Raw genomic sequence first — 55,158 nt, 5'->3', positions numbered from 1 at the left:
CGCGTACGGTCTCGGGCAGCCAGAGCAGGGCGGCCGCCGAGCAGGCCAGCATGCCCAGGTGCACGATGAACGGCAGGTAGAGCGGCCATCGGGCGTACTGCGCGAGCAGTCCGGCCAGCAGCGGGCCGCAGCCGAGGCCGCCCATGTTGGCGGCGGTTGCCACGAAGGTGGCGCGGGAGCCGCCGCCGTGCGGGGCCAGTTCGATCACGTATGCCGTTGCGGCGCCGGTGAACAGCCCTGCGGACAGTCCCGAGAGCAGCCGCCCCGCGTACAGCCAGTCCAGCCCGGTGGCGGCGAGGAAGCAGACCGCGCTCACGGCGGCGAAGCCGAGGCCCGCGAGCAGGACAGGTCGTCGGCCGACGGCGTCCGAGGCGTTGCCGGCGAGCAGCAGCATGCCGATGACTCCGGCGGCGTAGACGGCGTACACGACGGTGACGGTGAGCTCGGAGAAGCCGAACTTCTCCTGGTAGAGCCCGTACAGCGGCGTCGGCAGCGTCGTGCCGATCATGCAGACGGCGAACACCGCCCCGCCGAGCAGACAGGGGGACCAACGTCGCAAATCACCGCGCATGGCGCCGACCGTAATCGCGTGCACGCTCGGCCCCGGCCCGGCACGCCGCCGGGCCGGGAGGGTGCGGGTCCGTCCGGGACGGTCTTCGGCGCCTGGTGCGGGCCCGGCCGGGAACGACAACCGGCCGCGCCCACGGACGCCCGCCCGAGGGGAGGCGCCCGTCGGCGCGAGGGTCAGCCCTTGTCGCGGTTGTCGACGAGGCGGCGCATCTTGCCGACCGAGCGTTCGATGGTGTCGGGGTCCACGACGGCCACCTCGACGTTGACGCCTATCCCGTCCTTGATGCCCTTGGCGATCGCCGCCTCGGCCGCGCCGCGTTCGGCGCCGGAGGCGTCGGGGCGGGCCTCGGCGCGGACGATCAGGTGGTCCATGCGGCCGCGGCGGGTGAGTTCGAGCTGGAAGTGCGCGCTCACGGCCGGGGTGCGCAGCACGATCTCCTCGACCTGGCTCGGGAACAGGTTGACGCCGCGCAGGATGATCATCTCGTCGCAGCGCCCGGTGATCTTCTCGATGCGCCGGAAGGCGGGCCTCGCGGTGCCGGGCAGCAGCCGGGTGAGGTCCCGGGTGCGGTAGCGGACGACGGGCATGGCCTCCTTGCTCAGCGAGGTGAAGACCAGTTCGCCGTTGGTGCCGTCGGCCAGCACCGCGTCGGTGATCGGGTCGACGATCTCGGGCAGGAAGTGGTCCTCCCACACGTGCAGGCCGTCCTTGGTGTCGACGCACTCGCTCGCCACACCAGGGCCGATGACCTCGGAGAGGCCGTAGATGTCGACCGCGTCGATGTCCATGCGCTCTTCGATCTCGCGGCGCATCTCCTCGGTCCACGGCTCGGCGCCGAAGATGCCGACGCGCAGCGACGTGTCGCGCGGGTCGACGCCCTGGCGCTCGAACTCGTCGAGCAGCGTGAGCATGTACGACGGGGTGACCATGATGATCTCCGGACGGAAGTCCTGGATGATCTGCACCTGGCGCGCCGTCATGCCGCCGGACGCGGGGATGACCGTGCAGCCCGCCCGCTCGGCGCCGTAGTGCGCGCCCAGTCCGCCGGTGAACAGGCCGTAGCCGTAGGAGACGTGCACCTTGTCGCCGGGTCGGCCGCCCGCCGCGCGGATGCTGCGCGCGATGACGTCCGCCCACATCGACAGGTCGCCCTCGGTGTAGCCGACGACGGTCGGGACGCCGGTGGTGCCGCTGGACGCGTGCAGGCGGCGGACGTCCGCCATGGGCACGGCGAACATCCCGAACGGGTAGGTCTCCCGCAGGTCGGCCTTGGTGGTGAACGGGTACCGCGCGATGTCGTCGAGCGAGCGGCAGTCCTCGGGGCGGACGCCCGCGTCGTCGAACTTGCGGCGGTACAGCTCGACGTTCTCGTACGCGTGGCGCAGCGTGGCCTGTAGCCGCGTCAGCTGCTCGTGGCGCAGTTCGTCGACGCTGAGGCGCTCGCCGGCGTCCCGCAGGTCCTCGGGCAGCGCCGGACCGAGCCGGCGCTGCTCCGCGGCTGCCGTGAGGTGGGGCGTCATCGGTCCTCCACACGCTTGGTCTGACGGCTGCGGCCGCGGAACTCGGCGACGACCTGGGCACCGCGCCGGACGGTCACGTCGTAGATGCCGCTGCGCCCGAAGACGACGCGTTCCTGCGCGTCCGCGGTCAGCACGTCCCCCTCGCGCACGGCAAGGATAAACGCCACCTCCGCGGCCGCCGCGACGGTCACCGGGCCGTGGCTGTTGCACGCGCAGGCGAAGGCGGTGTCCGCGAGCGCGAACACGAAGCCGCCGTGCGCGATGCCGTGCCCGTTGACCATGTCGGGCCCGACGGCCATCCGCACCTGTGCGGTGCCGGGACCCAGGAGGGTCAGTTCGATGCCCAGGGCTCTGGAGGCGGCGTCCGCCTCGAACATCGCCCGGGCAGGTTCCACCGCGGTGTCTGCGACGCCCGCCACGCGGTCACCCACTCTCTAACCGACCGAACATTCGGTAATTTTGTGCGCCAGTAACCCACCTGACCGAACGCTTGTCAAGAGCCGGCGGCGGGGGGTCGGGACGCCGCGTCGACACGTCGGGGCCGGGTGAACTCCCCTGCTCCAGAGCCCGATTGCGGGCCGGCGGAAGCGAGTCCGGGACAGGCGGTCCGGGGCTCCATTGTTTAGTGACCGAACATTCGGTAATGTTTTTCGCGGGGCGGCCGGCCCGGCCTGCCGCAGGCCGCGGCACGCCCGTTCCGCCGCCGTGCCGCGGGGAGCGCGAGCGCCGCCGGACCGACCCCATCCACCGCAGGAACCGACGCAAGGCGGACGCTCATGCCCAGCCCCGACCCCGGCGACGACCTGGCCGAAGCCCGGCTCCAGGCGCACTTCGACGACACCATCGCCCGGGACCGGCGCATCGAGCCGCGGGACTGGATGCCCGAGGGCTACCGCCGGACTCTGGTCCGGCAGATCGCCCAGCACGCGCACTCCGAGATCATCGGCATGCAGCCGGAAGGCGACTGGATCACCAAGGCGCCCTCCCTGCGCCGCAAGGCGATCCTGCTCGCCAAGGTCCAGGACGAGGCCGGGCACGGGCTGTACCTGTACTCCGCCGCCGAGACCCTGGGCGCGGACCGCGCCGACCTGACCCGGCAGCTGGCCGACGGCCGCCAGAAGTACTCGTCGATCTTCAACTACCCGTCGGAGACCTTCGCGGACGTCGGCGTCATCGGCTGGTTCGTCGACGGCGCGGCGATCTGCAACCAGGTCCCGCTGTGCCGCACGTCCTACGGCCCCTATGCGCGCGCCATGGTGCGGGTCTGCAAGGAGGAGTCGTTCCACCAGCGCCAGGGCTACGAACTGCTGCTGACGATGATGCGCGGCACCGACGCGCAGCGCGCGATGGTGCAGGACGCCGTCGACCGGTGGTGGTGGCCGTCCCTGATGATGTTCGGTCCGCCGGACGACGACTCGCCCAACTCGGCCCGGTCGATGGCGTGGAAGATCAAGCGCCACTCGAACGACGAACTGCGCCAGCGCTTCGTCGACATGACGGTCCCTCAGGCCGACCGGCTGGGCGTCCGGCTGCCCGACCCTGAACTGCGCTGGAACGCCGAGCGCGGCCACCACGACTTCGGCACGCCCGACTTCGCCGAGCTCACGCGCGTGATCCAGGGCGACGGGCCCTGCAACGCCGAACGCGTGCGCCGCCGTCGGGCCGCCCACGAGGAAGGCGCCTGGGTCCGCGAAGCGGCCCGCGCCCACGCGGCGAAGTCCGCCGCACGGCGCGACGGACACGCGCACCACGGCGCGACGGAAGGAGCCGCAGCATGACCGGCGTCGACGCCTCCTGGCCCCTGTACGAGGTGTTCGTACGCGGCAAGCGCGGCCTGAACCACGTCCACGTGGGATCGCTGCGCGCCGCCGACCCGCGGATGGCGCTGGAGAACGCCCGCGACCTGTACACCCGCCGCAACGAGGGCGTCAGCATCTGGGTCGTGCGCTCCGCGGACATCAGCGCCTCCGCGCCGGACGAGAAGGACCCGTTCTTCGCGCCGAGCGGCGACAAGGTTTACCGGCACCCGACGTTCTACGACATCCCCGCGGATGTCCCGCACATCTGAGCCCGGAGACCCGGAGACCTGGGCTGCCGGACGCCTGGAGACGTGGAAACCCGGAAACCCGGAAACCTGGAGAGCACACCGTGGACGACGCACACTCCGCGCCCGCCGGGCCCGACTCGGGCAGTGACGCCCGCTGGGCGTTCGGCACCGGTTTCACCGACCCGCTGCACGGCGTCGACACCGCCCTCGCGGCCGGCACCGACGCCGCCGCCCTGGTCGCCGACTGCCTGGCCCTGGGCGACGACGCCCTCATCAGCGCCCAGCGGCTCGCCCAGTGGTGCACGCGCGCGCCGGAGCTGGAGGTCGAGATGGCCCTGGCCAACATAGGCCTCGACCTCATCGGCCAGGCGCGGCTCCTGTACAGCCGCGCCGGACAGGCCGACGGCACCGGGCGCACCGAGGACGACTACGCGTACGCCCGCGGACCCGCCGATTTCCGCAACGTGCGGCTCACTGAACTCCCCAACGGCGACTACGCGTTCACGATCGCCCGGCTGCTGGTGCTCAGCGCGTGGCGGCTGGCCGTGTCCGAGCGGCTGACGGACGCCGCCGACCCGGTCCTGCGCGCGATCGCCACGAAGGGCGTCGGAGAGCTGACCTACCACCGCGAGTTCGCCGCGGGATGGGCCGTGCGGCTGGGCGACGGCACCGACGTCTCGCACGCCCGCATGCAGCGCGGCTTCGACGACGTACTCCCCTACCTCGGCGAGCTGTTCGAGCCCGGCGCGACCGTCGGTGTCGACGCGCACGCGGTACGGGACGAGGTCGTCGACGTCCTCCACCGTGTCGTGCGGGCCGCCGGCCTCACCCTGGGGACGCCCCCGGCCACCGAGCCGGGGGCGGCGGGACGCGCGGGCCGCCATACCGAGCATCTCGCCCCGCTGTTGCACGAGTTGCAGAGCGTGGCCCGGGCGCTTCCGGGGGCGGTGTGGTGACCGACGCGGACCTCGCCCGGGCGCTGCGCGTCGCGGGCGAGGTCCCCGACCCCGAGCTGCCCGTCCTGACGCTGGCCGAACTCGGTGTGCTGCGCGGTGTCGAGGCGAACGCCGACGGCACGGTCGTGGCGAACCTGGCGCCCACGTACTCGGGTTGCCCGGCCGTCGCGGAGATGCGCGCCGACGTCGCGTGGCGGCTGCGTGAGGCCGGGTTCCCGGGCGCGGACGTGCGCACGGTGCTCGATCCCCCGTGGACCACCGACTGGATCACCGAGGAAGGCCGCCGCAAGCTCGCCGCGTACGGCATCGCGCCACCCGGCCCCGCACCGCACCGCGCCGGACCCGTCCCGCTCGAACTGAGCCCGCGCCGGCCCGCGGTGGCGTGCCCGCTGTGCGGATCGCCGGACACCGAGGAGACCGCCCGGTTCGCCGCGACCGCGTGCCGGGCCCTGCGGCGCTGCCGCGCGTGCCTGGAGCCCTTCGAGCACCTCAAGGAAGTGTGATGACCAACCCCGAGAGCACCGCGGCGCCCGCCGGCCGCGCCCGGCGGGCGCCGCGCTTCCACACCTTGCGCGTGGCGGCGGTGGAGCCGCTGTGCGACGACGCCGCCGCCGTCACGTTCGACGTTCCGCCTTTGCTGGCCGATGAGTTCGCGTTCGCCGCCGGGCAGACGCTGACCCTGCGGCGCGACGTCGACGGCGCGGACGAACGCCGGTCCTACAGCATCTGCGCACCGGTCGGCGGCGCCCCGCGCATCGGCGTACGGATCGTTCCCGGCGGTGTGTTCTCGACGTGGCTGGTGACCGCACTGGCGCCCGGCGACGCGGTCGAGGTGACGGGGCCCACCGGGACGTTCACCCCCGACCCGTCCGTGGCGGGCCACCACGTGCTGGTCGCCGCCGGATCGGGCATCACGCCGATGCTGTCGATCGCCGCGTCGGTGCTGGCGGGAAACCGTGCGTCGCGGGTGACCCTGTTCTACGGCAACCGGCGCGGCGGCAGCGTGATGTTCGCCGACGAACTCGCCGATCTCAAGGACCGGTTCCCGGAGCGCTTCGAGATCGCGCACGTGCTCTCCCGCGAGCCGCGCGAGGCCGAACTGCTGACCGGTCGTCTCGACCCGGCCAAGCTGTCCGAGCTCATCGCCGCGCTCGTCGACGTCGAAGCCGCCGACCACTGGTGGCTGTGCGGCCCGCACGGCATGGTCACCGGCGCGCGCGACGTCCTGCGCGGGCTGGGCGTTCCGGGTGAACGCGTCCACCAGGAGCTGTTCTTCGCCGACGACATCGCCCCGGTGACGCGCGAGGACAGGACCTCTGCTGAGGACGCGGGGCCGACCAGCACCGTGACCGTGATCCTCGACGGCCGCGCCACCACCGCCGACGTACCGCGTTCGCGGACCGTCCTCGACTCGGCGCAACAGGCCCGCCCCGACCTGCCGTTCGCGTGCAAGGGCGGCGTCTGCGGAACCTGCCGCGCCCGCGTCGTCGAAGGAACCGCGCCGATGCGCCGCAACTTCGCCCTCGAACCGGCGGAGGTCGCCGCCGGGTACGTGCTCACCTGCCAGGCCGAGCCCGGCAGCGAAACCGTCGTCGTCGACTTCGACGCCTGAGACGTCTGAGGTGTCTGAGGCGTCTGAGGCGTCTGAGCCGCCTGACCGGCACTCCGTGGCGCCTCGAGATCCGCAATCCACCGCCATCCGAAAGGGCCTGACATGACCGCCGAAACCCCGGCCGCGGACTTCTTCGCGCGGCACCGCGAACTCCTCGACCGCGCCGTCGCCGCCGCGGCGGAACGCGACCACTGGGCACCGTTCAACGAGTCCCCGAGCACCTCGGTCTACGGCGAGGAGGCACCCGCCCGCGGCGAGGAGGGCTTCCGCGCCCTGCTCGGCCAGGACTTCGCCCTGCCCGGCCACCCCGGCGACGGCACCGTCGCGCCGCGCGAGGTCTCGCCGTACGGCCTGCCGCTCGACGTCGCCTACCCGAAGGTGACGCCGGACGAGGCCGTCGCCACCGCCAAGGCCGCCGCGCGCGTGTGGCGCACGACCGACCCGGACGTGCGCGCCGGGATCGCCGCGGAGATCCTCGTCCGCCTCAACGCCGACGTCTTCCGCATCGCCCAGGCCGTGCACCACACCACCGGCCAGGCCTTCGTCATGGCGTTCCAGGCCGGCGGCGCGCACGCGCAGGACCGCGGCCTCGAAGCGGTCGCCTACGCGTGGGCCGAGCAGAAGCGCCACCCCGCCGCCGCCCGGTGGAGCAAGCCGCAGCGCCGCGGCGGCCCGCTGACGATGGACAAGACGTTCACCGCGGTCGGCCGCGGCGTCGGGCTGGTCGTCGGCTGCAACACCTTCCCCACCTGGAACGCCTATCCGGGCCTGTTCGCGAGCCTGGTCACCGGCAACCCCGTCGTGGTCAAGCCGCACCCGCGCGCCGTGCTGCCGCTCGCGCTCACCGTGCGTACCGCGCGTGAGGTGCTCGCCGAGGCCGGCTTCGACCCGAACATCGTGGTGCTGGCCGCCGAGGCGCCGGGCGAGCGCAACGCCGCCGCCCTCGCGACCCACCCCGACGTGCGGATCGTCGACTTCACCGGCTCGACGGAGTTCGGCGACTGGCTGGAGGCCAACGCCCGCCAGGCGCACGTCTACACGGAGAAGGCCGGCCTCAACACGATCGTCCTCGACGCGACCGACGACTACCGGGGCGTGCTGCGCAACCTCACGTTCTCGCTGTCGCTGTACAGCGGCCAGATGTGCACGACCCCGCAGAACCTGCTGGTCGCCCGCGACGGCTTCGCCACCGACGAAGGCGTCAAGACCCCGGCCGAGTTCGCCGCCGACCTCGGTGCCGCACTCGACGCGTTCCTCGGTGACCCGGGGCGCGCGGCCGGCACGCTCGGCGCGCTGGTCAACGACGACGTCCTCAAGCGCGTCGAGGAAGCCTCCGCCCTGCCCGGCGCCGTGCACCCGACCCGCCCGGTCGCGCACCCCGAGCACAGCGGAGCCGTGCTCCGGACGCCCGCCGTCGCGCTGCTCGACGCCGCCGCGGACCGTCCGGTGTACACCCGCGAGTGGTTCGGCCCGGTGTCGTTCGTGATCGCGACCGACTCGACCGCGCACAGCCTCGACGTGTTCCGCGAGACCGTCTCCGCGCACGGTGCCCTGACCGCCGCCGTGTACGCGACGTCCCCTGAGGTCGTCGACGCGGCCCGCGACGCCGCGCTCGACGCCGGCGTGCACCTGTCGGAGAACCTGACCGGCGGCGTCTTCGTCAACCAGTCGGCCGCGTTCAGCGACTTCCACGGCACCTCCGCCAACCCGGCGGCCACCGCGGCGCTCACCGACCCGGCGTTCGTCACGGGCCGGTTCACGGTCCTCCAGTCGCGCCGCCACGCCCCGGCCGTGGAGCACGCGGATGCCTGAACACGTGCACAGCGCCCGGGGTTTCGTCGTGCCGGTGGAGGGCGCGTGACCGGCACGTACGAGACGCTGGCCGTCGAGGAGCGCGAGGACCGCTTCGTCGTCACCCTCGACCGGCCCCGGGCCCGCAACGCCATCAACGCCCGCATGATCGACGAACTCCACGAGGTGTGCGGGCTCGTGGAGCGCGACCCCAAACCGGTGCTGCTCACCGGCCGCGGCGGCGTGTTCGCGGGCGGCGCCGACATCGGCGAACTCCTGCTGCGCGGCCGGGATCAGGCCCTCCAGGGCATCAACAGCCGGCTGTTCGAACGGGTACGCCGGCTGCCCATGCCGACCGTCGCCGCGGTCGACGGGTGGGCGCTCGGCGGCGGCGCGGAACTGTCGTACGCGTGCGACATCCGGATCGCGGGCCCCGACGCGGTGTTCGGCAACCCCGAACCCGGCCTCGGCATCCTCGCCGCGGCCGGCGCATGCTGGCGGCTGCCCGGACTCGTGGGCGAGTCGGTCGCCAAGCAGGTGCTGCTCGCGGGCCGCACCCTCGACGCCGCCGCGGCACTCGCCGCGGGCCTCGTCATCGACGTCGTCCCGGCCGACAAGCTGCAGGACGCGGCGCACGCCCTGCTCGACCGCATGGCCCGCATGTCACCGACCGCGCTGCGGCTGACCAAGCTGGTCGTCGACGCACCGGGCGCCCACCCGGTCGCCGACGACCTCGCGCAGGCCGTGCTGTTCGAGGGCGCGGACAAGCGGGAGCGCATGACGCGCTTCCTGGAGAAGGCCGACAGGAGCAAGGCATGACTGCGAACACCGGCGCCGCGGCCGCAGCGGCTCCCGACACCGCGACCGCACCCGTTCCCGCACCTCCTGCGGTCGTAGGCGTGGTCGGCGGCGGGCGCATGGGGTCCGGCATCGCGCAGGCGTTCGCCGCGGCCGGGTCGTCGGTCACCGTGGTGGAGAGCGACGACGCGGCCGCCGCGGCGGCCCTCGACCGCATCGGGTCCGGGCTGCGGCGCGCCGCGGCCCGGCTCGACCGTCCCGCCGACGAGGTCCTCGCGCGGATCACCGTGGCGCCGTCCGTCGACCGGCTCCCCGCGGACGCCGACCTGGTCGTCGAGGCCGTCCCGGAGGACGCGGCGCTCAAGGCCCGGGTCCTGGCCGCCGCCGAACGCGCGGTCGGCCCGCACACCGTGCTCGCCAGCAACACCAGTTCGCTCTCCATCACGGAGATCGCCGCGGTCCTGTCACAGCCGGGCCGATTCCTCGGCATGCACTTCTTCAACCCGGTGCCCGCCTCCGCACTGGTGGAACTGGTCGTCGGCCCGGCGACCACCCCGAACACCACGGCGGCGGCGCTCGGTTGGACGCATGCCCTCGGCAAGCGCGACGTCGTCGTCACGGACTCCCCGGGCTTCGCCAGCAGCAGGCTCGGGCTGGCCCTCGGCCTCGAAGCCGTCCGCATGGTCGAGGACGGCGTCGCCGACCCCGAAGCCATCGACGCCGCGATGACGCTCGGCTACAAGCACCCGATGGGCCCGCTGCGGCTGACCGACCTGGTCGGCCTCGACGTCCGACTCGCCATCGCCGAGTACCTGCACGCCACCCTCGGCGAACGATTCGCCCCGCCCCGGCTCCTCCGCGACAAGGTCGCACGCGGCGAACTGGGCCGGAAGACCGGCAAGGGCTTCTACACGTGGGACTGAGGATTACTTACCAAACGTTCGGTATTAATTGAATGCCGTCCGTCTTTCCCGAACCACCGTCCCGACCTGGGATAATGCGGGAATGAGTCAGACCCCCACGCGGGAGGCGGGCCGCCGCGGGCGCCCCGGGTACGACCGCGCCGCCGTACTGGAGATCGCCGTCGCCGCGTTCAACGAACGCGGCTACGACGGCACCGGCATGGAAGAGCTGGCCAAGCGCCTGGGGATCACCAAGTCGGCCATCTACCACCACGTCTCGGGCAAGGAGGAACTCCTCGAACTCGCGGTCAACCGCGCGATGGACGCCCTGGACGCGATCCTCGACGAGCCTCTCGCCGACGACGTGAGCGCCACCGCCCGCCTCGAACACACCGTCCGCCGCAGCGCGGACGTGCTCGCCGAGGAACTCCCCTACGTCCGCCTCCTGCTGCGCCTGCACGGCAACAGCGACGTAGAACGCCGCGCCCTGGAACGCCGCCGCGCCTTCGACCGCCGTGTCACCGCCCTGGTCGCCGCCGCCGCCGACGAGGGCGGCATCCGCTCCGACATCGACCCTGCCCTCGCCAGCCGCCTCCTCTTCGGCGCCGTCAACTCCCTGATCGAGTGGTACCGCCCCGACGGCGACCTCCCGATCTCCACCGTCGCCGACGCCCTGACCTCGATCCTCTTCGACGGCATGCGCGACACGGGCCCCGCCGAAAACTGAGCCCCAGCCGTCAGCGAGACCGACCGTTACGGTGAGTCGGGTTGGCGTCGGACAGGGAGGGCGAAGTGGTGGACGTATACGAGGCCGTGGACACCCGCCGGGCGGTACGGGCGTTCAGCGACGAGCCCGTCCCCAGAGAAACCCTCGAACGCGTACTGACGGCGGCGACGCGGGCCCCGTCGAGCGGGAACCTCCAGCCGTGGCACATATACGTCGTCACCGGCGAGCCCTTGGCCGACCTGAAACGACGCGCGACAGCCCGGGCGATGGCGGGAGACCCGGGAGACGAACGCGACTACCCGATGTACCCGGCGGACCTGACCTCCCCGTACCTCGACCGCCTCTCCACCGCGGCGACCCAGCGCTACGCGGCCCTGGGCGTCGACCGCGACGACCCCGACCGACCCCGCAAGATCGCCACCCTGAACTCGGGAGCCTTCGGGGCCCCCGTCGTACTGTTCTGCTACCTCGACAGAACCATGGGCCCCGGCCAGTGGGGCGACGCGGGCATGTACCTGCAGACCGTCATGCTGCTGCTCAGGGCCGAAGGCCTGCACAGCTGCCCGCAGGTGATGTGGACGATGTACCGCCGGACCGTCAGCCAAGTGGTCGGCGCCGACGACCGCCTCGCCCTCTTCTGCGGCGTCGCGGTAGGGCACGAAGATCAAGGCGTCCCACGCCTACGCACCAACCGGGCGGACATGACCGAAACCGTGACCTTCATAGGCCTCTGACGTCAACACTGTTGACCCCGTGCTCGGCGCTCGGTCCGGCCCCGTCTAGGATCCGCCGTACCGCCGACTCGGTCCCGCAGCCTTACGGAGTCCCATGACCGCCCCGCAGCCCGCCGTCCGGACGGCCTTCTCCCCCGTCCTCGAGTTCGCCTTCGAGGTCCGTGTGTTCCTCGCCCCTGCGCGGCACATCGGGCACGGAGCGGGCGAAGCCACCGAGTTCGTCCCCATCACCGGCGGGACCGTCGAGGGCCCCCGCCTGAACGGCACCGTCCTGCCCGGGGGCGGCGACTGGTGCGACAACCGCGGCGGCGTGTACCAACTCGACGCCCGCTACCTCATCGAGACCGACGACGGCGCGGTCATCGACATCACCAACCGCGGCTACTACCACGAAGAGGACCCGACCAGCCCCGCCCAGTACGACGGCGACCTCCAGGTGGCCGAGGCCGGCGTCTACTACCGCACCGCCCCGGTCTTCCGCACCGACGCCCCCGCCCACCTCTGGCTCGCCCGCACCGTCTTCATCGGCCTCGCCCGCGGCGACGACTCCGAAGTCGCCATCCGCTTCTACGCCGTGTCCTGACCGCTGTCCGGCGACCGCTAACGCGTTGACGGCCGCGCCCGTCAGTTCAGCGCGGCGCCCCACGCCTTCGCCCGGGCAAGCTCGCCGTCACGCAGCGGCCCCTCCGCGTCCTCGATGACGAAACCCTGCGGCTCGGAAACGAGTTCGTATCCGTGGTGGCGCAGTTTCCGCGCGATCCCACGGGCGGCGCCGCCCGACATCGGCGCGGCCGCACGCGTGTCGAACGCGGCGGCATGCAGTTTGTCGTGGGTCTTCGGCAAACGCCTGAACCACTCGCGCACGCCGGGCCCCTCCGCGCCCTCCTCGGGCTCGTGGTGCGACTTCAGCTCGTCGGCTTCCTTCTCGATCGCGTGCAGGCCGGCCTTACGCGACATCCGGGACGTCATGCCGCGCATGTGCGTCGGCCCTCCCACGACGAGCAGATCGGCCGACTCGACCAGATCGGGATTCGCCTCCTGGACCTGCAGACAGTCGACGTCGGCGCCGGGATGGGACTGCCGCACACCTTCCCCGATGGCTTCGGCGATCTGACGGGTGTTGCCGAAGAGACTCTCGTAGACGATCGCGACATGCATGACAACTCATCTCCCTCTGCGCTCGCCCGGCTTTCGCCGGCGCGCTCGCCGGCCGCCCGACCGGGGGTTGTCCCGCTCATCGGCCGACACGTCCATTGTGTGAAGCCGGGCGGTCGAACGGAGGGGCCGAACGGCCTCTGATTCGTCAGGATGCTCGCCACGGCGTGCCGGGAGTCCGTGGTCCCGCGCTCCGTGATCAGGTCAGGCACGGGCCCACCTGGGCGCGGTGCGCTCCCAGTCACGGGCCCAGGCGGCGGTGCGCCGGCGCATGAACAGGAACCGCTCGGAGCCGAGCAACGCCAGCAGGGCGGCGGCACCGCCGACGAGCGTCGCCAGCCCCGAGCCGATCGCGTGGGACATCGCCCGGCCGGGCGGTGCGGGCGGCTCGACCGGGTTGCCCGCGCGGTCCAGCCACACGACGGTCTGGTCGCCGCGGCTTCCGATGGTCTGCACCGGTGCCTGCCCGGTGCGGGTGGTCCCGTCGGCGGCGGTCCAGGAGACCTTGGCGGTCGCGGCACCGGTGCGCATGCTGCCGGCCACGGCGTACACGTCCTGTTCCAGCACACCGGTGACCGGGTGGGCAGCTGTGGCGGCGGCCCGGTTGTGTGCCGCCTCGGCGTCGTAGCGCACGCGGCCGACCAGGAAGCTTGCGGCCGGCACCGCGATGAGCGCGACGATCACCAGGACGCCGAATGCCTGGTGCAGGCGCATCCCCCATGTACACATCGGGTTGTGCCGGCGAAGCCACCAGCCCCGCCGGCGGGGTGTCCCGTGTCCCGGGGCGACCGGGGCGCTCATCGTGGTGCCTCCGTTCGGTCGTGCCGCTGTGTCGGGGGTCCCGGGGTGCGTCACGCTTCGGGACGGCGTCCCCATGGATTCACTCTCGCGGGACCTGTGCGGCACCACATGGGGCGTGGGCCTCCCTCGACCGGGCCGAACGGCCCTGTGTCGCCGGAGCCGCCGCGATTCAGCCGAGGAGAGCGCATATGCCCACCCCCGCCACCGAGCCGCCCCGTCCCGTGGTCGTCGGCGTCGACGGTTCCGACTACGCCCGCAACGCCGTCGACTGGGCCGCCGACGAGGCCGCGCTGCGCGGCAGCCCGCTGGAACTGCTGCACGCATGGGAGCCCAAGGCCTTCGAGCCGCACGACTGGTACGGCGAACTCCTGCACGACGCCGGCGTCGACGTCCTCCAGCGACACCCCGCGCAGGCCCGCGAACGCCGGCCCGGCATCGCCGGGACGGGCGCGGCCCCCCGGCGGGTGCCCGTGCGTATGGCGTGGATGCCGTCGGCGACGCGCCGTTCCCGCTGGGGAGCGGCCGCCGCCGACGGGTGTGCTCTGGGCGGTCACCGCGGGGCCGTCGTCAGTCGGCCGTGGTGTCCGGGCTCGGGACGACGACCACCGGGCACGCGGCCCGGTGGACGAGGCCGTGGCTCACCGAGCCGAGGAGCATGCCGCGGAACCCGCCCAGTCCGCGGGTGCCCACGACCACGGCGAGCGCGTGCCGGGACGCGTCGACGAGCTCCTTGACCGGGTGCCCCGGCCTGATCTGCGGGCGCACCACGACGTCCGGGTAGCGGGCGCGATGACCGTCGAGGAACTCGGCGAGGCGGATGCGGGCTTCCTTCACGGTGTCGTCGGACATGCGGCCGCCGACGCTGTGGACCATGTGGACGGCGGTGAGCACGGCGCCCCGCCGGGACGCCTCGTCGAACGCGAAGTCGACGGCGGGCAGTGAGCGTTCGGACGCGTCGACGCCGACCACCACGGTCGGACCGTCCACGGCCCGGTGCTCCGGCCCGCGCACGATCGCGACCGGACACGCGGCGTGGGCGCTCACCGGAACGGCGATGCTCCCGGTGGTCAACGCCTCGGAGAGCGAGGACTGGTGCCGGGAGCCGAGCACCAGCATCGCCGCGTCCGCCGACTCGCGGATCAGGACGGTGGCGGGGGTGCCGTCGAGCAGCGCCGCGGTCGCCTCCAGATGCGGGTGCTGTTCCAGGGCGAGGGCACGCGCTTCCTCCACGACCTCGGTGGCGGCGGCGTGGAACCGGTCGCCCCACCCGTACATCGGCCGGGCCAGGTCCGGGTCCCGGTACACCTGGGTCGCCCAGCTCGTGGCGTGCACCCGCTCGGTCTCCCGGTGCCGCGCCGCCGTCCCCGCGGCGACGGAGAACTGCGGCCGCGGCGCGCCCGCGGGCCAGTCCAGCGCATGTATCACGCGCAGTGGCAGGCCCCGCCGTACCGCCTGCTCAGCCGCCCACAGCGTGGCGGCCCGGCCTTCCTCGCCGCGCTCCACGCCGACGACCACGGGACGTCCCGTGCCTGCCGCATTCATGCCCGCCACCCCTTTCCAGACCCGATGGCCGGCATCGTCGCCCGCCGGCCGCCTAACCCGACCCTCCCGCCGAGGGCCACCCGCGGGGCAGGGCCGTTCGGCCCGTCGGACAGAGCCGAGCCGCAGGGCCGAGCCGCAGGGCCGACGGCGCCCGGACGCGCGGCGGTTACCGGATCAGGACCCGCTCGCCGGGCCGGGGCACCACGGCCGTCCAGCCCAGTTCACGGTCGATGCGGTCGCGCAGTGTCCGCCTGCCCGACGGTGCGCAGGAGGACAAGGCCGCCGCCGAGTACAGCCGCCCGGCGGGGCAGGGCCGGACGGCCCTGGTGGCCTCGGGCCGTGCGGACCAGGGTCGGAAGGAGAGGCCGGCGCGTCCGTTCGGCCGCCGATCGACAGAGGCCGTCATGTCCGACGCCGCAAAACGCCGCGTGCCCGCCGGCTGTCGTTCCAGGGAAACAAGGGCATGACCGACACCGCGGAGCAGGCCGGAGCGCCGCCCGACGCCCGGGCGGCGGGTCTGACCAGCGCACAAGCCGCCGAACTGCTCGCCCGGCACGGGCCCAACACCGTGGCGCACCGGCGTCCGACGCCGCTGGTCGCGCGGGTGGCCTCGCAGCTGCGTGATCCGCTGATCCTCGTCCTGCTGGCCGCCGCGGTCCTGACGGCGTTGACCGCGGACCTCGCGGACACCGTCGTGATCCTGCTCGTGGTCACCGTCAACACGATCGTGGGCGTGACTCAGGAGATCCGTGCCGATCGGGCGGTCACCGCGCTCTCCGACCTGTCGGCGCCCGGCGTGCGGGTGCGGCGCGACGGTGCCGAGGTCGAACTCCCCGCGGCGGCGGTGGTTCCCGGAGACGTCGTCGTTCTCGGGGAGGGCGACATCGTGCCGGCGGACGGCGATGTGCTCGCATCGTCGGCGCTGCTCGTGGACGAGTCGACGGTGACCGGCGAATCGGTCCCGGTCGACAAGTCCGCCGTCTCGCCCGGCGGTTCCGCGGGCCCGTCGCACCGCCTCCAGGCGGGAACGGTCGTCGTGCGCGGCCATGCGGACGCCGAGGTCACCGCGACCGGCGCCGCCTCGACACTGGGGCGCATCGCGTCACTGATGGCCGAGCGCCGCGAGCCCACCCCGCTGCAGCGGCGGCTGGCCGAGCTGGGGCGGGTGCTGGCGTTCGTCGTCATCGCGCTGTGCGCGGCCTACTTCGCCCTGGGCGTCGCGCGTGGTCAGCCGACGGAGTCGATGGCGGTGACGGCCGTCAGCCTGGCCGTGGCCGCGGTACCCGAGTCGCTGCCGGCCGTGGTCACCCTCGGACTCGCCCTGGGCGCGCGGCGCATGGCCGCCCGCCGCGCCATCGTCCGCAACCTCCCCGCCGTGGAGACCCTCGGGTCGGTGACGGTGCTCGCCACGGACAAGACCGGGACCCTCACGGAGGGGCGCATGGTCGTGGAGCGGTTGTGGACACCTGAGGGCGCCGCCGAGGTCACCGGCCGCGGCTACGCGCCACGGGGGACGATCATCGCCGACGACGACTCGGCAACCGGCATCGAACGCCTGCTCACCGCCGCCGCCTTGTGCAACGACAGCGCGCTCGTCCCGCCCTCGTCCGACGAGGACGGCGGCTGGACGGCCCTGGGCGACCCGACCGAGGCCGCACTGCTGGCCGCCGCCGCGAAGGCCGGACTGGATCCGGAGGCGCTGCGCGCCCGGTTGCCCCGGCGCGACGCCGCCCCCTTCGACAGCGGCCGCAAGCGCATGACCACCGTCCACGACGCCGACGACGCCGTCGCGGTCTTCACCAAGGGCGCCCCCGAGGTCCTCCTCGCGCCGGATTTCCTGGACGACCCGGCGCCGCTGCTCGCCCGGGCCCGCGCCGAAGCCGACCACCTGGCCGCAGAGGGCTTCCGCGTCCTGGCCGTCGCCTCGCGGCGTCTGCCCGCCGCCCCCGCACACGCGCGCGACGCGGAGACCGGCCTGAGCCTGCTCGGACTGATCGGGATCGACGACCCCCCGAAAGACGCGGCACGCGACACGGTCGCCGCGTGCGACGCCGCCGGCATCACGCCGGTGATGATCACCGGCGACCATCCGGCGACCGCGCGCTGCGTGGCCCGACGCCTGGGCATCGTCGAGGCCGACGCCGGCGACGTGCTGACGGGCGCGCAGCTGGCCGGCGTCCCACCGGAGACGGTGCGGAGCACACGTATCTTCGCCCGTACCACGCCCGAGCAGAAGCTCTCCATCATCCGCACCTGGCACGACGCCGGAGCGGTGACCGCCATGACCGGCGACGGCGTCAACGACGGACCCGCCCTGCACCAGGCCGACATCGGCGTGGCCATGGGCCGCCGCGGCACGGAAGTCGCCCGCCAGGCCGCGGACCTGGTACTGGCCGACGACGAGATCGGTACCGTCGTGGCCGCCGTCGAAGAAGGCCGCCGCGTCTACCACAACATCCGCCGGTTCCTGCTCTACGCCCTCGCGGGCGGCACCGCGGAGATCGCCGTGATGCTGCTGGGCCCCGTACTCGGACTGGCCGTTCCGCTGCTCGCCGCGCAGATCCTGTGGGTCAACCTGCTGACGCACGGGCTGACCGGCGTCGCCCTGGGCGCGGAGCCGGTCGAGCCGGGCACCATGCTGCGCCGGCCCCGCCCGCCGGGGCAGAGCATCCTCGGTGACGGCCTCTGGCAGGGCGTCGTCGTGCTCGGCACGGTCGTCACGGCCGCGTCGCTCGCCGCCGGAGTGTGGGCGCGGCACGCCGAACGGCCCTGGCAGACCGTGCTGTTCCTCACCCTCCTCGCGGCGCAACTCGGCACCGTACTGGGCCTGCGCACCCGGGTGTTCACCCGCGAGAACCTCTTCCTCCCCGCCGCGGTCGTCGGCTCGGCCGCACTCGGCCTGGCCGGGGTCTACCTCCCGTTCCTGCGCGACCTGCTCGGCACCGAGCCGGTGTCGGCCGGCGACCTCGCGCTCGTCCTGCTCGGCGTCGCCTCCGGTTTCGCCGCGGCCCGCGCGTACCGAGGGTTCCACGCGCGCCGAGCAGGCCGGGACGGCGAATCCCGCCCACGGTCCGGGCGCCGGTGACGCGCGCCGGCGCGGTCCGGCCCGCGCCGCGGGCCAAGCCGTCCGCGTCGCGACCGCTCGGCCGCACGCACCGTCGGGCTCGCGTGCTGTCGACCTCCCCCAGCAGGGCCGTTCGGCCCTGTGCACTGCATTCGTCCCGTCTGAGACTCGCGGTATGGGGAATGACGTGACGGCGCCGGACGACCCCCCGGCGCGGACGGTGGAGCCGGACCGCTCCGCGGCCTTGGAGCCGCTGGTCCAGGCGGAGGTCGGACGCGTCGTGTACTCGCACGAGGCGCTCCCGGCCGCGCGTCCGGTCAACTTCGTACCGGTCGGGAACGACGCGGCCTTCCGGGTGCGGGGCACCTCCATCCGAACGGAACCGGTCACGGGACGCCGTATCACGCGACGGCGGACCATCTGAAAACGCAGGAAGGTGTTCGTGATGGACGACCGCACCCAAGCGAAGCCGAAGCCACAAGCCGACCCGCCGCAGGACTACGCGGACCTGTGCGTGCGGGATGTCATGAGCGTCGCCCTGGTCACCGTCGCGGAGGACGAGTCGGTGTTGATGGCCTGGGAGATCCTCCAGCGCACCGGCTTCCACCACCTCCCCGTGGTGGACGCGAACGGGCGCTGCCGCGGGCTGGTCGAACGCTCCGACCTCGCGGTCGAGTGCGCCCTGCCCGCGACCACGCTCAGCGAGCGCTACATGGGCGACGTCGTCCAGAGCCACCGGCGTATCCAGGTGCGTGACGACGCGCCCGTGCCGCACGCCGCGGCCTTGATGGCCCGATCGGGCGTGGACGCCGCGGTCGTGGTCGACGCCGACAGCACCTTCGTGGGCCTGCTCACCGCACGTGACCTCGTCGCGGTCGTCGCCGGCCGGCCCCGCCGCCGAACCGCCCCGGCGGGCACGGGCCCGATGCTGTTCAGCCTGGAGCCCGTGCTGCCTTACCCGTTCGACGACTGAACGCGTCCTCGGTGTCGCCTGTGGGTACCGGCCGAAAGGGCCGGCGCGGCAGGACGAGGGCCTCTGATCGCCAAGGCCGGCGCAGGCCACCGCCCTGGCCGTCGGCGGTGTCCCCGGAACCGGCGGCGGTCACGGCCGTCCGGCCCATTCCGGGGGGACCACGACGACGGGGCAGTGCGCGTGCGCGCATACGTCGGTCGAGACCGAGCCCAGACGGGGGTCCATGACCTCGTGTCGGCGCCGCCGCCCGACGACGACGAGGTCCGCGTCGCGCGCGGCCCGGATCAGGACGTCGGCGGGCCGCCCGCGCCGCACCGTCCCGTCCACGCGAAGCCAGGGCTCGCCGAGTCGGACTTCGGCGACCGCCAGACCGACGATCTCCTGGGCCGCCGCAAGCACCTCGTGGTAGCGATCCTGATGTGAGCCGTTGCCCACGGGCACCGCCATCAGCAGTCGGAGGGGCGCGCCTGCGCGCCGGGCGGCCTCGATGGCCCAGCCCAGCGCGCGCTGTGCTCCGGCGGAGCCGTCGAAGCCGACCAGGACGGACGTGTGCGAGACGTTGTCGGTCATAGTCGGCTCTCCTGGTTACGCGATCTGGGCGACCGCCGTGTGGTAGACGGTCACCGGGGTGTACGCCCAGCTCGTGGTGAACTCGGCGAGGGCGATGCGGACCGCTGAGCGGACGCGGGGGTAAGCGGTCGCACAAGGCGCGGCGGCGATGGTGACGTCGACGACGACGGTGTGGTCGCGCAGCTCCAGGTGCACGCGGGGGGCGGCGAGGGCGGCACGTCGGCGGTGCTCAAACCGAGCCTCAGGATCATCTGGGCGGCCGCAAAGTGGGTGTCCTCGGGTGGGATCGTGAGCCGGCCGGCCTCGGCGCGCAGGTCCGGGTTCTCCAGCGGCTGGTTCGCGAACGACGCCGCGACCCCGTACCGGGTGGCGGCCAGCAGGAGCCGTTGGAGGGCCTGGCCGGCCGCGAGCCAGTCGTAGCGTGTGTCGCTACGGGTCTCCAAGAGCGCGATCAGCGGCCGCGCTTCGAACGCCGCCGTCCCCCGGTCGGCGATGTCGCGCCCGACGGCGAGGTCGCGGACCGCGCCGGTGTCCTCCTCCGGTCGTGGGCCCAGCGTCGGGGCGGGCACACCCTCGTGGCGGGCGGCGGCGGACGGGTCGTCGATCCAGCGGGCGCGCTCGTCACGCAACTCGTCCTCCTCGAGACCGGTGGCCTCGCGGACCATGGTGAGCAGCGCTTCGTAGGCCGGCTCCCAGTCGACGACGCGCAGCCGTGCCTCCTCCTCCCTCGCCGCCGCGCACAGTTCGTCGACGATCGCGGTGGGGATCGCGGTCTCGTGGAACGGCCCCCGGTCGGTACGGCGGCGCGGCAGGAACGGGTACAGCGCGGCGAGGCGCGGATCCGGCGCGTCCGCGACCACCTGGACGCGGGCGACGAACAGCGGGTCGGCGTGGTCGGGCAGCCGTTCGACCGCCGTGCCGGTGTCGAACGAGGCATAGCCGAGCCGTGCCGCGAAGGCCGCAGCGCCGCAGGCGATGTGCGCCTCGCGGCCGGCGGGGTCGCCGTGCCGCAGTGAGCGCGCCGGGTCGATGTGGACCTCGAGGTCGTCGCCGTCCCAGCGGAACCACCACGGCTGGGTGTTGTACTTCGACGGGGCCGACGTGGCCGCACGCAGGATGGTCTCGCGCTGTTTCGGGCTCAGGTTGGGTGTCACGGCGCGACACCTCCGGTCGGGTCTGCCACGCGTCGCGGTCCTGCGGCATGCCGCTGACCGCCTTGATCCGACTGTGCCCCGGGCACGCGGCGCGGGGTAGGGCCGAACGGACCGCCGGTGTGCCGGGCCGGGCGGACCGGCTCCGCCCGCCGTGCCCGGTTCCGCGGGCCGTTCGGCCCTGTGCCCGGCTCGGGCGCGGGTTGATCCTGACAGCGTGGGGCGCGCATCCCCGCCCGGGCCGGATCGAGGAGGCCACCATGAACGCGCACACTCAGCAGCCACCGCCTTCGGTCGGCCAGGTGATGCACAGCCCCGTCGTGTCCGTCGGGGACCAGGACACGCTGTGGACGGCGATGGACCTCATGCTGGGCCGCGGCCTACGCCACCTCGTCGTGGTGCGCGGCGACAAGGCGCTGGGCGTGCTGGTAGACCGCGAGCTCGCCGCGGTGTGGGCGATGAGCCCGCTGGGGCTCAAGCAGCGGACGGTGCTCGACACGATGGCGCCGGCGCAGTCCTTCCTCACCCCCGAGGTCGACGTCGTGACCGCCGCGCAACGCATGCGGGTGCTCGGCGTCGACGCGCTGGTCGTCGTGGACCGGGACCAGCACCCCCTCGGCGTGGTGACCGACCACGACCTGCTCGGGGTCCTGGCCCAGATGCTCGGCGGTGCGGGCGAGGACGCCGACACGGTTCCCCGCTACCACGGCAGCGGGTATCCGGTGATGCTGCCGGATTAGCCGACGAGTCCGTCCGTCCTGGCCGGAAGGCCCCGCGGGTGCCGCCACCGCCGTGCGGTTGTCCTCCCAGGCTCGGGCGGCGCACCTCCCGGCGCGATGGTGGTGACCGGGCACGACGCCTGGCGCAGGCAGGACCGTGCGACCGGCCCCAGCGTCGGCTGTGTGGGGTCGGTGCGCCGGTTGCGGCCGAGGACGAGCATCGACGCCTGATCGGCGGCGTCCAGTAAGGCCGGAACCGTGCGTCCGGCAACGGCGACGGTGCGCACGGTGACCGAGGGCGCCGCCGCCGCGACGGCGTTCACGGCGGTGACGAGCACGTCGCGGGCCTCGTCCTCGCGGATCTTCTCGTGCCCGATGGGGCATGCGGGGGCGTAGGGCGCGCGCCCGATGTGGTCGGGCTGCCAGGCGTGGACGATCACCAGCTCGCAGCACCGCAGGGCGGCTTCGCGGGCGGCCCAGGCGACCAGCGCGTCGTCGGCGGCCGAGCCGTCGACACCGACGACGATCGGGCGGTACGGCGCCGTCGCGGGCGCCGACCGAGGGGCCGGCCCCTCGCGCCCGGGCGGCAGCGGCGCGGCCGTCGGTGTGGTGTCGGCAAGGCGGCGGCTGGACATGATGCGCTCCTGGAAATCGGGCGTGTGTCGGGCCCTTGCACGCTCAGCGTCTCGCCGACGCCCGCACCGCGCAGGGGCCGAACGGCCCTGGAGCGACCCGGCGCGGCCGGGTGAACGCGGAGGAACCACACCCGTCGGAAGCCGATGCACTGCTGCCGGCGCGGCGGCGACTGTGGCTGTTCAACGTCGGCATGGCAGCGGTAGGACGCGGACGGCGCGGGCGTTGGTACGCGGCGTGAATCCGACTCCCCCGGGCGGTCGCGGTCGACCGCGGCTTCCTGGAGTCGCGCGATCTGCGCTGGTTCGCCGGACGGCTGGAGCCTTCGCACGTGCCGGCGCGCGACCGGCGCCCGTCCAGGGGCAGACCGGTCACCCGCGGCGTCACGCGTCGGATGTACCGCGCGGCAGGAGGATGCGGAAGTCCGTCCTCCCCGGCCTGCTGGTCAGCGTCACCGTCCCGCGGTGTGACGCGACGACGGCGTCCACGATGGCCAGCCCGAGGCCGGTGCCGCCGTCGGAGCGGGCACGCCCTTGCCCCGCGCGGGTGAAGCGTTCGAACACGGACTCCTGCAGGTCCTCCGGGACACCCGGCCCGTCGTCGGACACCAGTACCTCCGCGCCGTCGCCGTGCTCGCGGACGCGCACCGTGACCCGCGTCCCGGACGGAGTGTGGGTGCGGGCGTTGGTGAGCAGGTTGGCGAGCACCTGGCGCAGCCGGTGCGGGTCGCCGGTGATGGTGACGGGTTCCTCGGGGAGGTCGAGCAGCCAGCGGTGGCCGGGCCCGGCGGCCCGGGCATCCGACGCCGCGTCGATGGCCATCCGGCACAGGTCGACCGGTTCGCGCGCCAGGGGCCGTCCCGCGTCGAGCCGGGCGAGCAGGAGCAGGTCGTCGACGAGCAGGCTCATGCGCTCGGACTCGGACTGGATCCGCTCCAGGGCGTGCCGGACGTCGCCGGGCAGCGGCTCGTGGTGGCGCAGGGCGAGTTCGGCGTGCGCGCGGACCGTGGCGACCGGGGTGCGCAGTTCGTGGCTGGCGTCGGCGGCGAAGCGGCGCAGCCGTTCCTCGCTGGCGTGCCGTCGGGCGAGCGCGTCCCCGACGTGTCCGATCATGCGGTTGAGCGCCGCGCCGACCTGCCCGACCTCGGTGTCTGGGTCGGCGTCCGGAACGGGGGCGGGCATGGCCACCTGGCCGCTGGCCAGCGGGAGTTCCGCGACGCGGGTGGCGGTGGCCGCTACCCGGCGCAGGGGGCGGAGGGAGAGCCGGACCCAGAAGGCCCCGGCGACTCCGGTCGCGGCGAGCGCGATCGCGAAGACGATGGTCTCGAGCGCCTCCAGGCGGTGCACGGTCTCCTCGACCGGGTGCAGCGGCAGACCGCTGACCAGCACGTCGCCGTCGTCGCCCGGGACCGCGGCGACCCGGTAGCGGCCGAGGGCGGACAGCCGGACGTCGTGGCCGCGGCCGTCGTGCGGCACACGGGCGAGCGCACGTTCCTCCGCGGCGGTGAGCGGGACGTCGATGTGGGTGCGCCCGCGCACGACGGCGGACTGGGTGACCCGGCCGGCCATCAGTCGGGCGCCGAAGGTGCCGTCCGCCTGGCCGCGGGTGTCGGTCTGGTTGTCGGCGTCCGGCGGATCCTCGTGCTCGAGGCTGGCCGCGAACCGCCCTCCGGTCGCGGCCAGCTGCTGGTCCAGCCGGTGCACCAGGAACCGTTCGAGGGCCAGCGCGGTGGTGACGCCGACGGCCGTGCACGCGACGGCGAGCAGCAGCACCAGGCCCGCGGTCAGCCGGATCCGCAGTGTCCGGGGAAACCGCGGCCGGACACGGCGGCGCGCGCGGATCACGGCGTGTCCGGCTTGAGGACGTACCCGACGCCGCGCACGGTGTGGATGAGCGGGGTGTGCCCGGCGTCGACCTTCTTGCGCAGGTAGCTGATGTACAGCTCGACGACGTGCGCCTGCCCGCCGAAGTCGTAGGACCACACCCGGTCGAGGATCTGGGCCTTGGACAGCACGCGGCGCGGGTTGCGCATGAGGAACCGCAGCAGTTCGAACTCGGTGCGCGACAGGTCGATCGGCCGGCCCGCCCGGGTGACCTCGCGGGCGTCCTCGTCCATGGCGAGGTCCCCGACGACGAGACGTGCGCCGCCGGGCTCGCGGGCCATCCCGGCGCGGCGCACCAGGCCGCGCAGTCGGGCGAGGACCTCTTCGAGGCTGAAGGGCTTGGTCACATAGTCGTCGCCGCCCGCGGTGATGCCGGCGACCCGGTCCTCGACGGCGTCGCGCGCGGTCAGGAACAGCACGCACACCGCCCCGAGCTCGTGGCGCAGGCCGCGCAGCACCTGGAGTCCGTCCAGGTCGGGCAGCATCCAGTCGAGCACGACCGCGTCGGGCAGGAAGGAGCGGGCCTCGGCCAGGGCGGCGGCGCCGGTGCCGGCGGTGCGCACCTGCCAGCCGTCGGCGCGCAGTGCGGCGGACAGGACGTCGGCCAGGTCCGGCTCGTCGTCGACGACGAGCACCCGAGGGGGCTCGCCGTCGGGGCGGTGGAGGACGTGTGTTTCGGGGTGGTTCGCCATGGTGCTCCCAGCATGTCGGCTGCCGGCCCGGTTCCGGTGGCGCCGACCTTCTGAGTTTCCTCTGAATGCGCGGCCGTCGAGTCGGTCACCCCGGGCCGTTCGGCCTGTGCGACGGGGTCCCAGGCCTCCTGTCCTTCCGCGGACATCCCGGGAGATTGGCCGGTAGGGGACGGCTTCGACCCCGAGGACGGCGCCCCGTGCGCAGTCCTGTCCCTGGCGCGTCCGAGCGGAGGAACCGACATGAGCGCCACGGCCGAACAGCCCCACGGCATCCGCCCCGGCGGCCGTTTCCGCGTCTGGCACCGCAACCCGATGCGCGGCCGTGGCCGGGTTCTGCACGAGTCGTTCCTCGTCCTGCTTCTCCTGGCCGTCCTGGCCCTTCCGGCGCTCGGAGTGCTGATCGGTCGGGCACAGTTCAACGCGGCGGAGGCGCACAATCACGCACTGGCCACGCGGAGCCACCCTGTGACCGCCGTGCTCCAGCAGAACGTCTACGGCATCGGCGCTTCGCTGCACGGCACCGCGGCGAACGTGACCTGGACGGCGGCCGACGGCACCCTCCGCGCCGGCACGGCGAACGTCGGGAGCCCGGGCAGCCAGGGCGAGACGACGACCATCTGGCTCGACCCCGCAGGCGACCCCACGGCGCCGCCTGCCGAGCACAGCGCCCTCGTCGTCAACGCGGTGACCGCCGCCGTCCTGGTGTGCCTCGGTGGCGCGGGTGTGCTGCTGGTGCTCTTCGCCCTGGAGAACAACCTGTTCATGCGCTCGCGGATGCGCGCCTGGGCCCGCGACTGGGAGCGCACGGCACCGACCTGGACCCGGGCGGGATAGCGGCCGCGGTGACGCACCGGGTACTTCGACCCTGTTCCGCGGCCCTGTGCAGGCGCAATCTGGCATTGGGGGAACAGCCACGGAGGCGAACCCGGTGATCATCCTCGTGAACCCTGACCAGGTGCGCGCAGCGGCGCGCCGCGACCGCGGCCATGCGGCGCGGCCCCGGCGGCTGAGGAGGTGCCGGCGATGAGCACGCCCCCCGGTTCCGGCCCGCACGCCGCGACCCCGTGGTCCGGCGCGGTCGAAACGCACTGCGCCGTCGTCTACTTCGCGGGCGACCGCGCCGCCAAGCTGAAGAAGCCGGTGGACTTCGGGTTCGTCGACTTCAGCACGCGCGAGGCCCGGGAGGCCGCGTGCCACGCCGAGGTCGAGCTGAACCGCCGCTTCGCGCCGGATGTCTACCTCGGTGTCGGGGACATCGTCGACGAGCAGGGGCGGACGGTGGACCACCTCGTGCTGATGCGCCGCATGCCGGACGAGCGCCGGCTGTCGGCGCTCGTCGCCGCGGGCGCCCCCGTCGACACCCCGCTGCGCCAGGTCGCCCGGCTGCTGGCCGTGTGGCACGCCAAGGCACCGCGCGGGCCCGAGATCGACCGGTACGGTACCCGCGACGCGCTGCTCGGCCGCTGGACCGACAGTTTCGCGCAGGTGCGCGGGCTCCCGGACGTGCCCGCCGGCAGCGTCCGCCGCGACATCGACGAGATCGAGCGCCTCACGCTCCGCTACCTCGACGCGCGCGAGGCGCTGTTCGCGGACCGTGTCGCCGGGGGACGGATCGTCGACGGCCACGGCGACCTGCTGGCCGACGACGTCTTCTGCCTCGACGACGGGCCCCGGGTGCTCGACTGCCTGGAGTTCGACGCGGCCCTGCGCAGCCTCGACGGCCTGGACGACGCGGCCTTCCTCGCCATGGACCTCGAACGCCTCGGCGCGCATGACCTGGCCGAGCGCTTCCTGCACTGGTACGTCGAGTTCTCCGGCGACCAGGCGCCCACCACGCTGTGGCACCACTATGTCGCCTACCGTGCGTTCGTCCGCGCCAAGGTCGCCTTGCTGCGCCGTGAACAGGGCGATCCCGCGGCGGGGCGGCTGGCGGCGGACTACTGCGACCTGACGCTGCGGCACCTGCGGGCCGGCGCGGTGAAGCTCGTCCTCGTGGGCGGGCTGCCGGGCACGGGCAAGACGACGATCGCCGACGGGGTCGCCGAACGGCTGGGTATGACGGTGGTCGGCACCGACCGGCTGCGCAAGGAGGCGGCAGGCATGAGCCCGGGGCAGCACGGCGACGCGTCGCTGTACACGCCGGACCGGGTCGCGGCGAACTACGACGCGCTCCTGCGGCGGGCGGCCTCCCTGCTGGAGCGCGGCGAGTCGGTGGTGCTCGACGCCACCTGGAACGCGGCCGAGCCGCGCGCCCACGCGCTCGCGCTCGCCTCACGGGTCGGGGCCGACGCCGTGCAGATCCGCTGCACCGTCTCCGAGCACGTCGCCGAAAAGCGGCTGCGCTCCCGCGCGGACGCATGGTCGGACGCGGACACCTCGGTGGCCCGGACCATGGCCCACGCCTCCGCGCCGTGGCCCGACGCGGTGTCGTTGGACACCGAGGCCCCCGTCGACCACTCGGTCGCATGCGCGGTCGAGGCGGTCCGGCCCGCGGCGGCCGAGCGCGTCTTCACCCGGCGGCCGTACCTGGAACCCGACTGAGCCGCGGCCGGGACGTGGGGGTCAAGCCCGCGAGGACACCGTGGAGGAGGGCACCCGCCACGTGGTGCCGGCCTCGACCGTGCGCTCCACGTCGCCGATGCGGACGCGGACGGGCGTGGACTGGCCGGGGCGCAGCGACACCGACGTGCCGCGGTGGGACACGTGGACGCGCACTCCCCAGTGCTCGCGGTACCGGATGTCGAACTCCAACGGCCCGAGCCCCTCGGGGAGGACGGGGTCCAGGACCAGGGTGTCCTCGCGGAGTTCCAGCCCCGGGTAGCCGCGGCTGAGCAGGTCGAGGCACCCGGCCATGGCGCCGAGGTGGATTCCCTCGGGGGTGGTTCCGCCTTGGACGTCGTACCGGTCGGAGGCGAGGGCCTCGCGGAGGAACCGACCGGAGGCGGCCCGGTCGGCGCGGGCCAGGACCCAGGCGTGGACGACGCTGCTGAGGGTCGAGCCGTGGGCCGTGCGCCGCAGGTAGTAGCGCATCGTGCGGTCGAGGGTGTCCGCGTCGACGGCGTAGTCCATCCGGGTGAAGAGGCGCCCGAGTTCGGCCGGCGAGAACAGGTAGGCCAGCATGAGGACGTCGGCCTGTTTGGAGACGCGGTAGCGGTTCGGGCTGTCGCCCTCGGCCTCCAGGATCCGGTCCAGGCGGCGGATGTCGCCGTAGCGCCGCCGGTAGCCGTCCCAGTCGAGTTCGGCGAGTTCGCCGTACCGGTGGAACTGGCTGACGACCCCGTCGTGGAAGCACACGCGGAGCCTGCGGGCGACGTGCTCCCACCGCGCGGGCTCGTCGGATGCCAGGCGCAGTTTCTCGGCCAGTTCGCCGCGGCGGTGCTCCGGCAGCAGCCCGAGCGCGCGTTGCGCCGTGGTGAGCACCCAGGACGCCATGACGTTCGTATAGGCGTTGTCGTCCAGGCCGGGACGGTCGGCCCAGGGATAGGCGTCGTGGTATTCGTCGGGGCCCATGACGTCCTGGATGCGGTAGCGACGCAACACCGGGTCGAACCGGGCGAAGTCAGACCAGAAACGGGCGATCTCGATGATCAGCTCCGCCCCTTCCGCGGCCAGGTAGGCGTGGTCTCCGGTCGCCTGGTAGTACTGCCAGGCGTTGTACGCGATCGCGGACCCGACGTGCCGTTGCAGGTGGCTGTGGTCGGGCAGCCATCTGCCCGACCGGGGGTTGAAGTGCAGCGTGGGCGTCTCCTCGCGGCCGTCGCCGCCGCTCTGCCAGGGGAACATCGCGCCGCGGTGTCCCGCGGCGCGGGAGGCCCGCCGTGCGGCGTCGAGCCGTCGGTGGCGGTAGCGCAGCAGGCCCCGGCTGACGTCGGGCAGCCGCAGGTTGAGGTACGGGAGGACGAACAGCTCGTCCCAGAACACGTGCCCGCGGTACGCCTCGCCGTGCAGCCCGCGCGCCGGAACTCCCGCGTCGAGCCCGGCCGTGTGCTCGCTGAGCGTCTGCAGGATGTGGAACGTGTAGAGGCGGGAGGTGAGTTCGGACTCCCGGCTCTGCCCGAGGTCCACGCGGCAGCGGGCCCACAGTTCGGCCCAGCGCCGGGCGTGCGCGGCGAGCAGCGCCGCGAAGTCCCCGGCCGCGTTCGCGGCCTCGACCGCCGCCTCGACCGGGTCCCCGATCGCCGGGTCGCGGCCGGTGTGCACGGCCACCACCTTCTCGACGACGCAGGGTCGGCCGGGTGCCGCCGCGAGAACCAGCTCGTGGCCGATGCGGTGGTGGTCACGCTCGACCCCGACGTGCGACGGCGGGCCGCCCTGGGTGACCCGGGTGCGGGCCGCGGTGGCGACGCGCAGGCGGGAGCCGGTGGTCTCCACCTCGAGCACGACGGTCTGCGGGCCCGCCGCGTGGCCGCGTCGCATCGCGAGGTGTCGTTCCGCGAGGTCCCGGTACCGCGCCACACCGGTGTTGCGGACGCCGCCGTCGAGGGCGGACCGGACCGTCAGCGTGCCCGTCCAGTTCTCGGGCACCAGTGTGGTCTCCAGCGCCGCGAGGTGCGGGTGCGCCATGTGGACGAAGCGGCGTTGCGTCAGGACGGTGACCCGGCCCTGCGCGTCCCGGACCCGCGTGCTCCGGTGCAGCACCCCGTGCCGCAGGTCGAGCGTGAGGTGGTGTCCGAGGATCTCCCGCGCGGATCCGGCGAACCACTCGCCGTCCTCGGCCCGGAACGTCAGCGGCAGCCAGTTCGTGACGTTGACGAGGTCCTCGTTCTCGACCCTGTGCCCGGCGATCCGCACCGCGCCGCGGTCGTAGCCGCCGGCCAGGTATGTGCCGGGATAGTGCACCCCGTCGGTCGTCGCCTCCGGTGCGGCGGCGCGCGTGACGAAGTAGCCGTTCCCCAGAGCGCACAGCGCTTCGCGGAGTCCCTCGCGCCCCGGGTCGAACCCGTCGTACCGTACCGCCCAGCCGTCCTGGACCGGGCCCGAGAGCTGCGCCGGCTCGCCGGTCCGCGCCGCGTGTCCCATGCCCGCCTCCTACGAGCGGGACCGCGACGTGTGCCAGGTCGGCGGCTCCAGGACGTCGGCCGGCGCCCGGCGCGGAGTGGACGGCGCCTGGGTGGTGCTCAGGCCGAGCCGGAGGATCATCTGCGCGGACCGGTGCAGCGCCTCCCCCGGCGGCAGCGTGAGGTGGCCGGCTTCGAAGCGCAGTTCCTCGTCCTCCAGGGGTTGGTTCGCGAACGACGCCGCGACACCGCGCCGGGTAGCGGTGACCAGGACGCGCAGGAGTGCCTGGCCCGCCGCGAGCCAGTCGCCGCGGGTGTCCGAGGCGGTCTCCAGCACGGCGATCGTCGGCCGCGCTTCGAAGGCCGTGTGCTCGCGACCGGCGATATCGCGTCCGACGGCCAGGTCGCGGACGGTCCCGGTCGGTTGTTCGGGCAGCGGGCCGAGGCTCTCCGCCCCGACCCCTTCGCGGCGGCGTGCGGCGTCCGGAGCGTCGACCCAGGCGGCACGTTCGTCGCGGAGCCCCTGCTCCTCGAGCCACGTGGCCTCACGGATCAGGGCGAGCAGGTGGTCGTACGCGGGCTCCCAGGCCGCGACGCGCAGCCAGGCGTCCTCCGCGCGCGCGGCGGCGCCCAGCTCGTCGAGGACCGCGGTCGGGACGGGTGTGTCCTGGAAGGGCCCCCGGTCGGTGCGGCGCCGCGCCAGGTACGGGTGCAGTTCCACGAAGCGCGGATCCGGCGCCTCCGCGACGACCCGCACGCGCGCCGCGAACAGCGGGTCGTCCTCGTCCGGGCGTCCCTCCACGGCGGTGCCGAAGCCGCACGCCGCGTAGCCGAGCCGTGCGGCGAACGTCGCCGCGCCGCAGGCGATGACCGCTTCGCGGCCCGCGGGGTCGCTGCGGGGCAGACGCCGGGTCGGGTCGACATGGACCTCGAGATCGCCGCCGTCCCACCGGAACCACCACGGCTGGGTGTTGTACTTCGACGGGGCGGAGGTGGCCGCGCGCAGGACCGTCTCCCGCTGGGTCGGGGTCGGTGCCGCGGTCATGGAGCGACATCTCCCGCGGTGCGCGCCGGCGCGATGCGGCGGCCCGTCACCCGGTCCGGGCGGATGCGCATCCAAAGGGTGCGGTCGCCGCCCGCCCACGGGACGAGTCCGAGGCTGTCGAGGCGCTTCTCCTCCACGTCGTCGTGGACCTGCTCGGCAGCGCCGACGACGAGGACGCTCCAACCGAGGTGGGCCGACTGGACGAGGTCGTCCACCTCGAACGCGACTTTCCCCGACACCGTCGACGGCAGCGATCCGGGCTTCGTGCGCAGGACGATGTCGCGCCCGTCCACCAGGTAGTTGACGGGCACGACGAACGGCTCCGGCGCGTTGCCCGGCGACAGGCGGCCGACGTTCCCGAGGGCGAGCCGGGCGTAGCACTCCTCCTCGCCCATGTCGGTGAGTTCCGGCGCGATCCCGTGCGTCGAGCGGTCGGCGTCGGGCCGCGGAGGCGGATCGGACGGGTCGTAGTCCGCGGCGAGCAGGCGCCCCACGGTGGTGTCCAGAGACCACGCCAGGCGCGACAGGGACGCCAGGTTCCACGCCGCGGTGCCTTCTTCCAGCGCCTCGACCCAGCCGACGGAGATGCCGCCGCGTGCGGCTGCTTCGGAAGCGGACAGGCCGCACACGCGGCGGCGGGCGCCGGCGTTGCGTCCCACGGTCCGGGCGTCCGGGCTCCGGGTCCCTGCGGTCTGGTCGCTCATGGCGGCCCTCCTTGCGGGTGGGGCCGATCGCCTGGCCCGAAGGAGGACAGGCGCATCGATTTCCTCTCAATACCCATGATTCCCACCCCCGCGCCGCCGAGACCGGGGAGCCCGGCTCCTCGGGGAGGGCCGAACGGCCCTGTCGGGCGGTCGGCGCGGGGGTGGGCTCCGGCCGGGTCAGTCGGCGGGTGTGATGAGCCCGTAGTGGCCGTCGTAGCGGTGGTAGAGGACGTTGCCGCGACCGGTGGTGGTGTCCACGAAGAACACGAACGGCTGCCCGGTCTCCTCCAACCGCACCTTGGCGCCGGCGACGTCCAGGCGCGGCGGTGCCTGCGGGCTGACGGTCATCGGCACCGCGGTCGGGCCGAGCCGGTCCGGCTGCGGGTGCACCTGGGCGAGCCGCCACCCGGTCGGCCCGGTGCGGTACACGACGCTGTCCTCGCCGGTCGCCAGGTCGGTGAAGAGGTGGAAGCCGTAGCCCATCGTCTCCATCTCGAACCCGGCCTCGTCCGGGGTCTCACGGGCCAGGGAGTACGACTTGTGCCGCACGACCTCCCGCTCGTGCGCGGGGCGCGGGAAGTGGTCCGGCCGGTGCGCCGGCTCGGCCCCGTGCCGCCACTGGCCGGGACCGGGCTTGGGCAGGGTGCCGCGCCGCGCCTGCCAGTCCTGGCGCAGCCGGTCCAACTGCCGGGCGAGCCGGTCCTGCAGCAGATCGACCGCCTCGGTCATCGTCGCCGCCGCGACCTGGGCCCGGGCCTGGCGACCGTTGACGTCCACACCCGCCTGGGCGACCGCCGGCCGCTCGGTGGCCGGGTTGCGGGTCTGCGTCAGGCGCACCCGCGCGAACAGCACAGGCTCGCGCACGGACTCCAGCAGCGCGGCGATCTTGCCACGGGCGTACTCGTCCGCGCCGCGCGGAAGGTCCCCCTGCGCCTCCACCTTGATTTCCGGCACAACCACGGGAGTCGACCTGTTCTTCATGGCATCCGCTCCGTTTCCTCGGACGTCCGGACGGCGCACCGCCGTCGGCGGGTACCAGACCACCACGGGCTGAGATCAGCGGAACAGGGCCGCACGGCCCGCCCACCGGGCCGGGTGGCACGCCCACGTACGGAGACGCGCGGTCAGCGGCCGCGGTCGCCGGGCGGGATGCCCAAGTGCCGCATCAGGCCGAGGACGTCCCAGTGCCACCAGCCCTCTTTGATCCTGCCGTCCTGGAACCGGAAGACGGTGGTGCCGGTGACCTCAGCGGGTCTGCCCGTGGCGGGGGTGCCCATGAAGTCGCCGATGTGGGTGCCGTGCCAGGTCCAGCGGGTGCAGACCTGGTCGGCGTCCGCGAGCTGGCTGTCGACGGTGAACGCGAAGTCGAACGCCTTGAGCCAGCGCCGCGCCTGGTCGCGGAGGGCGGCCGTGCCGCGGGTCTCGACCCGGTTGCCGTGATCGTGGTCGCGGTAGTCGGGGGCGAACAGTTCGTCGATGACGCCGAGGTGGCCGAGGGCGACCTGCTCGAAGAAGCGGCGGACCGCGGCCTTGTCGAGCCTGTCGTCGCGGACGAGGTCGAGGTCGGTGAACGTGGGGGGTTCGTCGCACAACGCGGCCGTCTCGCGGAAGACGCGGCCGGTCTCGGGGAGGCCGGAATCGCGCACGGCCTGCTCGTACGAGGAGAACTCCACGATCTCGACGACGTGCGCGCGGTCCGCGCGGTCGGCGCCGACCATGGCGTGGGTCGCGGTCCGCCTCCCCCGGGTCTCGTCGATCCATGAGCCCATCAGCCGGTTCACGTCGTCGACGCGGCTGGTCCTGCATTCCATGATCTGTACGAAGGTCACGGTGCCACCTCCTACGGTGTCCGCGGGGGGACGAACGTGACCGGGGTCGCGCTGTGGCGCAGGACGTACAGGCTGATTCCGCCGGGGATCTCCGGGGAGCTGATGCCGGTGGTGCCCAGGACCAACTGTTCCGCGTCGCGGGCCCGCTCCACCAGGCGCTCGCCGGGAGGGCCGTGCAGCGGGGCGGTGATCACCTCGTCGGGGACGTCGCGTTGCCGGATCAGGCTCTCCAGCGCGCGTTGCAGCCGCTGCCGGGCGACCTCGAGATGCCCGTCACGGCCTGTGTCGTCCGGGTGCAGTTCCTCCCACACGGCGACGACGTCGAGGACCAGGCCCCGTTCACAGGCCTCGGTCGACGCCCAGCGCAGGGCCACCGCCGCACCGAACGAGCCGTCCACGCCGACCACGATCCGCCGTCGGGCGCGGTCCGCGAGCTGGTCGACCGGCACCTCTACCGCGACGACCTTGCCCGTGCTCTCGGCAGACGCCATCACGGACCTCCCAGCCGGACCGTGCCCGTACGCGTTGCCGGTGCACGGTCCCTTCTTCCAGCCTCTCGCCAAGCGGCGATCGCCGCGAACCTTTCCGGACGCGAAATTTAGGCGTAATGTCGGAATCGGCCTGCGGGGCGAGCGAGGGAGTTCAGCCACCGTTGTTGTGGGTGACCGGACTGAGAGGCCGAAAGGTCGAGAGACCGGACGGCGACCTCCATCACCTGATCCGGACAATGCCGGCGAAGGGAGCCCACCTCGCAGGTCGCGTCGTGCGTGGGACGCGGCCCCCGAGGCCCCCCGACCGCGGCCTCCGGCCCGGCGCCTTCCTACTTCGAGAAGCCGTCGCTCCAAGCGGCCTTCGCCCCCGAGTCACCGATGCGGTAGACGTCCACGACGGCTCCCACCGACACGGCGAGCGACAGCACCAGGGTCGCGATGCGCAGCGGCGCCGCGAACCGCTGTGTGCTGCGCGGGGACCCGGAAGGGGACCCGGAAGCGGCCGCGCGGCGGACCGTCCACCAGACGACGACCGCGAGGACGAACAGGCCCCCGGCCCAGGGGAGCAGGCCGTCGGCGAGCCCCGCATGACGACGCACCAGTTCGTTGCTGTCGACGTGCCGCTCCAGCCACTCCCCCGACTCCGTGGTGAGGGGAATGCTCCCGAGCGTGACCAGGGCGAGCAGCGGCAGCACGATGCCCATGCGCTTGGCCGCACTCGGCCAGATCGCACTGACCGTGAGTGCCAGCGCGGTCAACGGGACGAGCACGACGACGAAGTGCACGAGCAGCACGTGCGCGGGTAGGCCATTGATCAGGCTCATGGGAGCTTCTCCAGCCGGTGGGTCCATGATGTGTCGGTCGGCTGGGGAGCCTGGCACAGGAAGTTCTGAGCTTCTTCTGAACGCCTGGGCGAACCACCGGTTCCCCCTGGCCCGCCGCCGCGGAGGTCAGCCGCCCGGTGCTCCCCAGATCGGGAACCACCGGGTCAGGTCCGGTTCGACGGGCAGCTCGTGCTCGAGCAGGGCCTTGGTCTGGAGTTCGAGCGGGCTGTCGCGCTTGTCGCCGGGCAGCGGGGCGAACGGGTAGAACGTCCCGCGCTTGTAGAGGTAGACGAGGGCGAGCGAACGGGTCCCGGCGTCGCCGAACCACACGAGGGAGCACAGCAGGTGCGGGCCGAAGCCGCTCTCCTCCAGGGAGGTGTTCACCGCGTGCACGTCGTTGACCAGCGAGGCCAGGTCGTCCGGGGCACGCCGGACGAGGAGCCAGTGGTAGCCGTACGAGTCCTTGCTGAACTCGACGGGGGCGCCGACGGGTTCGGAGCCGACGGTCCCGGCGGTCCCGGCGTTCAACAAGGCGCCGACCTCCTCGCGGACCCGGGTGAAGGCGGTGCCCTCGACGGCGGCGAAGCACACCGTTCCGCGTCCGGTCGGGGCGAAGCCGGTGGCCGCCTGGAGTGTGAGCGCCGCCGACGGTACGTCGAACAGCCGGTCCAGGTTGGGCCGGACGGGTTTGGTGCGGCCCAGAACCGTGTCCCAGAACCCCATTGGCATCAGCTCCTTCCCGGGCGCCTCACTGCGGTGCCTCCTCGCCGAGCTGTGCGGAGATCTCCGCGAGTGCTTCGAGTCGGCGGTCCAGGCTCGGGTGGGTCGAGAACAGCTTGGCCAGGGTCGTGCCGGGCCCGAGTGCCGGGCTGAAGAAGAACGCGTTGAACGCCTGGGCGGTGCGCAGGTCTTCCGTGGGGATGCGGGCGATGTCGCCGCTGACCTTGGTGAGTGCCGACGCCAGCGCGGACGGGCGTCCGGTGAGCTGGGCGCCGGCGCGGTCGGCGGCCAGTTCGCGGTAGCGGGACAGGGCGCGGATGAGCAGGAAGCTGATGGCGTAGACCGCGGCGGAGACCAGCATGACGATGCCGAACACGGCGGCGGTGTTCTGGTCGCGGCGGCCGCGTCCGCCGAACAGCTGGGAGTAGAACGCGAAGCGGACCATCAGCCCGGCGATGACGCCCAGGAACGAGGCGACGGTGATCACCGCCACGTCGCGGTGCGCGACATGGGACAGTTCGTGGGCGAGGACGCCTTCCAGCTCGGCCGGTTCGAGACGGCGCTGGAGCCCCCGGGTGACGCAGACGACGGCGTGGTTCGGGTTGCGGCCGGTGGCGAACGCGTTGGGCAGGTCCATGCCGGAGACGGCGACCTGCGGCTTCGGCATGTCGGCGGCGGCGCACAACCGGTCCACGACGCCGTGCAGTTCGGGTTCCTCCTCGGGGGTGACGACGCGGCCGTGCATGGCATACAGGGCGATCCGGTCGGAGAACCAGTACTGCGCGCCCAGCAGCCCGGCGGCGATGACCACCACGAGGGCGGTGGACTTGAGCAGCACGATCAGCGCGGCGATGAACGCCACGTACAGCAGCCCGAGCAGGAACATCGTGACCAGCATGCGGCCGGTCAGCCCCCGGTCGGGCGCGAAGCGGCTTCGCACGGCCCTCACCCCGGGATCAGGCCCTCGTCGGACAGCAGCTCGCGCACCCGCGCCAGGCTGGTGTGCCGGTCGGGGAGGACCAGGTCGGACGGCGTGATCACGTCGTCGGGCAGTGGCGTGCCGACCGCCCGCACGGCGTCCAGCAGGGCCTCCAGCGCGCTGCTGAAGCCGGCTTCGTCGTCGGCGTCGGCGGCCGCCTGCACGGCGGCGTCCAGGGCGTTGAGCCGGTCCAGGTCGGCGTCGGCGATCTGGTACTGGCCCTCGCCGAGAATCCTCATGATCATGACGATTCCTCCTGTCCGGTCTCGTGCCGCGCGGGCGCGGTCGCGGATTCCCCGCCCGGGAGCGCGGTCTTGGCCGACGCACCGGGCAACTCGGCCTTCATCCGTGCGAGTTCGGCATCCACGTCGCTGCCTGCGGTGACCGCGTCGAGTTCGGCCTGGAGGTCGTCCCGGCCCGCGGGGGCGGTCGCGTCCTCCAGGGCGCCGGACGCGATCAGCTCGTCCAGCGCGCCTGCGCGGGCCTGCATCTGGGCGGTCTTGTCCTCGGCCCGCTGCATCGCCAGACCGACGTCGCCCATCTCCTCGCCGATACCGGTGACCGCCTCGGTGATCATGGTCTGGGACTCGGCGGCCGTGTAGTTCGCCTTGATCGTCTCCTTGCGGACCCGGAACGCGTCCACCCGCGCCTGGAGCCGCTCCGCCGCCAGCGTGAGCTTTTCCTCCTGCTCGTGCAGCGACGCCTGCTGGGCCTCCAGGTCGGTGATCTGCGCGAGCGTGGCGGTGCGGCGGGTCAGCGCCTCGCGTGCCAGGTCCTCGCGTCCCATGCCGAGCGCCTGCTGGGCCTGGTCCTGGAGCTTGCCGGCGGACAGCCTGAGCTGGTCGGTCTGCAGCTCGACGCGCTTGTGGCTGGTGGCCACGTCCGCGACTCCGCGGCGGACCTTCCGCAGCATCTCAAGCTGCTGCTCGTACGCGTAGTCGAGGACCTCCCGCGGATCCTCGGCCCGGTCCAGGGCCTTGTTCGCCTTGACCCGGAACAAGGTGGCCATCCGGTGGGTGATGCCGGTCATCGTGCACGCCCTTCCTGCTCATGCGGGTGCGGTCCGTGAGGTTCGGGACCGCGCAGAACGGCCAGGCGGCGCAGGTATTCGTCCTCGTCGATCTCGCCCCGGGCGAACCGCTCGGTCAGGAGGTGCTGAGGCGTCGCGGGCCGCGGCGGCGGCGCGACGGACCGGGATTGCTCGCGGCCGGCCACGCTGCGCACGAGCCAGAAGACCAGGGCGATCGCCAAGGCCCAGAAGACGACCATGCCGACGGCCATTCCGAACCAGTCCCAGCCACTGAAGTCGTGGTCGAACATCATCACCAACGTACCTCCGGCATCGGGACGGGACCCCGGCCGCGCGGCCGGGCCGCCTCCCGACGCTCCCACCGTCGCTCCCCGGCGGGGCTTCCCCAAGTGCCGATCGGCCCGGGCCACCGGGCCTGACAGCCCATACGAGGCACCCGTGTCCGGGGGACGGCCCCGCCGATCCGCGGCACATGCCCGTTTCGGCCTAGCGCACCAGCACCCGCTCGTTCATGCGCGGCACCACGGCGGTCCAGCCGAGCCGGTCGTCGATCCGGCCGCGCAGCACAGCCGCGCCGTCGGGTTCGCCGTGCACGAGGTAGGTCGTGTGGGGTGCCGGGCTGCCGCGCAGCCACTGGAGGATCTCGTCGGCGTCCGCGTGCGCGGAGAACCCCGGAACATTCAGAACCTGGGCGTGGACCGGCACGTAGCCGCCGTACATCTTCAGGACCCGCGCGCCGTCGACCAGGTCTCGGGCTCGGGTGCCGGCCGCGGCGAAGCCGACGATGACGACGGTGTTGCGGGGATCCGGCAGGAGCTGCTGGAGGTGCCGCACCACGCGGCCGCCCGTCGCCATCCCGGATGCGGACACGATGACGCAGGGGATCCGTGACTCCATCAAGCGCGTCGAGTCCTCCAGGGAGCGGATCGGCAGGAACGGCCCGGCGTCGAGGGCCATCTCTCCGATCGCGCCCGCATCCGGACGCAGCTCCGGAGCGTGCGCCTCCGACGCCCGCCGGTAGACCTCCAGAGCGGCCAGCGCGAGGGGACTGTCGACGAACACCGGCACGGTCTGCGGGATACGTCCGGAGCGGCGGAGCTCGGCGAGTTCGTGCAGCACGACCTCGGTACGGTCGACCGCGAACGACGGGATCAGCACCGTCCCGCCACGCGCCAGCGTGTACCCCACCGCGTCCGCGAAGCGCGCCCGCGCCGCGGCGTCGTCGTGGCGACGGTTGCCGTACGTCGACTCCAACAGCAGCACATCGGCGCCGCCGAACGGCTCCGGCGGTTTCAGCAGCGGGTGCACCGGGCGCCCGAGATCGCCGCTGGAGGCCAGTGTGTGACCGTCTTCCAGCGTCAGGTGCACCCATGTGGAGCCCAGGATGTGCCCGGCGTGGTGAAGACGGACGACGGTGTCCTTCGCCGGCTCGACGGGCTCACCGACCCGTACGGGCGTGATCAGGCCCATCGTGCGGTCGACGTCCTCGTCCGTGTACAGCGGTTCCGCGGGACGGTGCTTCGACCACCCGTAGCGGTTGGCGTGGTCCGCCTCTTCACGCAGGAGGTGGGCGCTGTCGCGCAGGATCAACTCCGCGAGCGCGGCCGTGTTCGGGCTGCACACGACAGGCCCGCCGAACCCGTCGCGGACCAGCCGCGGCAGGTACCCGCAGTGGTCGAGGTGCGCGTGCGTGAGGATCACGGCGTCGACGTCCGCCGGGTCGAGCGGCAACGGTCGGCGGTTGCGGCGCCGCAGTTCGGCGGCTCCCTGGAAGAGCCCGCAGTCGACCAGCATCCGCGCGTGGTCGGTCTCCACCAGGAACTTGCTGCCGGTCACCGTGCCCACGCCGCCCAGGAACGTGAGGAGGCCGGGCCGGGTTCGCGGACGGATCGTGGTCATGACGGCTCCGTTCCGTCGCCCTCACCGCACCACCGCGTCCGACGGCATCGGCCGTGGAAGGCGCCGAACGGAACCGGCGGTCGGCGACGCGGCGCTCACGGGAACAGCGCCTCAGGCTTCTCGACGTGTGCTTCAGGGCCGGGGAAGAACAGCGACTCGTGGTCGTCTTCGGTCCAGCGGACCGTGTAGGGCGGAGCGCCGTCGGCCTGCTCCACGCCGATCACCAGTCCGATGCGCCGGGGCTCGCCCACGTGCGGGGACTCCACGACGATCCAGTCGCCAACCTGCGCCTTCATGATGCCGCTCCCTCTTCCGGAGTTCCCCGAGACTGCGGCGACCGCCCACGAGCGCGGGCCGGCGGTTCCAGGATGACGTCGATCCCGGCGCCGCGCACAGGGCCGAACGGCCCGGCGCCGCGCACGAACCCCCGCGCCCGGCTGCGGCGGCTCGGATCCGGCCGCAGCATGAGGAAAGGGTGGTGTCCGCGCGGACCCGGCAGGAGGCAGGCTCATGGAGGAGCGCAGCGCCGACGCGAGGCCCCGCGATCCGTGGCGGGCCCTGGGCCTCCGGCGCGGCAGGGCCGGTGAGCGGCTCCTGAGCGCCTTGGCCCGGGCCCGCGCCGGCACGGCGGACCCGGTCGGCGACTGGGCTCCCGACGTCGCGGGTCAGGTGGGTCTGCCCGCGGCCGCGGCGCTCGGACCGGCGTCGTACTACGCCGACCTGGCCGCGCCCACGGGCCGCCGCCACGTGCGGGTCTGCACGGCGGCGGCCTGCTTCGCCGCGCGAGGCGGCCGACACCTGGCGGAGGCCGCGGACGCGTGCGGTGCCGCACCCGACACGGTCAGTGAGGACGGGACGGTGTCCCTCCAGACCGTGCGCTGCCTCGGCTACTGCTACGCCGGACCGGCCGCGCTCGACGGCGGGACCGCCTGCACCGGCGCCACCCTCGCCGACCAGCTCGCCGGACGCGTGCCGCCGAGCGCACCGGACGTCCCCGCCGTCGACAGCACCGGCGATCCCGTCCTGCTGGCCGGGCTCGTGGCCGGAGAGCGCGCCTGGCAGGTGTGGCCGGGCACGGTCTCCTCCCGGACCCCCGAGCAGGTGTGGCAGGAGGTGTCCGCGTCCGGGCTGCGGGGACGCGGCGGCGCGGGATTCCCGGTCGCGGCGAAATGGGACGCCGTCCGCCACGGCCCGGACGCCGTTGTGGTCGCCAACGGAGACGAAGGCGACCCCGGGTCCTTCGCCGACCGGCTGCTGCTGGAGTACGACCCCGACCGGGTCGTGGAGGGCATCGCGCTGGCGTGCTTCGCCTGCCGCGCTCGCGAAGCCGTCGTCCTCGTGCGGTCGGAGTATCCGCGCGCGTTGGCACGGATGCGCGAGGCCGTGGCGCGGGCCTACGCCGACGGGCACTTGGGCGCCGCGGTCCACGGCACCGCGACCACGCTGGACGTGCGCGTCGTCGAGGGCGCCGGCTCGTACGTGGCGGGAGAGGAGACCGCGCTGATCGCGGGCCTCCAGGGCGAACGCGGCTGCGCCCGCCCGCGTCCGCCCTACCCGACCGACCACGGGCTGTGGGACGCGCCGACCGTGGTGAACAACGTCGAGACCCTCGCGGCAGTGCCGTGGATCGTCCGGCGCGGTGCCGCCGCCTACGCAAGGCGCGGCACCACGGACGAGACGGGGACCAAGCTCGTCTGCCTGTCCGAGCGTTTCGCGCGCCCCGGCGTCTACGAGGTGGAACTCGGCGTCTCGGTCGCGCGCATCGTCGCCGATCTCGGCGACGGCCTGCGCGACGGCGCCGACCTCGCCGTGCTGCAGGTCGGCGGCCCGCTCGGCGGGTTCCTGCCGGCCGACGGACTCGACGTGCCGCTCTCGGAGGCCGCCCTCGCGGCCCGGGGGGCGGCGCTCGGGCACGCCGGCATGGTCGCGTTCGACACGTCGGTCGCGCCGTTGGACGTGCTGCGCCACGTCTGGGCCTTCGCGGCTGCGGAGAGCTGCGGCGCGTGCTCGCCGTGCCGGGTGGGATCGCGTCGGGGGCTGGAGCTTGTCGAGGCGGGCGGGCAGCCCGGCACCGGGTACGCGCGGACGCTGCACGTGCTGTCGGAAGCGAGCCTGTGCGCGTTCGGGCGACGGATCCCGCCCGCGGTGCGCAGCCTGGCTCGGGCGTACGGGGGCCGACTGGCGGGGTGGGAATCGTGACGGAGCCCGTCGAGATCACCGTGGACGGGAGCACGGTCACCGTCCCGGAGGGCAGTTCGCTGCTCGCCGCGGTCCGGGCCGCCGGCCTCTGGGTTCCGTCGCTGTGCCATGACGACCGCTTCGGTCCGGCCGGGTCCTGCCGTACCTGCCTGGTCCGTGCCGACGGCCGCGTCGCCGCCGCATGTGTCACCCCCGCGACCCCCGGGGCCCGCGTCGAGGTCGGCTCCGGAGACCTGCCCGACCTGCGGCGGGACGCGGTCGAACTCATGGTGTCTGTGCTGCCGCCGCGCGCGTTGGCCTCCGGCTCCAGCGAGCTCTCCGACACCTGCGGGGCGTTGGGCATCACCCCGGACACCGCCCAGGGCGCGGGTGGGCACGGTGCCGACACCACGCATCCGTACGTCCATCTGGACCGAGACCTGTGCATCGCCTGCGGCCGGTGCGTCCGGATGTGCTCCGAGGTACAGGGCACGTTCGCGCTCACTCTGGTCGGACGCGGCTCGGACACCGTGGTCGCGCCCGGCACCGGCGGTCCCTGGGCGCAGTCCGACTGCGTGGCCTGCGGCGGATGCGTGGACACCTGCCCGACCGGCGCGATCACGGCGCCCGGCGAGGCGGCCGGCCTCACCTCGGCACGACCGCACGCGGCGACCACCCGTACCACGTGCGGCTATTGCGGTGTCGGGTGCACGCTGGACGTCGTCTCGCGCGGCGACGAGGTGGCCGCCGTCCTTCCGGCCCGGGACGGCGCGGTCAACCGCGGACACGCCTGCGTCAAAGGGCGGTTCGCGTACGGCTACCTGCGCTCGGAAGAACGGCTCACGCAGCCTTTGCTGCGCCGCGGCGGAGTCCTCGAACCCGTCGGCTGGGACGAGGCGCTGGCGTGCGTGGCGCGCGGTTTCGCCGAGGCGGTCGCCGCCGCGGGGCCCGACGCGGTGGGACTGATCTCCTCGGCCCGCGCCACCAACGAGGAGAACTACCTCCTGCAGAAGTTCATGCGCGTCGCGATCGGTACCAACAACATCGACAACTGCTCGCGCCTGTGCCACGCGCCCTCGGCCGCCGGGCTTACCGCGTCGTTCGGACTCGCCGGCGGCACCGACACGTTCGACGACGTCGAGCAGGCAGACTGCTTCCTGATCGTCGGCGCCAATCCGGTCGAAGCCCACCCCGTCGTCGGCGCGCGGCTGCTGCAGAGCGCCCTGCGCGGGGCGAAGTTGCTTGTCGCCGACCCGCGTGCGGTCGGGCTCGCCCGGTACGCCGACGTCCATCTGCGGCCGCGGCCGGGTACCAACGTGGCACTGTTCCACGGCCTCGCACATGTGCTCATCGCCGAAGGCCTGAGCGACGACGACTTCCTGCGCGAACGCGCGACCGGCCTGCCGGAACTCACCCGGCTTCTGACGGACTACCCGCCCGAACGGGTCGCCGACATCACCGGCGTGCCGGCGGAACGGATCACCGAGGCGGCCCGGCTCTACGGGCAGGCCGAGCGGCCCGCGATCGTCTACGGCCTGGGCGTCACCGAGCACCTGCACGGCACCGACGGCGTCCGCGCGCTCGCCAACCTCGCGATCCTGCGGGGCGCGGTCGGCACCGGACGCGGCTACGGGGTCAACCCGCTCCGTGGTCAGAACAACGTCCAAGGCGCGTCCGACATGGGCGCGCTGCCCGACCTGCTGCCCGGCTACGCGAAGGTCGCCGACCCGGCCGCCCGGGCACGCGTGGAACAGGTCTGGAGCGCCGCCGTCCCCACGCGATCCGGCCTGCGCATCCCGGAGATGTTCGCCGCCGCGCGGTCCGGCGGCCTGCGGGCGCTGTGGATCGTCGGCGAAGACGTCTGCGCCACCGATCCCGACACCACCCGCATCGCCGAGGCGATCGACGCCTGCCCGCTCGTGGTGTGCAACGAACTCTTCCTCTCCGAAACCGCCCGCCGCGCCGACGTCGTGCTGCCGGTCGCCTCGTGGCTCGAGAAGGACGGCACGTTCGTCAACTTCGACCGCCGCTTCCAGCGCGTCCGCGCGGCGGTCGAGCCACCGCGCGACGTGCGCACGGACTTCGCCGTGGTCCATGCCGTCGCTGCGGCGCTCGGCGTCGACCTCGGCTGCCCGACCCCGGCCGCCGCGCTCGACGAATGCGCCCGCGTCTCTCCGCATTTCGCGGGCCTGTCGCACCAGCGCCTGGACCGCGAGGGCGCGGTCCCGTGGCCGTGCCCGCACCCCGACCGGCCGGGCGAGGCGACGCTCTACCGCATGCGCTTCGCCACCCCGGACGGCAAGGCCCACCTGGCCGCCGCACCGTACCTCCCGCCCGGCGAACAGCCAGACGACGCCTACCCCTTGATCCTGGTGACCGGCCGCCGCTGGGCCCACTACAACTCCGGCAGCATGACCCGCCGGGGCGCCAACCTCCGGCTGCCGCCCGGCGACACCCTCGACCTGCATCCCGACGACGCGTCCCGCTTCGCCGTCGCCGACGGCGGACCGGTCTTCGTCGAAAGCCGCCACGGCCGGGCCCGGCTCGTCGCCCGCGTCAGCGAGGAGACCGCCCCCGGGCAGGTCTTCTGTGCCTTCCACTTCCCGTCCAGCGGCGTCAACCGCCTCACGTCCGACCACGCCGACACGGTGACCTCCTGCCCGGAGTACAAGGTCACCGCGGTTCGCGTCGCTTCCGACCCGACGGGATGACCACGCGGCCGGCCGGGCGGGCGTTCAGTCGTGCACGGCGGCAGGTGTTCCGGTGACCGCTTCGATGTCACGGGCGGCGAGTTCGAGCAGGTGGTGGGCGAGGTCGGACAGGGCGCGGGCGGCCGCCAGTTCGTCGCCGATCTCCGGGACGTCCCGGTCGGCGGGGCTCTTCCGGGCGTGGCCGCGGCCGCGGACCGCCGTGTCGTCCCGGGTGTGGAGTCGGGCCTCGGCGAACGTCCGCACCGATTCACCTCCCTCGGCGTCGTCGGACCCGCTCATTTCACTCAGGAAGATGTCGACGGTCCAGTGCTTGGCGACAGCCATCGGTCCCACCTCCGGTTCGGTCCCCCGGTGCTTCCAGTCTCCGCGACCGCCGCTCGCCGGGCAGGGCCGAAGGACCCCCTCGGATCGGCAGGGGTGCGTCGGCGACACCACCCGACCGGGCACCGGCTCGTCACGCGGCGGTCCCACCTGGCGGAGTACGCGCGTTTTCCCGGCGCCGACACGGGGCGGCATCATGATGCGGTGTCGGAGGGAGGTCCATGTCGCAGCCTGCCGTCGGCCCCGGTGGGGGTCGGCACCGTATCGTGCCCGCGGTTCCCGGGGCCGCGGCGCTGAAGGAGTACGAGCGGGGTTGGCTCCGCCCCGACCTGCTGGCCGGGGTCACGGTCGCGGCGTACCTCGTGCCGCAGGTCATGGCGTATGCCACCGTGGCCGGTCTTCCGCCGGTCGCGGGCCTGTGGGCGATTTTGCCGGCGATCGCGGCATACGCCCTCTTCGGCTCCTCCCGGCTGCTGTCGGTCGGCCCCGAGTCGACGACCGCGCTGATGACGGCGACGGTGGTCGGCCCCCTCGCCGACGGGGACCCCCGGCGCTACGCGGTCCTGTGCGCGGAGCTGGCCCTCCTGGTCGGGCTGCTGTCCCTGGCGGCGTGGCTGCTCCGGCTCGGTTTCGTCGCCGACCTGCTCTCCCGCCCGGTGCTGATCGGGTACCTGGCGGGCGTGGCGCTGATCATGATCGTGGATCAGCTGTCCAAGACCACCGGTGTGCCGGTCGAGGGCGACGGTTTCGGGCCGATGCTGCGCTCGTTCGCGACCAACCTGTCCGACGTCGACTGGGCCACGGTGGCGCTCAGCGCGGCGGCCCTGGCCCTGCTCTTCGGTCTGGCGCACTACGTCCCCCGGAGTCCGGCGCCGCTGCTGGTCGTCGCCCTCGCTACGGCGGCGGTGGCCGTGTTCGGCCTGCGGGACCACGGCATCGCCGTCGTAGGGCGGATTCCGACCGGACTGCCCGGCGTCTCGTCGCCGGGCCTGGGCGACCTGCACCGTCTGCTGCCGCCGGCCGCGGGGATCCTGTTCGTCGGCTACACCGACGTGATCCTCACCGCCCGCGCGTTCGAGGTCCGCGACGCCGGACCGGGCCTCGACGCGAACCAGGAACTGTTGGCCTTGGGCACCGCGAACATCGGCTCCGGGTTCCTGCACGGGTTCCCGGTCAGCAGCAGTGCCAGCCGGACCGCGCTGGCCAAGTCGGCGGGCGGGCGCACGCAGGTGTACGCCCTGGTCGCGGGTGCGTGCGTCCTCGCCGTGCTGCTGTTCCTCGGCCGGCTGATCGAGGACATGCCGTCGGCCGTGCTGGGCGCGCTGGTCGTCTTCGCGGCCGTGCGCCTGATCGACGTGGCGGGCTTCCGCCGCCTGATGTCCTTCCGGCGGCGCGAGTTCCTGCTGGCGCTGGCGTGCCTGGCGGGCGTCCTCGCGTTGGACATCCTGTACGGCGTCCTGGTGGCCGTCGCCCTGTCGGTGGCCGAACTGCTGAGCCGCGTGGCGCGACCGCACGACGCCGTCCTCGGGATCGCCCCCGGCTTGGCCGGCATGCACGACGTCGACGACTACCCGCAGGCCCGCACGATCCCGGGGCTGGTGGTGTACCGCTACGACTCCCCGCTGTTCTTCGCCAACGCGGAGGACTTCCGGCGCCGCGCGTTGGCCGCGGTGACCGCGGAGACCAGCCCGGTGGCCTGGTTCGTTCTCAACGCCGAGGCGAACGTCGAGGTCGACATCACCGCGCTCGACTCGTTGGAAGCCCTGCGGGACGAACTGGCCGGGCGCGGGATCGTGTTCGCCATGGCACGCGTCAAGCAGGACCTGCGCACACAGTTGGACGCCTACGGGCTGACCGCCTCCGTCGGCGAGGACCGCATGTTCCCCACACTGCCCACGGCCGTGGCCGCCTACAAGGAGTGGAGCCGAGGCGACGGCGGCGAACCGAGGCCCTGGCCCCAGGCCCCTCAGTAGTCCCGTGTGCATTCCACGTTGGCGCGGGGCCAGTAGCCGCAGGCCCACGCCTTGACGTCCTTGTCGTTGACCATGACGCTGTAGAACTTGCCGCTGCCGTAGGTGGTGTACTTCTTGCCCTGGTTGTTCTTGATCTCGATCTTCGAGCCGGTGGGGGCGTTGATCATGAAGCGGCCCCAGGCGGCGCGGCAGGAGGAGCTGTAGCGGAGTTCCATGGGGTAGTCGCTGATCACGGTGCGGGCGTCGTCGGCGCAGGTGGTGGCGGCGGGGTTCTTGCCGTTGCAGGTGGCGCCGAGGCAGGTGGGGGCGGCTGAGGCTTCCGGAGCGGCGACGAGGCCGCCGGCGAGGAGGGCTCCGGTGCCCAGCAGGACGGCGATGCGGTGCTTCATGGCGTACCTCTCGGTTGAGGGGGTGCCGCCTCGGCGGGGCGGGCGTTGTCGCGCCCCGCCGAGGACGACGGGTGGGGTCAGCGGCTGGCCGCGGCGGTGCAGGTCGCGTTGCCGCCGCAGTAGACGATGTCCCAGTGGTTGGACTCGCGCGCGTAGACGTTTCCGGCGGAGGACCGGTAGCGCGCGGCGCCGTCGCTGCGGGTCGCGATGTGCGTGAAGTTGCGCGTGATGTAGCTGCTGATGCAGGAGTTCGGGTTGATGTCGGCTTTGTAGCCGTTGTAGTGGCTGTAGGTGCCGGAGGCGTGGCCGACTTCGGTGCCGCCGGTGACCGTGATCGCGCAACCGCTGGCGCTCTTGAGCGTCTTGAGGCCGGTGACGGTGTCCTGGTTGATCTGGTCGAACGACGTGCACGAGGAGTTCGAGCGGGTGGTGCAGTTGCCGCTGGACGTCCAGGTGACCCCGGCGGCCCGCAGTTGGGACGCGGCGGCGGACTGGGAGAGCTTGGTGACTTCCTCCTCAAGAGCCTTCCCGCCGACCGGCTGTTCGCCGCGATCGAAGCGGTCTCGGCCGGCGACCTGCCGTTCGCCCCGAGCGTGACCCGGCGGCTGATCGAGGCCTACACCCGCGTCAGCGCCCAACCCGAGGCGCCGAACGCGGAGTTGGAAGTCCTCACCGCACGCGAGCGGGACGTCCTGCAACTCGTGGGGCAGGGCATGTCGAACTCCGACATCGCGGGGAAGCTCACGGTCACCGAGGCGACGGTGAAGACCCACCTCTATCGGACGATGACCAAGCTCGGCCTGAACAGCCGGGCCCAGGCGGTGGCCGTCGCCTACGAGAACGGCCTGGTTCCGCAGCGGCGTTGACCGCGCGTCACGTTCGCCGCGCACGCCCGACGCCGACGTGTTACCGGCAGGTCAATTTCTTCCATGACAGGCAGTGCCGCGCCCGCATAGCGTCCGCCACGGATCACCACCCGATCTCCCGGACGGAATTCACCTGTGAAACGATCTCTCGCCGCGTCCGCCGCCGCGATCGCCATGGCGATCGGCGCGATCGCGACCGCGCTCGTCGGAGTCCCCGCGGCCCAGGCCGACACGGAGCCGGCGGGTCATCCGGTCATGGCCAGCGGGTTCGGGCTCATCTCACGCGAAACGCCGGCGCACACCGGTGTGGCCCAGACCGCCTACGACTTCACGATCACCGTGGACACCGACCAGGTCCGCGGAACGGCCATGGACGACGGCGGGCACCACATCAGGATCGTGCTGCCGTCGGACTACTACACCAATCCGACCAAGCACTACCCCGTGCTGTACCTGCTCAACGGCTCCAGCCCCGGGTCCGACCCGGCCACGTACTTCAACGGCTACTCGAAGGTCGACAGCTCCTCCGGGATGATCTTCGTGATGCCGGACGGCGGCCCGCGCGGCTGGTACTCCAACTGGTACATGCAGAACACCCCGGCCGGTGCCCAGAACTGGGAGAACTTCCACATCAACCAGGTTCTCCCGTTCATCGACGCGAACCTGCGCACCGTCGCCGACAAGCAGCACCGGGCGATCGCCGGGATCTCGATGGGCGGCTTCGGCGCGGTCCGCTACGCCGAGCGGCACCCCGAACTGTTCTCCCAGGTCGCGTCGTTCTCCGGCGACCTGGACCTGTCGCGGATGTCGATGGACCTGCGCGAGGCCGCCGTCGCCTCCCTGGTCGGCGACGCGCTCGGATACACCCCCGGGGTGGACAGCGACGCCCTGTACGGCACCCCGTATCCGTTCTCGCTCAAGCCCCCCTTCTCCGACGTCCTGTGGAACGACGCCAACCCCGGCGCGCACGCGGCCGCGCTGCGCGGCATCGGAGTCTCGTTCTACGTGGGCAACGGCGGCGGCGGCGCGGTCCCGCCGCCGCCCACCAACATGCCCATGTTCTTCGAATGGTGGCTGAACGGCGCGAACAACCACTTCCAGGACGCCCTGGTCGCCGCCGGCGTGCCCTCGCACTACGTCAACTACGGCGACGGCAAGGACACCGCGTGGCAGGGCTGCGGCGGAGCCCACAGCCCGACGTGCTGGAACCAGGACTTCATCGACTACATCCCGCGCCTCCAGCAGGCGTTCGGCATCGTCTAATACGGTGACCGCGAGCACCACGGCCCCGCCGCCCGTCCTGGGCGGCGGGGCTGTTCGCGTCGGAGCGAGGGTGGGCGCCGCAGGAGACGGATGCGGTGGCCGGGTGCGAACCGGCAGCCGGCGGCGACGAGGTTCTCTTCCCCGGAATCCTTTGCTCCGGTGGTCAGCTGAGCGTGGCCAGCAGGACGATGACGGTCAGCAGCGCGGCGAGCAGGAGCCCCAGCGGGACGATCCAGATCCAGACGGGCCTGGCGCGGCGCTCGGGGGCGGTCTTCGGCGCGGGAGGCCGCGGCGGAGGGGTGGTCGGCCGCGGCGGCGGGGTCGGATGAGGCCGCGGCAGGGCCGGGTGCGGCCGGGACTCCGCTTCGGTCCGCCAGAGTTCGGCGTAGCGACCGATGACCTGCTGGTGCGCGGCGGCGAGTTCGGCGGCGGTCGAGGAGAAGGGGTCGCCGGTCACCGCGAGGCCCTCGATCGCGAGGATCGTGCGCCCGTGCTCGTCCAGAACCGGTCCGGGGACGCCGAGTTCCGCGGCGGTCACTTCGAACTCCCGGTAGACGGCGTGCCGGTCCGGGCCGTAGGAGACGACGCGGTAGCGCGGGTCGGCGGGGAACTCCCGGCCTCCGCCTCGGGACACGGCCCGGCGCAGGTCGTGCTCGGCGTCCCCTCCCGGATCGATGACGAACCGTTCTCCCACGGTGCGGGTGCGGGCGAGCAGGAACACGGCCGCGACGTCCACCGGAGCCCTCCTGATCACCGCCGGGGCGGTTCGTAGGTCAACTTCGAGTCGGGGAAACGGGTGTCGAACGCGTCCATCTCGGACTCGAGAACGCCGGCCAGGTAGAACGCGGCGCCCTCGACGGTACGCACTCCGGCGAGCCGCCGCGCCCTGACCCGGCGGTAATGGCGGCGCGCCGACCGGCCCAGGGCCATTCCGGGGACGATCAGCAGGCGTCCGAGCTTCGGCACCGCGAGCACCGCGGTGAGGATGGCGAACACGACGACGTTCGCGCCGGACGGCCCGACCTTCAGCTCGGTCGCGGACTGCGCGGCCTTCCCGAACTCGACGGCCGCCTGCCGGTCGGCCTCGATCTCCTGGGGGTCGCGCGGCACGGTGGCGATCTGAATGAAGTGGTCGGCGACGTCGGTGACGGCCGCGGCCAAGGGGACGAGCACGTTCTGCTGGGTGCGGCGGCCGCCCGGATCGCGCTGGACGGTCATGTCGCCGCCGAGGAACGCGACGCCGCCGTAACCGCTCACCGGGATGAGGCGCACGCGGCCGAGGAGCGTCCGCCCGAACAGCTTCCGCCGGCCGCTCCGGTTCGCGACGAACCTCGCGAACCCGGTCTCGGCGGGGGTCGCCAGCAGTGCTTCGCGGACCTCGGCGAAGGTGAAGTGCCCGTCGAACAGGTCCCATTTGGTGACGAGGAAGTGCACCGGCTGGGCGACGCCCTTGAGGCGTCCCACGATTCGTGCCAGGTTCGCCAGGAAAACCTCGTCCTGGCCGCAGCGCAGCATGTACATCAGGAGTTGGTGGCCGTCGATGATGCCGAGCAACGCGTGTGCGCCGCTCAGGCGTTCGTCGAACTCGACGGCCTCCTCCTCGTACAGGTCGGCGTCGGGGATGAATTCGCCCGCGTAGTCGAGGTAGGTCACCGACAGCACCGGGTGGCTGCTGCTGACGACCCGGTTCCGCCAGCTGACGCGGGACGCCTCGACGACCAGGCGGAACGTGAACTCCCGTAAGCCTTCCCCGGTTCGGGTCGCCGCCGGCCAGCCCTGGCTCGGATCGGCCGCCTGCCGGTGGATGCGATCCAGTTCCGCGGCCTTCGCCACCTGGGCCAGCGCGACCGCCACGCCGGGGAACGGGTCGCTCTTCACCTCGTGGTGCAGCGCCGCCAGATACGTCGTCTTGCCGGCCCCGGGTACACCCAGCGCGATGATCCTCAGCGTGGCCCGGTCTTCCTGCACGACGCCTCGCCCCCCGTGGTGGTGACCTTGAGGACCAGAGTGCCCGCCGTGACCGCCTGCGAAAAGGCGATCCGACCGGACAGTTACCGACTCGTCGCACACCGCCCCGCCGGGCCTGCCCCGGAGCCGCTGGGCGTGAGCACGTCGGCGAGGTCGCGGCGCGGGGTGGCCGGCAGGACCCGTCCGACGCCGCACCGCAACACCACCTGTACGACGCCGCCGTCCGAGCCGTCCGCGGGGAGCTCGACGCTCGGCGGGGCGGGGACGAACGGCCGCGCGGTGAACGACGCCGTTGCTCCGTAGCGGACACCGGTCACCAGGACGCGCTGCAGCGCGAGCCCCGCGACGAGCCAGTCGCGCGGCGTGTCGGTCGGCGTCGCCAGGGTGGCGATCAGGGGCGGCCGTTCCGCGGCGGCCGCGGTCTGCCCGGGTTCCGCGGGCACGGCCGACGGCGTCTCCGCAGAAGTCGCCGGGGTCGCCGCGTCGACGGCGCGCCGGCTCATCTGCCACACCTCCAGATCCGCTGCTTCCCGGACGAGGTCGAGCAGTTGCCCGTAGTCCGCGGCCTCGGAGGCGACCAGGCGCAGCGCCGCCTGCTCGTCCGCGGCGGCCTCGCACAGCTCGCCGACGACCTGTGGCGGCACCGGGGTTCCGCGGAAGGGCGCCCGCGTGGTCCGGCGGCTCGGGAGGCTCCAGTACAGGGTCTCGAACCTCACGTCGGGTACGGCGTCGGTGACGCTGAGGCGGACCATCAGGTGCGGGTCCGCGTCGTCGGGCAGCAGGGCGACGTCGGTGCCTGTGCCGAGCGAGGCGTAGCCCAACCGGGCCGCGAACGCCGCGGCCCCGCACGCGATGTGGACTTCACGCATCTCCGGGTCGCCGAACGGCAGCGCCCGCGCGACGTCGGCGTGCACCTCCAGATCGTCGCCGTCCCAACGGAACCACCACGGCTGGGTGTTGTGCTTCGACGGCGCTGAGGTGGCCGCGCGCAGGATGCGTTCACGCTGCTGCGGCGTGAGGTTCGGCGGGTTCATGAGGGTCTCCCGTCAGGTGCGGAGCCCCGGACGCGTGTGGCCCGGGGCAGGCTGGGGAATCGAGGGTTCAGCCGTGGAAGGGGCGTGTGGTACGCGGGGTTTCGGGCAGGCGGAGTGCGGCTCGCTGCTCCGCGGACTCGTGCCGCTCGCGACCGCCTGCCGCGCCGGCGTACACCGCGATGACCGTGGTGGCCGCGAGACCGAGCACGGCCGCGGCCGCGGCCGCCCGCCACGAGTCGACGGTGAGGAGCAGGACCGCGACCAGTCCGCCGGTGCTCCAGCCGGTGAGGGTCGCGGCCGCCCGGCGACGGTGCGAGGTCGGCCGGTCGAGGCCGGCGCGCAGGTCGATGACTGCCGGCACGTACCAGACGTAGCCGGCCGCGGTCACGGCGCCGACGGTGAGGGCGAGGACCGGGTACGTCACCGCACGGCCCCTTCGAGTTCGGCGGCGTGCGGGTGATGCAGGTCGAAGGCCGGGGACTCGCTGCGGATGCGCGGGATCGACGTGAAGTTGTGCCGCGGCGGTGGGCAGGAGGTCGCCCACTCGAGCGAGCGGCCGTAGCCCCAAGGGTCGTCGACGGGGATCTTCGTGCCGTACTTGTGCGTCTTCCAGACGTTGTAGAAGAACGGCAGGAACGAGATGCCGAGCAGGAACGACCCGATGGACGACACCATGTTGAGCGCGGTGAAGCCGTCGGAGGCCAGATAGTCCGCGTAGCGGCGCGGCATCCCCTGCGCACCCAGCCAGTGCTGGACGAGGAACGTCATCTGGAAGCCGACGGTCAGCGTCCAGAAGCTGATCTTCCCGAGCCGCTCGTCGAGCATCTTGCCGGTGAACTTCGGCCACCAGAAGTGGAATCCGGCCATCATCGCGTACACCACCGTGCCGAACAGCGTGTAGTGGAAGTGCGCGACGACGAAGTACGAGTCGGACACGTGGAAGTCGAGCGGCGGCGAGGCGAGGATGACGCCGGTCAGACCGCCGAAGACGAACGTGACCAGGAAGCCGACCGACCACAGCATCGGGGTCTCGAACGACAGGGACCCCTGCCACATCGTGCCGATCCAGTTGAAGAACTTGACCCCGGTGGGTATGGCGATCAGGAACGTCATGAACGAGAAGAACGGCAACATCACCGAGCCGGTGGCGTACATGTGGTGCGCCCAGACCGTCAGCGACAGGCCGGCGATGGCGATCGTCGCGCCGATCAGGCCCTTGTAGCCGAAGATCGGCTTGCGGGCGAAGACCGGGACGACCTCGGAGATGATCCCGAAGAACGGCAGCGCGAGGATGTACACCTCGGGGTGCCCGAAGAACCAGAACAGGTGCTGCCAGAGGATCGCGCCGCCGGTGGCGGGGTCGAAGATGTGCGAGCCGAACTTGCGGTCCATCTCCAGGGCGAGCAGCGCGGCGGCGAACACCGGGAAGACCATGAGCACCAGGACCGCGGTGAGCAGCACGTTCCAGGTGAAGATCGGCATCCGCATCATGGTCATGCCCGGGGCGCGCAGGCACAGGATCGTGACGATGAAGTTCACGGCGCCGAGGATCGACCCGAAGCCGGACAGCGCCACACCCATGATCCACATGTCGGCGCCGACGCCCGGGGAGTGGACCGCGTCCGACAGCGGCGCGTACGCGAACCAGCCGAAGTCCGCGGCGCCGTCCGGGGTCAGGAACCCGGCCGCGGCGATCAGCGAGCCGAACAGGAACAGCCAGAACGCCAGCATGTTCAGCCGCGGGAACGCCACGTCGGGGGCGCCGATCTGAAGCGGCATCAGCCAGTTGGCGAATCCGGTGAACAGCGGCATCGCGAACAGCAGCAGCATGATCGAGCCGTGCATCGTGAACGCCTGGTTGAACTGCTCGTTCGACATGATCTGTGTGCCCGGCCGGGCCAGTTCGGCGCGCATCGCCAGCGCCAGCACGCCGCCGACGCAGAAGAACACCAGCGCGGACACCAGGTACAGCGTGCCGATCTGCTTGTGGTCGGTCGTCGTCAGCCACTGCACCACGGTCGTCCGCCGTACGGGGACGGCCGCTTCGACACCGCCGGGCCCGTGCGGCGCGTCCTCCCGGGGCGCCGCCTCCGCCGTTGCCACCCTGTCCACTGATGCCCAACCTTCCTCGCGCATGGACGAACACGGCGGCCGGGAAGAGCACCTGATCGCATGAGGGATGCCCCTCCCAGCCGCCGCGCCATGATCCGCGTGAGGGGGTGGGGGGTCGATAGGGCCGAACGACCCGGGGACCCGGGCCCCTCGGACCGGGACCCCCGGTGCGACACGGACGTCGGCGGATGCCGCCGGGCAGGCCGTTCGGCCCCGCGAGGCGGGCCGCCCTCCCCTGCCCGGGTGCGGCGGAGAGGTGGAGCCTGGGAGTCGGGGACGAGGGACGAAGCAGTCCCTCCGCACCCGGCGGCGGGGTTTCAGCGCGTACGCGCGCGTCGGCGCAGGACCACCGGAAGCACGAGCCAACAGGCAAGGAACCACAGCACCATCGCCGCGGTGATCCACGCGGCGGCCACGTCGCCCGTCGCCACCCGGAGCAGCAGGAGAACCGAGCAGACCATCGTGCCCGCCATCATCGTCACGCCGAGCGAGACCAGCCACGAGGTCACACGCACCAGTTCCACCTTCAGGGCCATACCGCGCAGAGCGAGGTGGAACGCCACCACCGCGACCAGCGCGCTGATCGAGGCGGCGCCCAGTACCACCGCCACGGTGTACGCACCCTTGTCGAACCCGCCCAGCCGGTCGAAGGCCGGGGTGAACGCGACCGCCGGCAGGAAACCGAACAGCACCTGCGACCCGGTCTGCACGACCCGCACTTCCTGGAGCGGTTCGAGCCAGCGCCGTTCCGCGTGCTGCTCGGGCGACTCCCCGGTCTCCTGCGCCATGCCGCCCCCGTCCGCCTCGACGTCGGACGGGGTCATCCCGCACCGCACGTCACGCACGACACCGGCCCCGGCACGAACTGCCGCCGTGCCGCCGCGAAGGAGATGAGCATGATGGAGCGTCAGATCCGTCGGCTGTCCGGCCATGTCGTGGTCGGCGTGGACGACTCGCCCGCGGCCGCCGAGGCCGTCACCGTGG

Annotated in this window: 57 protein-coding genes and 1 pseudogene (2 of these 58 only partly in view); 24 read left to right on the top strand and 34 right to left on the bottom strand. The window is 73.0% G+C overall.

The genetic code is table 11. The annotated features are described in order from the left end of the window. The 3 genes from QI554_RS01535 to paaI form a co-directional block, all read right to left on the bottom strand. A protein-coding gene (locus QI554_RS01535) for an MFS transporter (RefSeq protein ID WP_281464909.1) crosses the window boundary here: on the bottom strand, positions 1 to 571 show its start. 632 nt of this gene lie to the left of the window's left edge; only the first 571 of its 1,203 coding nucleotides appear in the window; it begins with the start codon at positions 569 to 571; its stop codon lies off the left edge, out of view. 173 nt (positions 572 to 744) lie between these two features. Continuing rightward, a complete protein-coding gene (gene paaK / locus QI554_RS01530; RefSeq protein WP_281464907.1) occupies positions 745 to 2,091 on the bottom strand; it encodes a phenylacetate--CoA ligase PaaK in 1,347 nt (448 codons plus the stop codon). Further along, positions 2,088 to 2,468, bottom strand: coding sequence for a hydroxyphenylacetyl-CoA thioesterase PaaI (gene paaI, locus QI554_RS01525; protein WP_281465169.1), 381 nt, complete (start codon positions 2,466 to 2,468; stop codon positions 2,088 to 2,090). The genes paaK and paaI overlap by 4 nt, the downstream gene beginning before the upstream one ends. Positions 2,469 to 2,867: 399 nt before the next feature. On the opposite strand from paaI, the gene paaA reads away from it, so the two are divergent. The 11 genes from paaA (at position 2,868) to QI554_RS01470 (ending at position 12,241) form a co-directional block, all read left to right on the top strand. Further along, a complete protein-coding gene (paaA, locus tag QI554_RS01520) occupies positions 2,868 to 3,869 on the top strand; it encodes a 1,2-phenylacetyl-CoA epoxidase subunit PaaA (protein ID WP_281464905.1) in 1,002 nt (333 codons plus the stop codon). Beyond that, the gene (gene paaB / locus QI554_RS01515) at positions 3,866 to 4,159 is read left to right on the top strand and encodes a 1,2-phenylacetyl-CoA epoxidase subunit PaaB (protein WP_281464903.1); all 294 of its coding nucleotides are present in this window, start codon (positions 3,866 to 3,868) and stop codon (positions 4,157 to 4,159) included. The genes paaA and paaB overlap by 4 nt, the downstream gene beginning before the upstream one ends. An 80-nt stretch (positions 4,160 to 4,239) precedes the next feature. Then, positions 4,240 to 5,094, top strand: a complete 855-nt coding sequence (gene paaC, locus QI554_RS01510; protein ID WP_281464901.1) for a 1,2-phenylacetyl-CoA epoxidase subunit PaaC — start codon at positions 4,240 to 4,242, stop codon at positions 5,092 to 5,094. After that, the gene (gene paaD, locus QI554_RS01505; RefSeq protein ID WP_281464900.1) at positions 5,088 to 5,597 is read left to right on the top strand and encodes a 1,2-phenylacetyl-CoA epoxidase subunit PaaD; all 510 of its coding nucleotides are present in this window, start codon (positions 5,088 to 5,090) and stop codon (positions 5,595 to 5,597) included. The genes paaC and paaD overlap by 7 nt, the downstream gene beginning before the upstream one ends. Continuing rightward, a complete protein-coding gene (gene paaE / locus QI554_RS01500) occupies positions 5,597 to 6,706 on the top strand; it encodes a 1,2-phenylacetyl-CoA epoxidase subunit PaaE (RefSeq protein WP_281464898.1) in 1,110 nt (369 codons plus the stop codon). Before paaD ends, paaE begins: the two co-directional genes overlap by 1 nt. 102 nt (positions 6,707 to 6,808) lie before the next feature. After that, entirely contained in the window at positions 6,809 to 8,518 is a 1,710-nt protein-coding gene (gene paaN / locus QI554_RS01495; protein ID WP_281464897.1) for a phenylacetic acid degradation protein PaaN, read from the top strand. Positions 8,519 to 8,563: 45 nt separating this feature from the next. Beyond that, the gene (locus QI554_RS01490; protein WP_281464895.1) at positions 8,564 to 9,316 is read left to right on the top strand and encodes an enoyl-CoA hydratase/isomerase family protein; all 753 of its coding nucleotides are present in this window, start codon (positions 8,564 to 8,566) and stop codon (positions 9,314 to 9,316) included. After that, positions 9,313 to 10,218 carry a 3-hydroxyacyl-CoA dehydrogenase family protein gene (locus QI554_RS01485; protein WP_281464892.1) on the top strand — a complete coding sequence of 302 codons (906 nt, stop codon included), beginning with the start codon at positions 9,313 to 9,315 and terminating at the stop codon, positions 10,216 to 10,218. The genes QI554_RS01490 and QI554_RS01485 overlap by 4 nt, the downstream gene beginning before the upstream one ends. Positions 10,219 to 10,300: 82 nt before the next feature. Further along, on the top strand, positions 10,301 to 10,924 hold the full coding sequence (locus QI554_RS01480) for a TetR/AcrR family transcriptional regulator (RefSeq protein WP_281464890.1): 624 nt from the start codon (positions 10,301 to 10,303) through the stop codon (positions 10,922 to 10,924). Positions 10,925 to 10,992: 68 nt separating this feature from the next. Next, positions 10,993 to 11,658: a nitroreductase gene (locus QI554_RS01475; protein ID WP_281465167.1), complete on the top strand. Its 666-nt coding sequence runs from the start codon at positions 10,993 to 10,995 to the stop codon at positions 11,656 to 11,658. A gap of 94 nt (positions 11,659 to 11,752) precedes the next feature. Beyond that, entirely contained in the window at positions 11,753 to 12,241 is a 489-nt protein-coding gene (locus tag QI554_RS01470; RefSeq protein ID WP_281464888.1) for a DUF3237 domain-containing protein, read from the top strand. Between the two features lie 41 nt (positions 12,242 to 12,282). On the opposite strand, the gene QI554_RS01465 is transcribed toward QI554_RS01470, so the two are convergent. Next, positions 12,283 to 12,816, bottom strand: coding sequence for a flavodoxin family protein (locus tag QI554_RS01465; protein ID WP_281464887.1), 534 nt, complete (start codon positions 12,814 to 12,816; stop codon positions 12,283 to 12,285). Between the two features lie 201 nt (positions 12,817 to 13,017). After that, the gene (locus QI554_RS01460; protein WP_425527894.1) at positions 13,018 to 13,614 is read right to left on the bottom strand and encodes an Rv1733c family protein; all 597 of its coding nucleotides are present in this window, start codon (positions 13,612 to 13,614) and stop codon (positions 13,018 to 13,020) included. Here QI554_RS01460 and QI554_RS43510 point away from each other — a divergent pair. After that, positions 13,509 to 13,943: pseudogene (locus tag QI554_RS43510) on the top strand (universal stress protein); the annotation flags it as partial. The gene QI554_RS01460 and the pseudogene QI554_RS43510 sit on opposite strands and share 106 nt — an antisense overlap. Before the next feature lie 238 nt (positions 13,944 to 14,181). On the opposite strand, the gene QI554_RS01450 reads toward QI554_RS43510, so the two are convergent. After that, positions 14,182 to 15,156 carry a universal stress protein gene (locus QI554_RS01450; protein WP_281464883.1) on the bottom strand — a complete coding sequence of 325 codons (975 nt, stop codon included), beginning with the start codon at positions 15,154 to 15,156 and terminating at the stop codon, positions 14,182 to 14,184. A 463-nt stretch (positions 15,157 to 15,619) separates the two neighbouring features. Between QI554_RS01450 and QI554_RS01445 the strand changes: the two genes are divergently transcribed. The 3 genes from QI554_RS01445 to QI554_RS01435 all read left to right on the top strand — a co-directional run bounded on the left by QI554_RS01445 (position 15,620) and on the right by QI554_RS01435 (position 19,193). After that, a complete protein-coding gene (locus tag QI554_RS01445) occupies positions 15,620 to 18,241 on the top strand; it encodes a cation-translocating P-type ATPase (RefSeq protein WP_281464881.1) in 2,622 nt (873 codons plus the stop codon). A 154-nt stretch (positions 18,242 to 18,395) separates the two neighbouring features. Then, on the top strand, positions 18,396 to 18,644 hold the full coding sequence (locus tag QI554_RS01440; protein WP_281464879.1) for a PNPOx family protein: 249 nt from the start codon (positions 18,396 to 18,398) through the stop codon (positions 18,642 to 18,644). 21 nt (positions 18,645 to 18,665) lie between these two features. Then, positions 18,666 to 19,193 (top strand): CBS domain-containing protein, encoded by a 528-nt coding sequence (locus QI554_RS01435; protein ID WP_281464877.1) that lies wholly within the window; start codon positions 18,666 to 18,668, stop codon positions 19,191 to 19,193. Positions 19,194 to 19,322: 129 nt separating this feature from the next. Here the strand turns inward: QI554_RS01435 and QI554_RS01430 are convergent, their stop codons facing one another. Together QI554_RS01430 and QI554_RS01425 are read right to left on the bottom strand one after the other, a co-directional pair. Further along, a complete protein-coding gene (locus QI554_RS01430; protein WP_281464875.1) occupies positions 19,323 to 19,763 on the bottom strand; it encodes a universal stress protein in 441 nt (146 codons plus the stop codon). Between the two features lie 50 nt (positions 19,764 to 19,813). Continuing rightward, positions 19,814 to 20,917: an Acg family FMN-binding oxidoreductase gene (locus tag QI554_RS01425; protein ID WP_281464873.1), complete on the bottom strand. Its 1,104-nt coding sequence runs from the start codon at positions 20,915 to 20,917 to the stop codon at positions 19,814 to 19,816. A 257-nt stretch (positions 20,918 to 21,174) separates the two neighbouring features. On the opposite strand from QI554_RS01425, the gene QI554_RS01420 reads away from it, so the two are divergent. Then, on the top strand, positions 21,175 to 21,654 hold the full coding sequence (locus QI554_RS01420) for a CBS domain-containing protein (RefSeq protein WP_281464871.1): 480 nt from the start codon (positions 21,175 to 21,177) through the stop codon (positions 21,652 to 21,654). On the opposite strand, the gene QI554_RS01415 is transcribed toward QI554_RS01420, so the two are convergent. From QI554_RS01415 to QI554_RS01405, 3 genes are all read right to left on the bottom strand, one after another. After that, positions 21,651 to 22,268, bottom strand: coding sequence for a universal stress protein (locus QI554_RS01415; protein WP_281464869.1), 618 nt, complete (start codon positions 22,266 to 22,268; stop codon positions 21,651 to 21,653). The genes QI554_RS01420 and QI554_RS01415 overlap by 4 nt on opposite strands. Positions 22,269 to 22,649: 381 nt before the next feature. Further along, positions 22,650 to 24,110: a sensor histidine kinase gene (locus QI554_RS01410; protein WP_281464867.1), complete on the bottom strand. Its 1,461-nt coding sequence runs from the start codon at positions 24,108 to 24,110 to the stop codon at positions 22,650 to 22,652. Further along, complete coding sequence (locus tag QI554_RS01405) at positions 24,107 to 24,841, bottom strand: response regulator transcription factor (protein ID WP_281464865.1); 735 nt, start codon at positions 24,839 to 24,841, stop codon at positions 24,107 to 24,109. The genes QI554_RS01410 and QI554_RS01405 overlap by 4 nt, the downstream gene beginning before the upstream one ends. Positions 24,842 to 25,081: 240 nt before the next feature. Between QI554_RS01405 and QI554_RS01400 the strand changes: the two genes are divergently transcribed. Both QI554_RS01400 and QI554_RS01395 read left to right on the top strand, forming a co-directional pair. Next, entirely contained in the window at positions 25,082 to 25,675 is a 594-nt protein-coding gene (locus QI554_RS01400) for an Rv1733c family protein (protein ID WP_281464863.1), read from the top strand. 189 nt (positions 25,676 to 25,864) lie between these two features. Continuing rightward, on the top strand, positions 25,865 to 27,382 hold the full coding sequence (locus QI554_RS01395) for a bifunctional aminoglycoside phosphotransferase/ATP-binding protein (protein WP_281464861.1): 1,518 nt from the start codon (positions 25,865 to 25,867) through the stop codon (positions 27,380 to 27,382). Positions 27,383 to 27,403: 21 nt separating this feature from the next. Here QI554_RS01395 and QI554_RS01390 read toward each other — a convergent pair whose 3' ends face one another. The 14 genes from QI554_RS01390 to QI554_RS01325 all read right to left on the bottom strand — a co-directional run bounded on the left by QI554_RS01390 (position 27,404) and on the right by QI554_RS01325 (position 39,655). After that, entirely contained in the window at positions 27,404 to 29,860 is a 2,457-nt protein-coding gene (locus QI554_RS01390) for a glycoside hydrolase family 65 protein (protein ID WP_281464859.1), read from the bottom strand. A gap of 9 nt (positions 29,861 to 29,869) precedes the next feature. Further along, positions 29,870 to 30,883 carry an Acg family FMN-binding oxidoreductase gene (locus QI554_RS01385; RefSeq protein ID WP_281464857.1) on the bottom strand — a complete coding sequence of 338 codons (1,014 nt, stop codon included), beginning with the start codon at positions 30,881 to 30,883 and terminating at the stop codon, positions 29,870 to 29,872. Then, positions 30,880 to 31,587 carry a helix-turn-helix domain-containing protein gene (locus QI554_RS01380; RefSeq protein ID WP_281464855.1) on the bottom strand — a complete coding sequence of 236 codons (708 nt, stop codon included), beginning with the start codon at positions 31,585 to 31,587 and terminating at the stop codon, positions 30,880 to 30,882. The genes QI554_RS01385 and QI554_RS01380 overlap by 4 nt, the downstream gene beginning before the upstream one ends. 177 nt (positions 31,588 to 31,764) lie before the next feature. Continuing rightward, entirely contained in the window at positions 31,765 to 32,568 is an 804-nt protein-coding gene (locus tag QI554_RS01375; RefSeq protein ID WP_281464853.1) for an HPF/RaiA family ribosome-associated protein, read from the bottom strand. A gap of 143 nt (positions 32,569 to 32,711) precedes the next feature. Next, positions 32,712 to 33,416, bottom strand: a complete 705-nt coding sequence (locus tag QI554_RS01370) for an ester cyclase (RefSeq protein WP_281464851.1) — start codon at positions 33,414 to 33,416, stop codon at positions 32,712 to 32,714. Positions 33,417 to 33,427: 11 nt separating this feature from the next. Continuing rightward, a complete protein-coding gene (locus QI554_RS01365; protein WP_281464849.1) occupies positions 33,428 to 33,907 on the bottom strand; it encodes a universal stress protein in 480 nt (159 codons plus the stop codon). A gap of 329 nt (positions 33,908 to 34,236) precedes the next feature. Next, the gene (locus QI554_RS01360; RefSeq protein ID WP_281464847.1) at positions 34,237 to 34,731 is read right to left on the bottom strand and encodes a DUF2231 domain-containing protein; all 495 of its coding nucleotides are present in this window, start codon (positions 34,729 to 34,731) and stop codon (positions 34,237 to 34,239) included. Positions 34,732 to 34,857: 126 nt separating this feature from the next. Further along, positions 34,858 to 35,454, bottom strand: coding sequence for a PspA-associated protein PspAB (gene pspAB / locus QI554_RS01355; protein WP_281464845.1), 597 nt, complete (start codon positions 35,452 to 35,454; stop codon positions 34,858 to 34,860). Positions 35,455 to 35,479: 25 nt separating this feature from the next. Further along, positions 35,480 to 36,391, bottom strand: a complete 912-nt coding sequence (gene htpX / locus QI554_RS01350; protein WP_281464843.1) for a zinc metalloprotease HtpX — start codon at positions 36,389 to 36,391, stop codon at positions 35,480 to 35,482. A gap of 5 nt (positions 36,392 to 36,396) precedes the next feature. After that, positions 36,397 to 36,675: a PspA-associated protein PspAA gene (gene pspAA, locus QI554_RS01345; protein WP_281464841.1), complete on the bottom strand. Its 279-nt coding sequence runs from the start codon at positions 36,673 to 36,675 to the stop codon at positions 36,397 to 36,399. Then, a complete protein-coding gene (locus QI554_RS01340; RefSeq protein WP_281464839.1) occupies positions 36,672 to 37,460 on the bottom strand; it encodes a PspA/IM30 family protein in 789 nt (262 codons plus the stop codon). The genes pspAA and QI554_RS01340 overlap by 4 nt, the downstream gene beginning before the upstream one ends. Beyond that, positions 37,457 to 37,750, bottom strand: coding sequence for an SHOCT domain-containing protein (locus QI554_RS01335; protein ID WP_281464838.1), 294 nt, complete (start codon positions 37,748 to 37,750; stop codon positions 37,457 to 37,459). The genes QI554_RS01340 and QI554_RS01335 overlap by 4 nt, the downstream gene beginning before the upstream one ends. 196 nt (positions 37,751 to 37,946) lie before the next feature. Continuing rightward, complete coding sequence (locus QI554_RS01330) at positions 37,947 to 39,359, bottom strand: MBL fold metallo-hydrolase RNA specificity domain-containing protein (RefSeq protein ID WP_281464837.1); 1,413 nt, start codon at positions 39,357 to 39,359, stop codon at positions 37,947 to 37,949. 95 nt (positions 39,360 to 39,454) lie between these two features. Next, the gene (locus QI554_RS01325; protein ID WP_281464835.1) at positions 39,455 to 39,655 is read right to left on the bottom strand and encodes a DUF1918 domain-containing protein; all 201 of its coding nucleotides are present in this window, start codon (positions 39,653 to 39,655) and stop codon (positions 39,455 to 39,457) included. Positions 39,656 to 39,869: 214 nt separating this feature from the next. On the opposite strand from QI554_RS01325, the gene QI554_RS01320 reads away from it, so the two are divergent. Together QI554_RS01320 and fdhF are read left to right on the top strand one after the other, a co-directional pair. Beyond that, positions 39,870 to 41,558 carry an NAD(P)H-dependent oxidoreductase subunit E gene (locus tag QI554_RS01320; RefSeq protein WP_281464833.1) on the top strand — a complete coding sequence of 563 codons (1,689 nt, stop codon included), beginning with the start codon at positions 39,870 to 39,872 and terminating at the stop codon, positions 41,556 to 41,558. Beyond that, on the top strand, positions 41,555 to 44,248 hold the full coding sequence (fdhF, locus tag QI554_RS01315) for a formate dehydrogenase subunit alpha (protein ID WP_281464831.1): 2,694 nt from the start codon (positions 41,555 to 41,557) through the stop codon (positions 44,246 to 44,248). The genes QI554_RS01320 and fdhF overlap by 4 nt, the downstream gene beginning before the upstream one ends. 24 nt (positions 44,249 to 44,272) lie before the next feature. On the opposite strand, the gene QI554_RS01310 is transcribed toward fdhF, so the two are convergent. Beyond that, positions 44,273 to 44,572 carry a DUF1876 domain-containing protein gene (locus QI554_RS01310; RefSeq protein ID WP_281464829.1) on the bottom strand — a complete coding sequence of 100 codons (300 nt, stop codon included), beginning with the start codon at positions 44,570 to 44,572 and terminating at the stop codon, positions 44,273 to 44,275. 218 nt (positions 44,573 to 44,790) lie between these two features. Here QI554_RS01310 and QI554_RS01305 point away from each other — a divergent pair, with 218 nt between their 5' ends. After that, a complete protein-coding gene (locus tag QI554_RS01305; protein WP_281464827.1) occupies positions 44,791 to 46,542 on the top strand; it encodes a SulP family inorganic anion transporter in 1,752 nt (583 codons plus the stop codon). Here QI554_RS01305 and QI554_RS01300 read toward each other — a convergent pair. Both QI554_RS01300 and QI554_RS43350 read right to left on the bottom strand, forming a co-directional pair. Continuing rightward, the gene (locus tag QI554_RS01300; protein ID WP_281464825.1) at positions 46,536 to 46,931 is read right to left on the bottom strand and encodes a DUF2690 domain-containing protein; all 396 of its coding nucleotides are present in this window, start codon (positions 46,929 to 46,931) and stop codon (positions 46,536 to 46,538) included. The two genes, QI554_RS01305 and QI554_RS01300, sit on opposite strands and share 7 nt — an antisense overlap. Positions 46,932 to 47,008: 77 nt before the next feature. Continuing rightward, entirely contained in the window at positions 47,009 to 47,569 is a 561-nt protein-coding gene (locus tag QI554_RS43350) for a hypothetical protein (protein WP_343230743.1), read from the bottom strand. Here QI554_RS43350 and QI554_RS43345 point away from each other — a divergent pair. Beyond that, positions 47,525 to 47,797: a response regulator transcription factor gene (locus QI554_RS43345; protein WP_343230742.1), complete on the top strand. Its 273-nt coding sequence runs from the start codon at positions 47,525 to 47,527 to the stop codon at positions 47,795 to 47,797. The genes QI554_RS43350 and QI554_RS43345 overlap by 45 nt on opposite strands. 135 nt (positions 47,798 to 47,932) lie before the next feature. After that, the gene (locus QI554_RS01290) at positions 47,933 to 49,060 is read left to right on the top strand and encodes an alpha/beta hydrolase (protein WP_343230741.1); all 1,128 of its coding nucleotides are present in this window, start codon (positions 47,933 to 47,935) and stop codon (positions 49,058 to 49,060) included. A 163-nt stretch (positions 49,061 to 49,223) separates the two neighbouring features. Here the strand turns inward: QI554_RS01290 and QI554_RS01285 are convergent, their stop codons facing one another. The 6 genes from QI554_RS01285 to QI554_RS01260 all read right to left on the bottom strand — a co-directional run bounded on the left by QI554_RS01285 (position 49,224) and on the right by QI554_RS01260 (position 54,998). Continuing rightward, positions 49,224 to 49,796 carry a hypothetical protein gene (locus QI554_RS01285; protein WP_281464821.1) on the bottom strand — a complete coding sequence of 191 codons (573 nt, stop codon included), beginning with the start codon at positions 49,794 to 49,796 and terminating at the stop codon, positions 49,224 to 49,226. A 14-nt stretch (positions 49,797 to 49,810) separates the two neighbouring features. Continuing rightward, entirely contained in the window at positions 49,811 to 51,028 is a 1,218-nt protein-coding gene (locus QI554_RS01280) for a hypothetical protein (RefSeq protein ID WP_281464819.1), read from the bottom strand. A gap of 83 nt (positions 51,029 to 51,111) precedes the next feature. Then, positions 51,112 to 52,062, bottom strand: coding sequence for a nitroreductase family protein (locus QI554_RS01275; protein ID WP_281464817.1), 951 nt, complete (start codon positions 52,060 to 52,062; stop codon positions 51,112 to 51,114). 67 nt (positions 52,063 to 52,129) lie between these two features. After that, complete coding sequence (locus QI554_RS01270) at positions 52,130 to 52,486, bottom strand: hypothetical protein (RefSeq protein ID WP_281464815.1); 357 nt, start codon at positions 52,484 to 52,486, stop codon at positions 52,130 to 52,132. Next, on the bottom strand, positions 52,483 to 54,174 hold the full coding sequence (gene ctaD / locus QI554_RS01265) for an aa3-type cytochrome oxidase subunit I (RefSeq protein WP_485131013.1): 1,692 nt from the start codon (positions 54,172 to 54,174) through the stop codon (positions 52,483 to 52,485). The genes QI554_RS01270 and ctaD overlap by 4 nt, the downstream gene beginning before the upstream one ends. Positions 54,175 to 54,491: 317 nt before the next feature. Further along, positions 54,492 to 54,998 (bottom strand): DUF6328 family protein, encoded by a 507-nt coding sequence (locus tag QI554_RS01260; protein ID WP_281464811.1) that lies wholly within the window; start codon positions 54,996 to 54,998, stop codon positions 54,492 to 54,494. 72 nt (positions 54,999 to 55,070) lie between these two features. On the opposite strand from QI554_RS01260, the gene QI554_RS01255 reads away from it, so the two are divergent. Further along, a protein-coding gene (locus tag QI554_RS01255; protein WP_281464809.1) for a universal stress protein crosses the window boundary here: on the top strand, positions 55,071 to 55,158 show its start. 785 nt of this gene lie beyond the right edge of the window; only the first 88 of its 873 coding nucleotides appear in the window; its start codon is at positions 55,071 to 55,073; its stop codon lies beyond the right edge, outside the window.

Source organism: Yinghuangia seranimata (genome assembly GCF_029953285.1).
GTDB classification, from domain to species: domain Bacteria; phylum Actinomycetota; class Actinomycetes; order Streptomycetales; family Streptomycetaceae; genus Yinghuangia; species Yinghuangia seranimata.
The sequence above is the reverse complement of the archived record's forward strand: the minus strand, read 5'-3'. Positions and strand labels throughout refer to the sequence as shown.

What these genes read in the sequence shown, in the direction of transcription:
- QI554_RS01320 (WP_281464833.1), top strand. Translation starts at nt 39,870, where the DNA reads ATGGAGGAGCGCAGCGCCGACGCGAGGCCCCGCGATCCGTGGCGGGCC.
- QI554_RS01450 (WP_281464883.1), bottom strand. Translation starts at nt 15,156, where the DNA reads ATGAATGCGGCAGGCACGGGACGTCCCGTGGTCGTCGGCGTGGAGCGC.
- QI554_RS01325 (WP_281464835.1), bottom strand. Translation starts at nt 39,655, where the DNA reads ATGAAGGCGCAGGTTGGCGACTGGATCGTCGTGGAGTCCCCGCACGTG.
- QI554_RS01365 (WP_281464849.1), bottom strand. Translation starts at nt 33,907, where the DNA reads ATGGCGTCTGCCGAGAGCACGGGCAAGGTCGTCGCGGTAGAGGTGCCG.
- QI554_RS01460 (WP_425527894.1), bottom strand. Translation starts at nt 13,614, where the DNA reads ATGAGCGCCCCGGTCGCCCCGGGACACGGGACACCCCGCCGGCGGGGC.
- QI554_RS01420 (WP_281464871.1), top strand. Translation starts at nt 21,175, where the DNA reads ATGAACGCGCACACTCAGCAGCCACCGCCTTCGGTCGGCCAGGTGATG.
- paaA (WP_281464905.1), top strand. Translation starts at nt 2,868, where the DNA reads ATGCCCAGCCCCGACCCCGGCGACGACCTGGCCGAAGCCCGGCTCCAG.
- QI554_RS01390 (WP_281464859.1), bottom strand. Translation starts at nt 29,860, where the DNA reads ATGGGACACGCGGCGCGGACCGGCGAGCCGGCGCAGCTCTCGGGCCCG.
- QI554_RS01300 (WP_281464825.1), bottom strand. Translation starts at nt 46,931, where the DNA reads ATGAAGCACCGCATCGCCGTCCTGCTGGGCACCGGAGCCCTCCTCGCC.
- QI554_RS01440 (WP_281464879.1), top strand. Translation starts at nt 18,396, where the DNA reads ATGGGGAATGACGTGACGGCGCCGGACGACCCCCCGGCGCGGACGGTG.
- QI554_RS01375 (WP_281464853.1), bottom strand. Translation starts at nt 32,568, where the DNA reads ATGAAGAACAGGTCGACTCCCGTGGTTGTGCCGGAAATCAAGGTGGAG.
- QI554_RS01275 (WP_281464817.1), bottom strand. Translation starts at nt 52,062, where the DNA reads ATGAACCCGCCGAACCTCACGCCGCAGCAGCGTGAACGCATCCTGCGC.
- QI554_RS01310 (WP_281464829.1), bottom strand. Translation starts at nt 44,572, where the DNA reads ATGGCTGTCGCCAAGCACTGGACCGTCGACATCTTCCTGAGTGAAATG.
- QI554_RS01430 (WP_281464875.1), bottom strand. Translation starts at nt 19,763, where the DNA reads ATGACCGACAACGTCTCGCACACGTCCGTCCTGGTCGGCTTCGACGGC.
- QI554_RS01400 (WP_281464863.1), top strand. Translation starts at nt 25,082, where the DNA reads ATGAGCGCCACGGCCGAACAGCCCCACGGCATCCGCCCCGGCGGCCGT.
- QI554_RS01385 (WP_281464857.1), bottom strand. Translation starts at nt 30,883, where the DNA reads ATGACCGCGGCACCGACCCCGACCCAGCGGGAGACGGTCCTGCGCGCG.
- QI554_RS01405 (WP_281464865.1), bottom strand. Translation starts at nt 24,841, where the DNA reads ATGGCGAACCACCCCGAAACACACGTCCTCCACCGCCCCGACGGCGAG.
- pspAA (WP_281464841.1), bottom strand. Translation starts at nt 36,675, where the DNA reads ATGATCATGAGGATTCTCGGCGAGGGCCAGTACCAGATCGCCGACGCC.
- QI554_RS01395 (WP_281464861.1), top strand. Translation starts at nt 25,865, where the DNA reads ATGAGCACGCCCCCCGGTTCCGGCCCGCACGCCGCGACCCCGTGGTCC.
- paaN (WP_281464897.1), top strand. Translation starts at nt 6,809, where the DNA reads ATGACCGCCGAAACCCCGGCCGCGGACTTCTTCGCGCGGCACCGCGAA.
- paaK (WP_281464907.1), bottom strand. Translation starts at nt 2,091, where the DNA reads ATGACGCCCCACCTCACGGCAGCCGCGGAGCAGCGCCGGCTCGGTCCG.
- QI554_RS01480 (WP_281464890.1), top strand. Translation starts at nt 10,301, where the DNA reads ATGAGTCAGACCCCCACGCGGGAGGCGGGCCGCCGCGGGCGCCCCGGG.
- QI554_RS01305 (WP_281464827.1), top strand. Translation starts at nt 44,791, where the DNA reads ATGTCGCAGCCTGCCGTCGGCCCCGGTGGGGGTCGGCACCGTATCGTG.
- QI554_RS01360 (WP_281464847.1), bottom strand. Translation starts at nt 34,731, where the DNA reads ATGAGCCTGATCAATGGCCTACCCGCGCACGTGCTGCTCGTGCACTTC.
- QI554_RS01335 (WP_281464838.1), bottom strand. Translation starts at nt 37,750, where the DNA reads ATGTTCGACCACGACTTCAGTGGCTGGGACTGGTTCGGAATGGCCGTC.
- QI554_RS01465 (WP_281464887.1), bottom strand. Translation starts at nt 12,816, where the DNA reads ATGCATGTCGCGATCGTCTACGAGAGTCTCTTCGGCAACACCCGTCAG.
- QI554_RS01470 (WP_281464888.1), top strand. Translation starts at nt 11,753, where the DNA reads ATGACCGCCCCGCAGCCCGCCGTCCGGACGGCCTTCTCCCCCGTCCTC.
- QI554_RS01330 (WP_281464837.1), bottom strand. Translation starts at nt 39,359, where the DNA reads ATGACCACGATCCGTCCGCGAACCCGGCCCGGCCTCCTCACGTTCCTG.
- pspAB (WP_281464845.1), bottom strand. Translation starts at nt 35,454, where the DNA reads ATGGGGTTCTGGGACACGGTTCTGGGCCGCACCAAACCCGTCCGGCCC.
- QI554_RS01485 (WP_281464892.1), top strand. Translation starts at nt 9,313, where the DNA reads ATGACTGCGAACACCGGCGCCGCGGCCGCAGCGGCTCCCGACACCGCG.
- QI554_RS01415 (WP_281464869.1), bottom strand. Translation starts at nt 22,268, where the DNA reads ATGTCCAGCCGCCGCCTTGCCGACACCACACCGACGGCCGCGCCGCTG.
- paaI (WP_281465169.1), bottom strand. Translation starts at nt 2,468, where the DNA reads ATGTTCGAGGCGGACGCCGCCTCCAGAGCCCTGGGCATCGAACTGACC.
- QI554_RS01435 (WP_281464877.1), top strand. Translation starts at nt 18,666, where the DNA reads ATGGACGACCGCACCCAAGCGAAGCCGAAGCCACAAGCCGACCCGCCG.
- QI554_RS01380 (WP_281464855.1), bottom strand. Translation starts at nt 31,587, where the DNA reads ATGAGCGACCAGACCGCAGGGACCCGGAGCCCGGACGCCCGGACCGTG.
- QI554_RS01445 (WP_281464881.1), top strand. Translation starts at nt 15,620, where the DNA reads ATGACCGACACCGCGGAGCAGGCCGGAGCGCCGCCCGACGCCCGGGCG.
- paaB (WP_281464903.1), top strand. Translation starts at nt 3,866, where the DNA reads ATGACCGGCGTCGACGCCTCCTGGCCCCTGTACGAGGTGTTCGTACGC.
- paaE (WP_281464898.1), top strand. Translation starts at nt 5,597, where the DNA reads ATGACCAACCCCGAGAGCACCGCGGCGCCCGCCGGCCGCGCCCGGCGG.
- QI554_RS01340 (WP_281464839.1), bottom strand. Translation starts at nt 37,460, where the DNA reads ATGACCGGCATCACCCACCGGATGGCCACCTTGTTCCGGGTCAAGGCG.
- QI554_RS01260 (WP_281464811.1), bottom strand. Translation starts at nt 54,998, where the DNA reads ATGACCCCGTCCGACGTCGAGGCGGACGGGGGCGGCATGGCGCAGGAG.